Annotated in this window: 43 protein-coding genes (1 of these 43 running past the window's edge); 15 read left to right on the top strand and 28 right to left on the bottom strand. The window is 41.5% G+C overall.

The annotated features are described in order from the left end of the window. Nucleotides 1-284: 284 nt before the first annotated feature. The 7 genes from ACWATR_RS07340 to ACWATR_RS07310 form a co-directional block, all read right to left on the bottom strand. Nucleotides 285-4,589, bottom strand: a complete 4,305-nt coding sequence (locus ACWATR_RS07340) for a non-ribosomal peptide synthetase (RefSeq protein ID WP_460330953.1) — start codon at nucleotides 4,587-4,589, stop codon at nucleotides 285-287. Then, complete coding sequence (locus tag ACWATR_RS07335; protein ID WP_460330951.1) at nucleotides 4,586-7,867, bottom strand: non-ribosomal peptide synthetase; 3,282 nt, start codon at nucleotides 7,865-7,867, stop codon at nucleotides 4,586-4,588. Before ACWATR_RS07335 ends, ACWATR_RS07340 begins: the two co-directional genes overlap by 4 nt. A gap of 78 nt (nucleotides 7,868-7,945) precedes the next feature. Continuing rightward, nucleotides 7,946-9,079: an acyltransferase family protein gene (locus ACWATR_RS07330; RefSeq protein WP_460330948.1), complete on the bottom strand. Its 1,134-nt coding sequence runs from the start codon at nucleotides 9,077-9,079 to the stop codon at nucleotides 7,946-7,948. Between the two features lie 267 nt (nucleotides 9,080-9,346). Further along, nucleotides 9,347-14,296, bottom strand: a complete 4,950-nt coding sequence (locus ACWATR_RS07325) for an aminotransferase class III-fold pyridoxal phosphate-dependent enzyme (RefSeq protein ID WP_460330946.1) — start codon at nucleotides 14,294-14,296, stop codon at nucleotides 9,347-9,349. Then, the gene (locus ACWATR_RS07320) at nucleotides 14,290-16,326 is read right to left on the bottom strand and encodes a non-ribosomal peptide synthetase (protein WP_460330944.1); all 2,037 of its coding nucleotides are present in this window, start codon (nucleotides 16,324-16,326) and stop codon (nucleotides 14,290-14,292) included. Before ACWATR_RS07320 ends, ACWATR_RS07325 begins: the two co-directional genes overlap by 7 nt. Nucleotides 16,327-16,875: 549 nt before the next feature. After that, nucleotides 16,876-17,037 carry a hypothetical protein gene (locus ACWATR_RS07315; RefSeq protein WP_218107965.1) on the bottom strand — a complete coding sequence of 54 codons (162 nt, stop codon included), beginning with the start codon at nucleotides 17,035-17,037 and terminating at the stop codon, nucleotides 16,876-16,878. Between the two features lie 71 nt (nucleotides 17,038-17,108). Beyond that, entirely contained in the window at nucleotides 17,109-17,270 is a 162-nt protein-coding gene (locus tag ACWATR_RS07310; protein ID WP_218107964.1) for a CHAT domain-containing protein, read from the bottom strand. A 313-nt stretch (nucleotides 17,271-17,583) separates the two neighbouring features. Between ACWATR_RS07310 and ACWATR_RS07305 the strand changes: the two genes are divergently transcribed. Both ACWATR_RS07305 and ACWATR_RS07300 read left to right on the top strand, forming a co-directional pair. Next, nucleotides 17,584-20,592, top strand: coding sequence for a UPF0182 family protein (locus tag ACWATR_RS07305; RefSeq protein ID WP_460330941.1), 3,009 nt, complete (start codon nucleotides 17,584-17,586; stop codon nucleotides 20,590-20,592). A 109-nt stretch (nucleotides 20,593-20,701) separates the two neighbouring features. Then, nucleotides 20,702-20,884: a hypothetical protein gene (locus tag ACWATR_RS07300; protein ID WP_435020249.1), complete on the top strand. Its 183-nt coding sequence runs from the start codon at nucleotides 20,702-20,704 to the stop codon at nucleotides 20,882-20,884. A 59-nt stretch (nucleotides 20,885-20,943) separates the two neighbouring features. On the opposite strand, the gene ACWATR_RS07295 is transcribed toward ACWATR_RS07300, so the two are convergent. From ACWATR_RS07295 to ACWATR_RS07260, 8 genes are all read right to left on the bottom strand, one after another. Beyond that, nucleotides 20,944-21,411: a hypothetical protein gene (locus ACWATR_RS07295; protein ID WP_460330938.1), complete on the bottom strand. Its 468-nt coding sequence runs from the start codon at nucleotides 21,409-21,411 to the stop codon at nucleotides 20,944-20,946. Between the two features lie 104 nt (nucleotides 21,412-21,515). After that, a complete protein-coding gene (locus ACWATR_RS07290) occupies nucleotides 21,516-21,818 on the bottom strand; it encodes a hypothetical protein (protein ID WP_181930907.1) in 303 nt (100 codons plus the stop codon). 274 nt (nucleotides 21,819-22,092) lie between these two features. Continuing rightward, a complete protein-coding gene (locus tag ACWATR_RS07285; protein WP_460330936.1) occupies nucleotides 22,093-23,496 on the bottom strand; it encodes a glycoside hydrolase 100 family protein in 1,404 nt (467 codons plus the stop codon). Between the two features lie 62 nt (nucleotides 23,497-23,558). Next, complete coding sequence (locus ACWATR_RS07280) at nucleotides 23,559-24,368, bottom strand: SDR family oxidoreductase (RefSeq protein ID WP_460330933.1); 810 nt, start codon at nucleotides 24,366-24,368, stop codon at nucleotides 23,559-23,561. Nucleotides 24,369-24,639: 271 nt separating this feature from the next. After that, the gene (locus ACWATR_RS07275; RefSeq protein WP_460330930.1) at nucleotides 24,640-25,299 is read right to left on the bottom strand and encodes a class I SAM-dependent methyltransferase; all 660 of its coding nucleotides are present in this window, start codon (nucleotides 25,297-25,299) and stop codon (nucleotides 24,640-24,642) included. A gap of 156 nt (nucleotides 25,300-25,455) precedes the next feature. Continuing rightward, the gene (locus ACWATR_RS07270; protein WP_460330927.1) at nucleotides 25,456-26,814 is read right to left on the bottom strand and encodes an APC family permease; all 1,359 of its coding nucleotides are present in this window, start codon (nucleotides 26,812-26,814) and stop codon (nucleotides 25,456-25,458) included. A 251-nt stretch (nucleotides 26,815-27,065) separates the two neighbouring features. Continuing rightward, a complete protein-coding gene (locus tag ACWATR_RS07265) occupies nucleotides 27,066-27,194 on the bottom strand; it encodes a hypothetical protein (RefSeq protein WP_460330924.1) in 129 nt (42 codons plus the stop codon). A gap of 237 nt (nucleotides 27,195-27,431) precedes the next feature. Then, nucleotides 27,432-27,860 (bottom strand): hypothetical protein, encoded by a 429-nt coding sequence (locus ACWATR_RS07260; protein ID WP_460330922.1) that lies wholly within the window; start codon nucleotides 27,858-27,860, stop codon nucleotides 27,432-27,434. Between the two features lie 1,100 nt (nucleotides 27,861-28,960). Between ACWATR_RS07260 and ACWATR_RS07255 the strand changes: the two genes are divergently transcribed. Both ACWATR_RS07255 and ACWATR_RS07250 read left to right on the top strand, forming a co-directional pair. Further along, nucleotides 28,961-29,602 carry a hypothetical protein gene (locus ACWATR_RS07255; protein ID WP_460330920.1) on the top strand — a complete coding sequence of 214 codons (642 nt, stop codon included), beginning with the start codon at nucleotides 28,961-28,963 and terminating at the stop codon, nucleotides 29,600-29,602. A gap of 238 nt (nucleotides 29,603-29,840) precedes the next feature. Further along, nucleotides 29,841-31,166 (top strand): hypothetical protein, encoded by a 1,326-nt coding sequence (locus ACWATR_RS07250; RefSeq protein WP_460330917.1) that lies wholly within the window; start codon nucleotides 29,841-29,843, stop codon nucleotides 31,164-31,166. A gap of 331 nt (nucleotides 31,167-31,497) precedes the next feature. Here ACWATR_RS07250 and ACWATR_RS07245 read toward each other — a convergent pair whose 3' ends face one another. Continuing rightward, entirely contained in the window at nucleotides 31,498-32,313 is an 816-nt protein-coding gene (locus ACWATR_RS07245) for a superoxide dismutase (RefSeq protein ID WP_460330914.1), read from the bottom strand. A gap of 176 nt (nucleotides 32,314-32,489) precedes the next feature. Further along, nucleotides 32,490-32,594: a phage holin family protein gene (locus ACWATR_RS07240; protein ID WP_460330912.1), complete on the bottom strand. Its 105-nt coding sequence runs from the start codon at nucleotides 32,592-32,594 to the stop codon at nucleotides 32,490-32,492. Nucleotides 32,595-33,372: 778 nt separating this feature from the next. On the opposite strand from ACWATR_RS07240, the gene ACWATR_RS07235 reads away from it, so the two are divergent. Beyond that, nucleotides 33,373-33,762: a hypothetical protein gene (locus ACWATR_RS07235; RefSeq protein ID WP_460330910.1), complete on the top strand. Its 390-nt coding sequence runs from the start codon at nucleotides 33,373-33,375 to the stop codon at nucleotides 33,760-33,762. 92 nt (nucleotides 33,763-33,854) lie between these two features. Here the strand turns inward: ACWATR_RS07235 and ACWATR_RS07230 are convergent, their stop codons facing one another. From ACWATR_RS07230 to ACWATR_RS07215, 4 genes are all read right to left on the bottom strand, one after another. Continuing rightward, nucleotides 33,855-34,985 (bottom strand): site-2 protease family protein, encoded by a 1,131-nt coding sequence (locus tag ACWATR_RS07230; protein WP_460330908.1) that lies wholly within the window; start codon nucleotides 34,983-34,985, stop codon nucleotides 33,855-33,857. Nucleotides 34,986-35,325: 340 nt separating this feature from the next. Further along, the gene (locus ACWATR_RS07225) at nucleotides 35,326-35,799 is read right to left on the bottom strand and encodes a TspO/MBR family protein (protein WP_460330905.1); all 474 of its coding nucleotides are present in this window, start codon (nucleotides 35,797-35,799) and stop codon (nucleotides 35,326-35,328) included. Nucleotides 35,800-36,063: 264 nt separating this feature from the next. Continuing rightward, nucleotides 36,064-36,627, bottom strand: a complete 564-nt coding sequence (locus tag ACWATR_RS07220; protein ID WP_460330902.1) for a 3'-5' exonuclease — start codon at nucleotides 36,625-36,627, stop codon at nucleotides 36,064-36,066. Between the two features lie 314 nt (nucleotides 36,628-36,941). Beyond that, nucleotides 36,942-37,376, bottom strand: coding sequence for a hypothetical protein (locus ACWATR_RS07215; RefSeq protein ID WP_460340257.1), 435 nt, complete (start codon nucleotides 37,374-37,376; stop codon nucleotides 36,942-36,944). A 149-nt stretch (nucleotides 37,377-37,525) separates the two neighbouring features. On the opposite strand from ACWATR_RS07215, the gene petN reads away from it, so the two are divergent. The 6 genes from petN to ACWATR_RS07185 all read left to right on the top strand — a co-directional run bounded on the left by petN (nucleotide 37,526) and on the right by ACWATR_RS07185 (nucleotide 45,759). After that, the gene (petN, locus tag ACWATR_RS07210; protein WP_012408302.1) at nucleotides 37,526-37,615 is read left to right on the top strand and encodes a cytochrome b6-f complex subunit PetN; all 90 of its coding nucleotides are present in this window, start codon (nucleotides 37,526-37,528) and stop codon (nucleotides 37,613-37,615) included. A gap of 7 nt (nucleotides 37,616-37,622) precedes the next feature. Further along, nucleotides 37,623-37,784 carry a hypothetical protein gene (locus ACWATR_RS07205; protein WP_094350864.1) on the top strand — a complete coding sequence of 54 codons (162 nt, stop codon included), beginning with the start codon at nucleotides 37,623-37,625 and terminating at the stop codon, nucleotides 37,782-37,784. 154 nt (nucleotides 37,785-37,938) lie between these two features. Next, nucleotides 37,939-41,070, top strand: coding sequence for a GAF domain-containing protein (locus ACWATR_RS07200; RefSeq protein ID WP_460330898.1), 3,132 nt, complete (start codon nucleotides 37,939-37,941; stop codon nucleotides 41,068-41,070). An 820-nt stretch (nucleotides 41,071-41,890) separates the two neighbouring features. Further along, nucleotides 41,891-43,183, top strand: a complete 1,293-nt coding sequence (locus tag ACWATR_RS07195; RefSeq protein WP_460330895.1) for an ATP-binding protein — start codon at nucleotides 41,891-41,893, stop codon at nucleotides 43,181-43,183. Further along, nucleotides 43,173-44,936, top strand: a complete 1,764-nt coding sequence (locus tag ACWATR_RS07190) for a tetratricopeptide repeat protein (protein WP_460330892.1) — start codon at nucleotides 43,173-43,175, stop codon at nucleotides 44,934-44,936. Before ACWATR_RS07195 ends, ACWATR_RS07190 begins: the two co-directional genes overlap by 11 nt. Nucleotides 44,937-45,186: 250 nt before the next feature. Beyond that, the gene (locus ACWATR_RS07185) at nucleotides 45,187-45,759 is read left to right on the top strand and encodes an REP-associated tyrosine transposase (RefSeq protein WP_460330889.1); all 573 of its coding nucleotides are present in this window, start codon (nucleotides 45,187-45,189) and stop codon (nucleotides 45,757-45,759) included. A gap of 75 nt (nucleotides 45,760-45,834) precedes the next feature. Here ACWATR_RS07185 and ACWATR_RS07180 read toward each other — a convergent pair whose 3' ends face one another. The 5 genes from ACWATR_RS07180 to ACWATR_RS07160 all read right to left on the bottom strand — a co-directional run bounded on the left by ACWATR_RS07180 (nucleotide 45,835) and on the right by ACWATR_RS07160 (nucleotide 52,874). Beyond that, nucleotides 45,835-46,911 (bottom strand): PstS family phosphate ABC transporter substrate-binding protein, encoded by a 1,077-nt coding sequence (locus ACWATR_RS07180; protein ID WP_460330887.1) that lies wholly within the window; start codon nucleotides 46,909-46,911, stop codon nucleotides 45,835-45,837. A gap of 207 nt (nucleotides 46,912-47,118) precedes the next feature. Continuing rightward, nucleotides 47,119-48,312, bottom strand: coding sequence for a protein kinase domain-containing protein (locus ACWATR_RS07175; RefSeq protein ID WP_460330884.1), 1,194 nt, complete (start codon nucleotides 48,310-48,312; stop codon nucleotides 47,119-47,121). Between the two features lie 885 nt (nucleotides 48,313-49,197). Further along, a complete protein-coding gene (locus ACWATR_RS07170; RefSeq protein ID WP_420760362.1) occupies nucleotides 49,198-49,824 on the bottom strand; it encodes a cytochrome c oxidase subunit 3 in 627 nt (208 codons plus the stop codon). A 157-nt stretch (nucleotides 49,825-49,981) separates the two neighbouring features. Then, nucleotides 49,982-51,718, bottom strand: coding sequence for a cytochrome c oxidase subunit I (ctaD, locus tag ACWATR_RS07165; protein WP_460340254.1), 1,737 nt, complete (start codon nucleotides 51,716-51,718; stop codon nucleotides 49,982-49,984). A gap of 67 nt (nucleotides 51,719-51,785) precedes the next feature. Continuing rightward, a complete protein-coding gene (locus tag ACWATR_RS07160) occupies nucleotides 51,786-52,874 on the bottom strand; it encodes a cytochrome c oxidase subunit II (protein ID WP_460330881.1) in 1,089 nt (362 codons plus the stop codon). A 404-nt stretch (nucleotides 52,875-53,278) separates the two neighbouring features. Between ACWATR_RS07160 and ACWATR_RS07155 the strand changes: the two genes are divergently transcribed. Together ACWATR_RS07155 and ACWATR_RS07150 are read left to right on the top strand one after the other, a co-directional pair. After that, complete coding sequence (locus ACWATR_RS07155; RefSeq protein ID WP_460330878.1) at nucleotides 53,279-54,196, top strand: COX15/CtaA family protein; 918 nt, start codon at nucleotides 53,279-53,281, stop codon at nucleotides 54,194-54,196. Nucleotides 54,197-54,518: 322 nt separating this feature from the next. Then, nucleotides 54,519-55,472 (top strand): heme o synthase, encoded by a 954-nt coding sequence (locus ACWATR_RS07150; RefSeq protein WP_460330876.1) that lies wholly within the window; start codon nucleotides 54,519-54,521, stop codon nucleotides 55,470-55,472. 173 nt (nucleotides 55,473-55,645) lie between these two features. Here ACWATR_RS07150 and ACWATR_RS07145 read toward each other — a convergent pair whose 3' ends face one another. Then, the gene (locus ACWATR_RS07145) at nucleotides 55,646-55,822 is read right to left on the bottom strand and encodes a type II toxin-antitoxin system HicA family toxin (protein ID WP_460330874.1); all 177 of its coding nucleotides are present in this window, start codon (nucleotides 55,820-55,822) and stop codon (nucleotides 55,646-55,648) included. Between the two features lie 61 nt (nucleotides 55,823-55,883). Next, a complete protein-coding gene (locus ACWATR_RS07140) occupies nucleotides 55,884-56,093 on the bottom strand; it encodes a type II toxin-antitoxin system HicB family antitoxin (protein WP_460330871.1) in 210 nt (69 codons plus the stop codon). A gap of 419 nt (nucleotides 56,094-56,512) precedes the next feature. Here ACWATR_RS07140 and ACWATR_RS07135 point away from each other — a divergent pair, with 419 nt between their 5' ends. After that, nucleotides 56,513-57,388 (top strand): MBL fold metallo-hydrolase, encoded by an 876-nt coding sequence (locus tag ACWATR_RS07135; protein ID WP_460330869.1) that lies wholly within the window; start codon nucleotides 56,513-56,515, stop codon nucleotides 57,386-57,388. A gap of 183 nt (nucleotides 57,389-57,571) precedes the next feature. Continuing rightward, nucleotides 57,572-57,671 carry the 5' end (the start) of a dihydroxyacetone kinase subunit DhaK gene (gene dhaK, locus ACWATR_RS07130; RefSeq protein WP_460330866.1) on the top strand. It continues 974 nt past the right edge of the window, so 100 of the gene's 1,074 nt are visible here — the first part of the coding sequence; its start codon is at nucleotides 57,572-57,574; the stop codon falls past the right edge of the window.

Here is a 57,671-nt window from a genome sequence, read left to right as displayed (position 1 = left end):
AGTTTATTGTATAAAACAAGATAAGCCCTCAGTAAATACACTTATCACAATCCTGTTTATAACTGATGCAAAGGCTTTATTAGCGATCGCATTTACACATATATCAAGCCGCCTTTAAAAGTTCTTACTCGCAAATAAAACAACCCCATCCCGCAAGAGAGATGAGGTTGGAAAGCTATCACTAAAACAGAATTCAGAAATAACTTTAATCAGGTAACGAAGTTCAAAGAGTCAGAAGTGAGAAGCAAAATAGGCTTTATATCTGGCTTATAGAGTTAAGTTTTTTACTTCACTGAGTTACTTTCTGCAATAATTTGATCTATGCAAGCCTTCATTTTTTCGGACACAGATCGTACATGGGGTTCTTTAAAAATGGAATTATGAATCCCAGAAATATCATAGATATCCACTCCCCCTAATGCCAATTTACCCCAACCCATTTTGGCATCAGCCTCTCGTTGTCCAACTACAAGACCATCTTCTGTTCGGAATACGGTTGCTCGACCTGAGTAAACTTGTAGAACATATTTTCTGAGTGCTTGTCTGGTGGCCTCTTCCACCATGTATTTCCGGTTGGAGTAAGGTAAGGGGCGTCCGAGAATCAGGTGAAAGTGAAAGACAATCCGCCAGAGTATCTCTTTGATTTGATACTTAAGCCGCTCTGTATTTCCTTTTACCTGCTCAATAAGACCGTTATATGCAATTGCTAAAAGACTTTTCCAATGGTGAGAGGCTGGCTTTTGCAATGGCACAGATTCAATCTTTCTTGAACCGTAGGTATCAAATAAAACTAGTAAAGCTACTTTCTTCCCTTGCATGACTAATTGCCGAGACATCTCGTAAGCAATTATCCCCCCAGAGGAATATCCGCCGATCAAATAAGGCTCATGGGGCTGAATAGTCTGGATTTGTTGAATGTAGTGCGCTGCCATATCTTCAATTCGGGTATAAGGAAGTTGCTTTCCATCTAACCCTTGTGGTTGCAGTCCATAAAATGGTTGATCTGATCCTAAATGCACTGCCAATTCCCGGAAACGCAGAACTTCTCCACCCAAACCATGTACACAGAAGAAAGGAGGCTTAGAACCGTTGGGCTGGATAGCTACTAAAGATGACCAAGGAATTGATGTTTCAGACTTGACATCAGATGTTGGTGTCGCAGCAACCCCAGATTTTGAGGATTTTTCTCGCTCAACAATATTAGCTAATTGCTCAATAGTTGGGGCTTGCAAAAGTATAGATAGAGCTAAGTTTTTGCCTACAATCTTTTCAATCTCAGAAAACAGACGTACTGCCAGCAGCGAGTGTCCACCCAAATCAAAAAAGTTATCTGTTATTCCAATCGGATGAACTCCTAAAACATTTTCCCAGATTTCTGTTAATTGAAGTTGTAAAGGGTTTTCTGCTGTAGCAAATATTTTTTCTATTTTAGAATTAGTTGGATTGAGCGCAGGTAAAGCTTTGCGATCAACTTGACCATTAGCATTCAATGGCAGAGAATCAGCTATAACAAAGGCAGAAGGCAACAAATGCTCAGGCAACTTTTGCTGGAGAAAACTTAGTAGTTGCTCACTCCCAAAAGTCTCCCCTTCTTTGGGGACAACATAAGCAATTAAACGTTTATCCCCAGGAACATCTTCTTTGGGAATCACCACAGTTTTTTGCACGCCTGGATATTGACTCAAAATTGTCTCAATTTCAGTCAACTCAACGCGAAAGCCGCGAATTTTTACCTGATTGTCTAGGCGGCCAATAAACTCAATATTGCCGTCACTTAAGTAGCGTCCTAAGTCGCCACTTCTGTAAAGGTATGACCCAGATTCGCTGCTAAAAGGATTGGGGATAAATTTCTCAGATGTTAATTCGAGACGGTTAAAGTAGCCTTGTGCAACACCAATACCACTGATGTAGATTTCGCCAGTAACACCAATTGGCAGGGGTTGCGATCGCTGATCGAGAATATAGATTTTTGTATTGGCGATCGCTTTTCCTATAGGAATTTCTGACCGAGTGTTACTGGCTTCGGTGGCAGTTGCCGGATCGTAAACCGTGGCGGTTAAAGTCGTTTCTAGCGATCCATAGCCATTAAGCCAACGTACTTGCTTGCCAACTTTTTCTACCCAAGTTAAATAAGCATTACGTGAGACTTTTTCACCACCAACCATGACTAAGCGCAAGCTGACTGGCAAGGTTTGTGGAGATAGAGACGGTTCTTTAATTAACTGATGCCAAAAATAAGTAGGTAGATTAACAACGGTAATCTGTTGTTGAGCAATGAATGGGAAAAACTGCGCTGTCGATTGTAGCTCTTGAGACTGGAGAATTACAGTAGCACCAGCAATCCAAGTGGGGAACAATGATTCAATGAAAGAATTGCAAGTGATACTAGGTAAGAGTAGGAGGCGATCGCTCTGAGTCAACTCCCAAGTGTCACTGATTGCTAGGCTGTGGGTGACGAGATTACGGTGGGTAATGGCTATACCGTTGGGTTTTCCATTACCGCCGGACACATACATCACACAAGCTAGAGTCTCATCTGTGATGTAATATTGTAGATTTTCGGTCGCGTGTAGTGCGATACCTTTCCAATCACTATCCAAATAGATAACTTGTAGCTGATGCTCAGAGAGTTTCTCAACCAATGAGCTTTGGGTTAACACTAAGGATATTTGGGCATCTTCTAAAATGAAAGCCAGACCATCTTGCCCAGATGTCGGAACTATGGATACGTAAGTTCCCCCAGCTTTCAAAATACCCAACAGCCCCACAATCATTTCTAGCGAAGGCTCTACATAAAGACCGACGAGTACCCCCGATTTTACCCCTAGAGTTTGCAAATAGTCGGCTAATTGATTTGCACGCTGGTTGAGTTCCTGATAGGTTAGTTGCTGATTTTCAAAACTTACTGCAATATTATCTGGAGTTCGTTTAGCTTGAGCCTCAAACCACTGATGAATACAACTATTCTGGGGATAATCTGCTTGCTTGCCATGCCAATCAACCAACACTTGATGTTGTTCACCTGCTGTTAACAGAGGTAATTCAGATATCGGCTGATCGGGATTAGCAACAATACCTTCAAGTAAAGTTTTGAAGTGTCCCAACATTCGCTCTATGGTACTGGCATCAAACATCTCGGCATTGTAATCAAATACCATACCCAGACCATTATCCTGTTCCCGCAAGACTAATGTCAGATCGTATTTGGTCTTGCCATGATAGATGTAACCAAATAGAGAAGTGATCGTCAAATCAGGTAGTTGCACTGCTCCCATCCCCCGACCATTCGACCAAGGAGGATTGAGGGAGAACTTTACCTGAAATAAAGACGAACTATTGCGACTTTGTTGTTCTGGTCTAAGTTCTTCAATTAATCTCTCAAAGGGTAAGTCTTGATGGCTATAAGCCTCTAAGCAATCCTTACGCACGCGGTCTAACAATTGTCGGAAAGTTGGGTTTCCTGCTAAGTTACCCCGCATTACAAGAGTATTAGAGAAAAATCCAATCAGCCGCTCGGTTTCTACTTGTCCCCGGCTTGCACTGGCAAAGCTAATGAGTAGGTCTTCTTGTCCAGAATAACGGTAGAGCAATAGCTCAAACACTGTTAGTAGAGTCATAAACAGGGTAACACCCCATTTTTGACTCAGGTCTGTCAGGGCATGGTTCAGCGTCTTTGATAGTAGCAGGGCAGCGCGATCGCCCCGATATGTCTGCACACCATGAGGACGCGGATGATCGTAAGGTAACTCAATGATCGGTAAATTGCCTTCTAGCTTTTGCTTCCAGTAGTTTACCTGTGACTCTAAAACCTCTCCTTGGAGCCACTGATATTGCCAATTGGTAAAATCGGCATACTGCACTGGTAAGGGAGTTAAAGGAGAAGCATTTCCCGCCGACAATGCTTTATAGATGGTGGTGAAGTCTTGATAAAATATATCAGAAGAAGCTCCATCACAAACTATGCAGTGCATATTCCAGATTAGCAGATGCTCGCGATCGCTCAATCGCAGCAGCAGCAACCGCAAAATCGGCCCATTGGCGAGATCAAAGGGTTGATGAGCTTCTTTAGTTGCCAGTAAGAGAGCTTCCGCCTCCCGTTGTTCATCTGGTACTTGCCGCAAATCAATTATTGGCAGCGTCAAGGAGACATCAGTAGCAATTACTTGAGAGGGCTTGCCATTCACTGCTGGAAAAGTTGTCCGCAAAACTTCATGGCGGCGAACGACTTCTCGCAAACTTTCCTCTAAGAAAGCAACATTGAGATTCCCCGTCAAACGCACCACAACGGGCATATTATTTGAGGAACTATTAGGCTCAAATTGATGCAGGAACCATATCCGTTGCTGACCAAAGGAAAGCGGCAAGTTGCCATTCCGTTCACAAGCAACAATTGGGGGAATCTGTGAACTTGCGGCTGTAGTAATTTGTCGCAGAAAGTTGATGATTTCGGCTTTTTGAGTTTTTAACTCGGTGAGCAATTCCGGTGTGAGACTATCTTTTGCCGCCCGATAGCGTAAGCGATCGCCCTCTAGCCAAAGTTTGACATCGCGCTGACGTAGTTCAGAGAGTAGTTCATCTAATGTTTTCATAGCTCACCTTCCTCGTAATCATCAGCTGTTTCACTATCAGCAGCCTGAACTCCTTGGGTTGCCCAACGCAGAGTTTCCACTCGTTCAGCCAATTCTGCCACTGTTGGTAATTCAAATAAATTGGACATGAGAATTTCTACTTGCAAGGCTTGGCGCAGTCGAGAAACCACTTGAATTCCTAGTAGAGAATATCCACCCAGTTCAAAAAAGTTGTCGTAAATCCCAACCTGCCTGACATTTAAAACCTGTGTCCAGATATCTGCAATCTGCTGCTCAATGACAGTGCGAGGCGCTACATAATTTGCTTCCAGTTCTGGACGGAAAGAATCAGGCTTTGGTAGTGCCCGACGATCAACTTTGCCGTTAGCATTTAGCGGCAAGGCTTCCAGTGCCATAAAAATCTTGGGCACCATATACTCAGGAAGCTGCTGTTTTAAGAATCGACGTAACTCGGAGATTATTTGCGGGCTATCTTGACCAACTTCTGCGACAAAATAACCAACCAGTAATTTCTCACCAGGAGCATCTTCTCGAACAATTACTACAGCTTCTTTTATTGCCGGATATTGCAAAAGTGCGATTTCAATTTCACCCAATTCTATGCGGAAACCGCTTACTTTTACCTGATTATCAATCCGGCCCAGGTATTCAATCTTTCCATCTGGCAAATAGCGAGCTAAGTCTCCACTTTTATATAAGCGTGATTGGGGATCTGAGCTAAAGGGATTGGCAATAAATCTTTCAGCCGTCAGATCCGGGCGATTGAAATATTCTCGTGCTAGACCATCGCCACCAATATACAACTCACCTGTGATTCCAATCGGGACGGGTTGTAAATGAGAGTCCAAGATATAAACTTGGGTATTAGCAATAGGGCGACCAATAGGAATAGAAGCGCCTGACTTTAGTGGTGCTGTAATGTCATAACAGCAGGTAAAAGTTGTACTTTCTGTCGGCCCGTAACCATTAATTAGTTTACAGTTTTCTACTGTGTTAAGAAATTTCTGGACGTGGGGAACCGATAAAACATCACCACCTGCTAAGAGTTGGCGTAAGGGTTTTAAAGCATCAATTTTCTCATCGACTATTAGATGGAATAAACCCGCCGTTAACCACAGGGTTGTCACCTGATATTGCTGAATAAATTGCCCTAATTCGTCTAAAGATGGCGTATGGGGAGGGAATATTATTAGTTTTCCACCATTAAGCAAACAACCCCAAATTTCAAAAGTTGAAGCATCAAAAGAGATAGGACTAATTTGCAGAAATACTTCTTTGGTAGTAAGGCTTACATAGTTAGTTTCTTTGACTAATCTAACTACACTTTGATGGATAACACTAACACCTTTGGGCTGACCTGTAGAACCAGATGTGTACATTACATAAGCCAAGTTGTCAGCCTTGACATTATTAATTAAGTTCTCTGGTGTTGCTTGGTTGATAGTATCCCAGTCGGTATCTAGACAAATTACATTTGCTGCGTGAGCAGGTAGTTTGTCAATTAGCTGTTTTTGAGTCAACAGTAATTTGATCTGGGTGTCTGAAAGCATGAAGGCCAAGCGTTCTTGCGGGTAACCCGGATCTAGCGGTACATAAGCTCCACCTGCTTTCAGAATCCCTAAAAGACCTACTACCATTTCTAAGGAGCGATCGACGCAGATTCCCACAAGAACATCTGCACCTACTCCTAATGTTTGCAGGTATTGCGCTAATTGGTTGGCGCGAATATCTAACTCTCGATAAGTAAGCTGCTGTTCTTGAAATACCAATGCCACAGCATCAGGGGTGCGTTCTACTTGCTCCTCAAATAACTGATGAATGCATTTATGTTGGGGATAGTCTGTTTGTGTCTGGTTCCATGTTGCTAATAACTGTTGCTCAACTGCTGGTAAAATTGGCAATTTAGCAATACTTTGATTGGGGTTAGCAACTATACCCAATAACAAAGTTTCAAACTCTGCCATCCGGTGGCGAATAGTGTCAGCGTCAAATAAATTAGTATTGTACTGACATTCCAGGGTCATCTGACCATGTAATTCCGTAGCATTGATGAACAGTTCAAAATTCTCGAAGGAACGGGGGTTAGAGAAAAATTCTACTTCTAACCCAGTGAAGGGGAGTTTATCACTATCTAAACCCTGATCGATATTAAATGTAATGGGAACTAAGGGAATACGGCTAGAATCCCGTGCCAAAACTAATTTTTTGACCAGACTACCAAAGGTAAATTGTTGATGATCGTAAGCATCTAAAACAGCCGATCGCCGCGATCGCAAGTAGTCGCTGAAAGATTTTTCGCCATCAATCTGGCTACGCAATGGCAATAAGTTTACACAGTGGCCTACGAGATTATATTGACCCAAAGCAGCTTGTCCGGCGGCTGGAATCCCAACAACTAAGTCGTTTTGCCCTGTTAGACGGTGTAGCCAAACCTCAAATCCTCCCAGGATAGTAGTCATAAAGCTACAACCGAGTTTTGTTCCTAGTTGTTTGAGGTTGGCAACTATTTCGGGACTTAAATGCCAATCTTCGCGGGCGGCGTTAAAGGTTCTAAGTGGTGGACGGGGGCGATCGCTGGGGAAATCTACAACAGGTACAGAGTCAGCAAATTGTTGCAACCAATATTGTTCTGTGGCGATCGCTTCTGGACTATTCGCCTCTTCTTCCTGCAAAGTCGCATATTCACTTAAGTAGTCTGGTTCTTCTAATTCAGGAACAATACCCTGCTGCAAGCCAGAATAAAGTTTACCCAAATCTGGCATCAGCACTGCCCAAGACCAACCATCACAAATAATATGATGTGCTGTCAAAGTAGCTAGATGCTCCTGCGCCTGCAATTTGACAATTTTTGCCCGAAATAGCGGCCCATGTTCCAAATCAAAAGGTTGCTCTACCTCTTGTCGCAAGATACTAGCTAATTTTTCCTGTTTTTCCTGTGGTTCCAGGTTAGAAAGATCAATAATAGGAATTTCAACTTGCCGATAAGCAACAATGCAGAGTGTATTGCCATCGGTACTAAAAGTTGTCCGTAGTGCTTCATGACGTTGTACTAACTCTTCAATCGCAGACTGGAGAACTTTGACATCAAGTTCGCCTTTGAGTCTCAGAGATTGGGATTCGTTATAAGCACAATTGGCAGCATCCCCCATTTGCACAGAAGCCCAAATTTCTTTTTGTGATTCTGTGGCAGGGGCGGTTAGAAGTAATTCTCCATTTGCAAAAGGATCAAAATCAACCGCAGTTAATCTGGATTGGTAATCTACAGGTGATAAGCTCATAAAACTCTATTATTTTCTCAGTTTATTGAATGTGGTTAAATTTAAATCAGTCTTGATAAACTACTAACGTTCAATTCATTATTTAGCAAAGATTGTAGATTTTAAATAATTACGGGCAGGAACTTCTACAAATCTATATGTCAATGATGCAGTCAATAATACAATCATAAGAAATGCTCCTAAAGATGTCAATGTTTCATATTCTGTGAACCCTTTGCCAAAAGCTTTATGAAATTCATAAAGCCAAAATATTTTTAACAATTCTTGAAGAAACCAATGAATCATATAAATTGAGTAAGATATAGTGCCGAGATATAGCATTAACCGTGAACTTAAAAACTTTGATATTACACCATTCTTGTTTACAGATAAAGATAAAATCAGTAGACAAAAAGCTGGCAAAACTAGCCAGTCGTGAAGGCTACGCCAATAATTCCAGTAGTAATTCATAATCAGAATTATCCAAGATATAGCTATAATTACCAGTAAATTAAGATTGAAATACTTTTTATAATTACCTCTATAATATACTTTGTAAGTTATAATGCCGAGTATGCACTCTAGCCCACATCTAGCTATCGAAGGTATGCCAATAATACTATCTAAATTGCCACGGGTAAAGGCAATTAGTAGTAATATGCTAATGAGAGCAAAACTATAAATTATTAAATCGTTTTTGGGGCTATTTCTTAACAATAAGAATAATAAAAATGGAAATATGCAGTAAATAAAAAACTCTACACTAATTGACCAAGCAGGTTCATTCCAGTAAGTATCACACCAAAATAAAGGTGGGCAATTTAAGTCGAAGGCTTGTAGAAGAAAAACGTTAGCAAAAAGGGCAGTTAAGTTAAATTTACCCGTAAAGGCAGAAGTATCTAGTAAAAATATTTTTATGATTTCTAATCCAACAAACAGAAACAAAATAAATATATGCAGAGGATAAATTCTAGCAAAACGTGATAATAAATATGAGCGATAGTTAGACAAGTTAACCTTTAATGAAAAATCCCCAGCATAAACGTGGGTCATTATAAAACCACTCAAAATAAAGAAAAAATCAACCCATAGATATCCATTTTTAAAAAAATCGCTATAGGCTGATAAAGTTGAACCATTTTTAGGTAAAGTGTAATAAGAGAAATGGTGTATAACAACAAATAAAGCTGCTATACCGCGTAGAGAAGTAAGAGGCTTAATGTGTTTATACATTGATTATTTTTAAGTTTAATCATGAGTTAAATGTAAGTATTTGGCTATGATTTGCTTGTTTCCTGAATATACTTGTCACCAGTTATTTATGTTTTGGTCAGGACAAGCTGACCAAAACAAAGGAATGTAACAGGTGCAACCTCATGTCCAACTATCGATTAATTCATAGCCAAGTGAGGTAAATTTTTCTCAAAGGAAGCTCTCAAAACCTTAATATCGGCAGATTTTTTGCTACTTTCTTGAAGAAAATTGCTGTTTAAAAACACTTCAGGAAACACTTGCAACTTGTAGATATTTCCCAGGTCGCTCAGTATCGGGGATATACCAGGCGGGGTTCCCTTGGGGATCTCGTCCTAATTTGGCATTAGGTTGCGGAGGACGATTGCGTAGGCTGTTATTGGTAATTTCTGATCCATTGCGATCGCAATTTGTTACTTCTATCGGCGGTGCAGACAAGAATCCAGCAGACTGCATTTCAGCAATACTTTCTTTAAAAGCTGCCATTACAAAAGCCAGATCAGCTTCGGAATGGGCTGTTGTCAAGAAGCAAGGACGGTGATCCCAAGTATGCACTCCCTTATCCCGCAGCAAGTAAAACAGTAAATCTCCGTAGGCAAACTCTGGTGCAGATTTCACCATGAACAAGGAGCCGAAATTATAGGCTGTGAACGGTGCTTGAACTTGCTGGAAATAGCCCATAAGTTCCGCTACAAACTTATCAGTTCTGGCATTAAGATTTTGCTGCAAGCTGGGGCCACTCTGTTTTAAATGCTGAAGTACTGCTTTGGCGGCTGCTAGTGCGAGAGGATGGCGGACGAATGTGCCGGCAAAGTAAGTCACGCCTACTTCTGGAACGGAGTCATCGCCAAACTGCCAAAATCCACCGTCCAAAGCATCCATATATTGTGATTTGCCAGCAATGACTCCAATTGGTAGCCCACCGCCCACAATCTTGCCGTAGGTTGCTATGTCTGCCTTGATACCGAAATGTGCTTGAGCGCCACCTGGATGAATTCTAAATCCGGTAACGATTTCATCAAAAATTAGGGCAATACCAGCTTCTTCGGTGAAATCACGCAATTGCTGGAGGAATTCTTTGGGCTGGTATTCAGGGCGACGGCTTTGCACGGATTCCACCATTACTGCTGCTAACTCATCAGCCCTACTTCTGAGGATTTCTAGAGACTCAGGCGAATCATAGTCTACCACCAAAATATTCTCTACCATTTCGGGTGGGATACCAGGAGCAGCAGGAATTGACCGGAGTTTTTTTGTACCCCGAACAATTACTTCATCCAAAATACCGTGATAAGCTCCAGAAAAGATGGCAATTAAGTTACGCCCTGTGATGGTGCGTGCCATCCGCATCGCTCCTAACACCGCTTCCGAACCTGTGTTGCAAAAAGCTGCTCGGTCAAAGTTGGTCAACTCACACATTAGCTTTGCCACTTCTCCAACTAAGGGAGTTTGCGGGCCAATTTCCATGCCGAGTTTCAGTTGTGCTTCAATTGCTTCGGTAATGAAAGGTGGCGACCAACCAAACAAATTCAAGCCAAAGCCATTGCTTAAATCGACATATTCATTGCCATCAACATCCCAAAGTTTAGAACCAGATGAACGAGACACCACGATGGGATAAACCATCTCTTTCATCGTCGGGTTAAATCCAGAAACAGTTCTTGGATCTGCCAAATAAGGGCGATGAGTTTGAGTATATTCTTTGGATTTTTGAGTCCGTTGTGTATATCTTTGGATAATTTTGTCTAAATGAGTGCGTTGTTGCACTGTTAGAGTTTTAGTTTGGGTCTTTTCAATTCGAGCCGCCGCACCAAATGCCTTTTTAGCACCATTTGACTCTGTTTCTACTGATGCTGATTCTTTGCTGGTTTGGGTTGAAGGGATAGATACAGCGTTTTGTGGCTTGACACCATTATTTTGAGATGTCACCGCAGGTACAACTGGGACTGTTAAAGATTGACTGCTATTACCCAATAGCGCCAATTGCTGGCTCATAATTTGTAGCTGCTGATTAATCACACTTTCTAGGACGTTACTAGATGCAGCAGGTTGCAGGGAAATCTGAGGTGCAAATCCATTTGATCCATTTGTATGAACTTCATGCACTACCAAAGTTGGTGATGTGTTTGCAGGTGGAGGTTCTGGCAATGGTGCTTCTGGAATTGGGTCTGCAACGGTTTCTATTAATCCTAGTGCAGATAAAGTTTCGGGAGACAAGGCTTGATTGATCAAGTCAGCCAACGTTACTAAGTTCGGGCAAATTTCTAGTAACTGCCTAAGTGTTACCTTGACTTTAAATTTTTTCTTCAAAGCTAACCCGACTTGCGTTAGAGATAAGGAATCTAATCCCATTTCTAAAAATGTTGTCGAGTCGTCAACACTAGCAATTTCCAATCCTGATGTTTCTTCGATAACTTCTTTGAGCAGAGGAATAAGCTTTTGCTGAAGGTATGTTGTCATAGTTTGGGTCTTTTCTAATAAATGAGGATTTAAAAGTTTGGAAGTTGCTGCACGATTGGGATGAGGTGGAGGATCAATCCAGAAGCGTTGGCGCTCAAAGGGATAGGTAGGTAGAGGAATTCGTTGTCGCGTTTCCCTTTGATAGAAGTTGCTCCAGTCAATAGATACTCCTGCTAGCCACAGTTGTCCTACTGCCTTAAGTAATGCTGTCCATTCGGCTTCGTTCTCAGCATTATCACTTAGAGAAGGAATGGCTATCTGTTGTTTAATATCTTTTGCTTGTTGGCGGGCTAAGGTCGTAGTTGTGATTCGTGGCCCCACTTCTAACAGTATGCGCTCCGGTTGCTGCCATAGAGTTTGTACGCCCTCCGCAAATCGCACAGTCTGACGCAGATGTGTAGCCCAATACATCGGATCAGTTGCTTGCTGGGCTGTAATCCAGTCGGCGGTAACTGTGGAAACAAAGGGAATTTGGGGAGGTGATAATTTAACTTTCCCAACTACCTCAGCAAAGGGGGCGATGATGCTATCCATCATGGGAGAGTGGAAAGCGTGGGAAGTGTGTAAATGGCGGCAAACAACTTCTTCGCTTTCTAGTTGTTTTTGTAGAGCCGCGATCGCCTCTGTGGGACCAGAAACTACACACAGGGAAGGACCATTAATTGCAGCGATCGCTAGTTCTGCACTCAATCGCGGCTCTACCTCTTTGGCTGGAAGGCGCACCGAGAGCATCGCCCCTTCTGGTAACTCCCACATGAAGCGACCGCGATTTGCAACCAACATCAGCGCATCTTCTAAGGTGAATACACCCGCAATACAGGCGGCGACAAATTCACCAATGCTGTGACCAATCATCGCTTGGGGCTTGACTCCCCAACTTTGCCACAGTTGCGCTAAAGCATATTCAATGACAAATAATGCTGGTTGAGTAAAGCAGGTTTGCCGCAGAGAGATAGCCGCAGTTTCGCAATCGCTCGGTGCGGGATACATGATTTCTCGTAAATCCTTACCCAACCAAGGTTTAAGGATTTCAGCACATTCATCTACCACCTCCTGAAACACAGGTTCGCGGTTGTAGAGATTCAGTCCCATGTCCACATATTGCGATCCTTGTCCAGGGAACATGAAGACAACGCCTGGATTGCGAATTTCTATATGCCGGGTATTTACTTGATTTGGATCTAAAGATTGGAGAGTTGCGATCGCATCTGTGATGTCGTGACAAACTACACTGCGTCGGTAGTTGAAGGCTTTGCGCCCTCGCTGTAAAGTATAAGCTACATCAGCTAAGTTAATTTCGGAATTATACTGCAAATGTTGCTGTAAATTCGCTGTTGCAGCCTCTAAAGCTTGACTAGTTTTTGCCGAGAGCAACAATAGCTGCTGTGGGCGCGAAGATCCTGAACTTTGGATTTGTGGCGCTTCTTCTAGCACAATATGAGCATTAGTTCCGCCGACACCAAAAGAACTCACACCGGCTCGTCGCGGAGTTTCACCTTCTGACCATTCGGCTAGTTTGGTATTTACATAGAAGGGGCTGTTGGCAAAGTCAATCTTGGGGTTGGGAGCTTCAAAATTTAAACTAGGTGGAATCTTTTTATAATGCAGGGCGAGAGCAGTTTTAATTAATCCTGCTACCCCAGCCGCCGCAACTAAATGTCCAACATTGCTTTTAAGAGAGCCAATCGCACAAAATTGTTTAGCATCTGTATGTACTCGGAATGCTTGCGTCAGCGCTTCAATTTCAATCGGGTCGCCTAAAGGTGTAGCTGTACCGTGGGCTTCAATATAAGAGATGGTTTCTGGATGAAAGTTGGCATAAGCTTGCGCCATTGCAACGGCTTCTGCTTGTCCGTCTACACTGGGAGCGGTAAAGCTTACTTTATCAGCCCCGTCATTATTAATACCAGAACCACGAATTACAGCATAGATGCGATCGCCATCATTGAGTGCATCTTCTAAACGCTTGAGGACAACTACTCCTGCGCCATTGTTGAACATTGTGCCCTGAGCGCTGGCATCAAAGGGACGACAATGCCCATCTCCAGAGAGCATACTGCCTTCTTGAGCCATATAGCCGCTGTTTTGAGGTGTAGTCATAGATACACCACCGGACAAAGCCAAATCGCACTGATAGCTGGTTAAGGCTTGGCAAGCCTGAATGACTGCTACCAAAGAAGTGGAACAGGCTGTATTGACGCTGACGGCTGGGCCTTTGAGGTTGAGTTTGTAAGCCGCACGGGTTGTCAAAAAGTCTTTTTCATTGGCTAGCATCGTCTGAAACTCGCCGATGCGATCGACAATTTCCATACGTCCAGAAATGTGGCTAGCAAAATAAGTATTTTGACCGCAACCAGCGTATAAACCAATCAAACCCTCGAAAGATTCTGATTCATAACCAGCATTTTCTAGAGCTTCATAAACCAACTCTAGAAAAACTCTGGCTTGTGGGTCCATAACCACAGCTTCCAGTGGATTAATGCCAAAGAAGGCAGCATCAAAAGTTTCTCCCCCAGAAATAATTCCTCTAGCTTTCACGTAGCTAGGATCTTTACAAAGGTTCGGATCAATACTAGGGTCTAGTTCGTCATCTTGAAAAAAAGTCGTTGATTCTAATCCCTCACACAGATTGCGCCAAAACTCATCAACATTTCCAGCCCCAGGAAATCTTCCTACCATGCCAATAATGGCAATACCATCATTAGGATCTTGGTTATCGGATGCTTGCATATTTACCATTGCTTAACACCTTGTTGATGATTACGACGACGAGTCCGAGCTGCTTGTTGGCGTTGGGCGCGATTTTGCAGCTTGTCAGAAGATGGTTGGCTATTCTGGTTGGAATGCAAATAGTTTGCTAAAGAGCCAATCGTTGAATACTGAAATAACTTCACAGCAGATAGCTCAATACCAAGTTCCTGTTTTATTCGCGCAGCAACTTGGAGAATTGAGATTGAAGTTGCTCCCAAATCAAAGAAATTGTCATCAATCCCAACGCGATCGATTTTGAGAAGTTCGGATAAAATACCTGCAAGCAGACGTTCTAAATCTGTTTGTGGAGCAATGTACGCTTGTTCCAGTTGTGGACGTTCTCTACTTGGTGTTGGCAATTTATGTCTATCGACTTTGCCATTTGCAGTCAAAGGGAGTGATTCTAACATCACAAATGCTGATGGCACCATGTAATTAGGTAGTCGCTGTTGTAAGAAACCACGTAATTTATTGTGCGTATATCCACTGTTATAGTGAGGAACAATATAAGCTGTCAACTGTTTTTCAGCTGCTTCATCCTGACGAGCTAAAACGACAATTTCCCGAACGTCAGGATGTTGTGCAATTTCTCGCTCAATTTCACCTAGTTCAATTCTGAAACCGCGAATTTTTACCTGATTGTCAATACGACCTAAGAATTCAATTTTGCCATCTGGAAGATAACGAGCTAAATCTCCAGTCTTGTAAAGGCGCGTTTCTAAATTGCTATCAAATGAGTGAAAAATAAATTTTTCGGCAGTCAAATCGGGACGGTTTAAATAGCCTCTAGCTAATCCGTCACCACCAATGTATAATTCGCCAGCTTCTCCTATTGATACTGGTTGGAGGTTTTGATCTAATATATAAACTTGGGTATTAGCAATTGGGCGACCAATAGGAATAGAAACATCTGGTTGCAGTGGCGCTGTTATAGGATGGCAACAGGTAAAAGTTGTATTCTCAGTTGGCCCATAACCATTAATTAGCTGACAGTTGTCCACTGTTTGCAGAAACTTCTGCACATGTGGAACAGATAAGACATCACCACCCGCTAAAAGTTGACGCAAGGATTTCAAAGCATCTATTTTTTCATCCACTATCAGGTGGAATAAACCGGCTGTCAGCCAAAGAGTAGTAACTTGGTATTGCTGAATAATCTGTCCTAATTCTTCTAAAGATGGTGTATGGGGAGGATAGATTATTAGTTGCCCACCATTGAGTAAGCAACCCCAAATTTCAAAAGTTGAAGCATCGAAGGAAATAGGAGCAAGTTGCAAAATTATTTCTTCATCTGTGAGGTGAGCATAATTAGTTTCTTTGACTAATCTAACTACACCACGATGAATAACGCTAACACCTTTGGGTGTACCTGTAGAACCTGATGTATACATGACATAAGCCAAGTTATCAGCAGTGACACTAGTGTTTAGGTTCTCTTTGTTATTTTGGGAGATTGTATTCCAATCTGTATCTAAACAAATTACAAATGCTGTATGAGTAGGTAATTTTGCAACTAATTCTTTTTGAGTTAATAGTATTGATACCTGGGTATCTGATAGCATGAAAGCTAAACGTTCTTGTGGATAACCTGGATCTAGTGGTACGTAAGCTCCACCAGCTTTGAGGATAGCTAAAAGTGCTACAACCATTTCTAAGGAGCGCTCTATGCAGATTCCTACAAGAGTTTCTGTTTCTACCCCTAGTGATTGCAGATGTTGTGCTAGTTGATTAGCACGACTATTCAAATCTCTATAAGTAAGATGCTGATTATTAAAAATTAGTGCTACAGCATCAGGTGTTTTCTCTACCTGTGCTTCAAACAACTGATGAATACACGCTTGCTGAGGATAATTAGTTTGAGTATTATTCCACTCGTTCAGTAGGTGCTTTTCGGATTCTTTCAAGATCGGTAATTTGAAATTATCTAATTCTAAGTTATTTTTTGATAATGAGGGTTTACACTCAGTTGCCAGCAATTTATTTTTATTTTGAGCTAATGAATCAGTTATTGATTTCATATTTAATGTCCACAAAAAATATTTTTTTTGCAATCCATGTGATTTTTAATTAGTGCTGCATTTTTAACTTAACAAATTTATGTGTTAGCGATGCAGTTAATGTAACTTACTAAAATATACAAAATTCAGAATGATTACTGAGTGAAATATTAAAATTTGTTCCAAAATTTATATTAAAGATAGTTTTATATATTAACGATATAGATTTTTGGATAAACCAGTGAGCTATATAAATCGAGTACGATATGGTTTTGAGATAAATGAGTAACAAAGTGTACTGACTTTTGTTTAAAAATCAAATATGAGTCTTATATTAAAAGACTAATTTCACAACAAATTATGCCGCAATCCCACAAGATTTGTGTGAAAGGGTACTGACTCTAAGATTTAGTTCTCTTATTCTGACCTATTTCCTAAAAATCGTAGTTATTTTCAATACATCTTCATTGAAAATTAAAACTTGAGAGATGGTTTGCAATGGGAGTATTAACTGTACGTTCGCTCATGTTGAGAGGAGATGAAGAATAAGTACTTGAGGAACTTTTCTGATCACGGACTACCAATCATAGTGAATGGTGCCCAATAAAACGGATGGGAGAGATTACCAACGATATTTTGTTGTAAGTAGGTTACCATTTGCGGTGGCAAAGATACGCCTTGATTTGTGCCAGTTAATTGATTGCCTTCAATTCGCACCTTTCCCTGAATCATTACTAACTTTGCTTATCGCAGTGCTTCTGCTTTAATTGGTGCAGTCTTTAACTGGCTGTAAAACTCCGTCATTAGTCGGCATCCGAGACGCACCACAAACTGGCAATAGCCGACTTAACACCGGTCTGTATCGCTAACCCCGCAAAACCCAACTCCGCTTGTTCATCCCTAAAAGCTGATTTACAAGTCCGACCTTTAGATTCATACAAAGCCGTGTAATTAAGTTTGGTCAAGATTATCTGTGATGGGATGTAAAAAATGCATGGGCTTTGCGAAATTCAGCTATTGTAGAAAGTAGTGATAATTTTTGGAAAAGTATTAACGAGTCACATCGAAGAGTCTCCCACCAACGAGTAAGTATGGTGAGAGAGAAAGGCCGCTTTGGGACTGGGTATTGGGGACTGGAAAACATTCCAAAATATGTTCGGGGTTAGAGCCAATTCCATAATTTTTCGTTTGAAAACCCAATCCCTAGTCACCAATCCCTTTTACATACTTTCCTTAATGCAGTAAGGTTGACTTTGCAGATAGTTTGGCTGCCACTGAATGTATTGGAAATGGGGCTTTAGACTATTAATCGGATTCTTGGGGCTGTGGCTACTATTGGATCTGGGTTCCCGCGTGGGAGCAGAGATTTTGTGGTTTCAGGAAGTTGGCTACCTCCAAGTATTTCTGTTGAGGGTGGTGACTCGTGGTGTTTTGTGGATAGTGGTGGCTGGAATAACTGCTGCCTATCTACTACTAAATCTGTCTCTAGCACAACGGCTAAAATATTCCCAGTCTCTGAAGATTGAGGAATTCAGGCGTGAGGAAGCAAAACTCACCAGTGAATTAACAAATTTTCTCAGTCCTCATAATCCAAGACACAACGAAACTCGGATACTTTCGCCGCAACGCTTTAAAAAATTGAGATTGCGCGGGTTATTACCCCTAAGTTTTGTACTGAGTTTGTTAATTGGTTTGATACTGGCTCATTATGGTCAAATTGCTCTTTCCTACTGGAATTATCCAGTTAATCAGGCTAGTCTACCTATTCCCACCCTATTCCGACCAGAGACAATCTGGCAACTCTTGAGGCAGATTGTCTCTCAAGTCTGGTATCTCGGTTTAATTGGGGGAGTAACGATCGCAATTTTAATTTATCCCCAATTTTTATTAACTGCGATCGCAATTTTATTCAGTCCCATGTTTGGGTTCATCTTATTCCAACACTGGCCAAAGGTACTGCAATATTTCCAGCCCACTCTTTTCAACAGCACTGAGCCTTTATTTGGTAAAGATATCAGCTTCTACGTCTTTTCCTTACCCGTTTGGGAACTGCTAGAACTCTGGCTGATGGGATTATGTTTGTATGGCTTCATCGCCGTTACTCTCACTTATCTCCTGTCAGGGGATAGTTTGAGTCAGGGGATTTTCCCTGGTTTTTCGCCCCAGCAGCAACGTCATTTATACGGTATGGGTGGCTTGTTGATGCTGGTAGTGGCTCTGAGTTACTGGCTGAGTCGCTATGAACTCGTGTATTCTAACCGTGGTGTTAGTTATGGTGCCAGCTACACGGATGTGATAGCCCAGTTGCCAGCTTATACCGTTTTGTGCATTGTGGCAGTAGCGATCGCAATTTACCTACTTTGGCGAACGTTTTTCTGGAAACCCAAATCCCAGTATCGTCGCTTGGTATTTTACGGATTAGGGGTTTATCTAGTACTAGTTGTATTAGCTGATGTTGTTGTACCTACTGTAGTGCAATATTTAATTGTCTTACCTAATGAGTTGCAACGGGAGCAACCCTACATTCAGCGGACTATCGCCTTGACTCGCCAAGCATTCGATTTAGAGGCGATCGATTCCAGAGGTTTCAACCCTCAAGGAACACTAACTGAAGCTGATATTCAAAAGAATGACTTGACAATTCGGAATATTCGCCTTTGGGATCAGCGACCACTGTTAGAAACTAACCGTCAGCTGCAACAAATTCGACCGTATTATCGCTTCCCTGATGCCGATATTGATCGGTATACTCTGAAAACAGATGTAACTTCCCGCCGACCATCTGCCCCTCGAAAACCACCAGAACCTCAGCAGGAAGCAATTGAATCAACAGAACGGCGGCAGGTACTGATTGCTGCACGAGAATTAGACTACACTGGCGTACCACAGGAAGCTCAAACATGGGTTAACCGCCATTTAATTTATACCCACGGTTTTGGATTTACTGTTAGCCCAGTTAATACAGTTGGGCCGGGTGGGCTGCCAGAATATTTTGTCAAAGATATTAGCGGTGATAGTAGCGCTTTAACAACTTCCAGTGAAGCCATTCGGGAAAGTATTCCCATTGGGCAACCCCGAATTTATTACGGTGAAATCGCCAATACCTACGTAATGACTGGCACAAGAGTTCGAGAGTTAGACTACCCCAGTGGTAGTGACAATGTTTACAACTCTTACAATGGTCTGGGTGGTGTTGAAATCGGTTCAGCATGGCGACGGTGGTTATTTGCCATGTATTTGAAAGATTGGCAGATGGTGCTGACGCGGGACTTTTTGCCAGAGACAAAGCTGCTACTGCGGCGAAATGTCAAGCAAAGAATTCGAGCGATCGCACCTTTTCTCAAATTTGACAGTGACCCTTATTTAGTAGCTGCTGCGGCTAATGAAGATTTCCCCAAAAATCCTAGTTATCTTTACTGGATTGTTGATGCCTATACAACAAGCGATCGCTATCCCTATTCAGACGCTGGTAGCGATAGTATCAACTACATTCGTAACTCGATCAAGGTAGTGATTGATGCTTATAACGGCAGTGTGAATTTTTATATTGCCGATCCCAGCGATCCAATCATTGTCACTTGGTCAAAAATATTTCCCAACACCTTCAAACCGCTCAATGCTATGCCAGTTAGTCTCCACAGTCATATCCGGTATCCGGTTGACTTTTTCAAAATTCAATCTGAGCGGTTGATGACTTACCACATGACCGATCCCCAGGTATTTTATAACCGGGAAGACCAGTGGCAGATTCCTAACGAAATCTATGGCAGTGAAACTCGTCCGGTAGAGCCGTATTATTTGATTACTAGTCTACCCACCGTACCTTTTGAGGAATTTATTCTGCTTCTACCCTATACTCCCAGACAGCGAACTAATTTAATCGCTTGGTTAGCGGCGCGATCGGATGGCGAAAACTACGGTAAATTATTTTTATATACTTTTCCCAAAGAAAGACTGGTCTACGGGACAGAGCAAATCGAGGCGCGGATCAACCAAGACCCAGTAATTTCTCAGCAAATTTCCCTGTGGAATCGCCAAGGGTCGAAAGCAATTCAAGGCAATCTACTAGTAATTCCCATTGAAGAATCGCTGCTGTATGTCGAGCCAATCTATCTAGAAGCCACACAGAATAGTCTGCCAACCTTAGTGCGGGTAGTGGTGGCTTACGAAAACCGGATTGTCATGGCCCAAACCTTAGAACAAGCATTACAGGGAATTTTTCAACCAGAAGTCACACCAGCCCCGGCGATTATCCGTCCCTTTGAAGAAGCAGCCCCACCTGGTTAAGGGATTCTAAAACACATAGCAGCCGATAGTAAGACATCGCCATTAACAAAATTTATTGCAACAGACATAGTTTAATGGTTCAACATAATGTAATAGGCACTAAAAGTTAATGGACATGCTACAAAATAACCAACTAGAGATCCGCCACATTAGTCCTGAAGTGAGGCAGTTGATTAAAATGTATGCCGATGTTAATAACTGTACGCAGTCTGAGATGTTGGAACGCATGATTTTGGAGTGGAATGCCCAACAAAGTGAGAGCGAAAGACCGCCAGGAGATGAAGATGAATAGTTATTTTGCTACAACCCCTAATCCACGTTCTAGCTAGAGGTTTTCATTAATTTGGATCTCTAGTTCAAGAAAAATTTTCCAGAGATTGGGTCTTTTTTGAGGGATTGAATAAAATCCCTCAAAGTCATCATACTACCCGTTAAGGTGAATTTAGGAGTACCATTTTGAGCAACGATTCTCACTTCCCCATCTTGGATCTGAATCTTATTCTTAATACTATCCCATAGAGTATCGAAGCTTTCATCATCCTTGCAACCATTCGCTTCAAGGAATCTTTGACGTACTTCTGTTTTTAGTGCTAGTGCTTCTGCTGCTTGAGTCCGCGCCTCAAAGTGTTTAATTACATCTTCGTAAGCACTCTCCCTCAGAGTTTTGTTTTCAACCTGAACTTGCTCTAACTGAGTTTTTATAGCTTGCAGTTGGGATGCTAAAGCGGTTGATTTCTGGTATTCAAGTTTTAAGGCTTGCTTTGCATTGGCTAACAAGACTTTATAATCTAGCTGATCTTGATTTTTTTCAGATTGCATTTTTATCTCTTGATCAACAGATTTAAGGCGATAAACTCTCGTCAGTTATCTGACAAGAACTGGCGAGAGTTTAGTAAATATTATGTGGGTTATCTAAGTATTAGTTATTTCACCAATAATGGTGTTTCAGAGGTAGGATTTTCCTGGATACTACTTAAACAAGAACTAATATGCAAACGGATAGCTCGCTCATAAACACTAGTCTGCTGAGTGCGTACCCCTACAGCCTGATATATTAAGTTCACTTCTGGAAATTCAGACCAATACATCAAAAAAATGTCTTTAGCTGGGGTAATAATTTCATAATTATTCTCTTGTCTTTTCTTTCTGAGTTTACAATTATTTAGTTGTAATTTTTGTCTGAATAGTTTTTCAAATTCTGGAATTAAATCTGAAGTAGTTTTCATGTGTTATCCACGTTAAAACGTGTTAATTATGCAAAGGCTATCTGGTGATATTACTAAGTATGACACTTCAGATACCTCTTACAATATAGTGTATCAGTTATCGAGTCTTTGAGAATTTGAGGTTACTTGTCCCTTCTGAGGAGCGAGGACTGGGGATTGGGGACTGGGGATTGGGGACTAGGGATTGGGAAAATAGTTAGCAGAGACACCCTGATAATTACACTGCTAAATATAAATAATCTTTGGGGTAGAAGCCCTGGAGGGCATTGAGTACCTACAGGCTACAGCCTGGGCCTTCAAGACCCTCTGCAAAGCTGATTAATTCCAAGTACTCTGGATTTTCCACGAACTTTTTAGCAGCCAGCAGTCCGGCAATGCTCCAAGTTTGATTGATTCTGGCTTCTTTGCCAATTAAACGACCATTGATGCCATCGTAGTATTCAGGAAATTGATCCTTAAATAAACGCCTTTCGGCAATAGCGATCGCTGCTTGGGCAAGTTCTGTTCTACCTGCTTTCTGCGCCGCACCAGCAAATAACCAGAGTAAAACCGGCCAGTTACCGCCATTGTGATAAGACCAAGCGCTGTTCTTTGAGTCACATCCTGTAACAATTCTCCACTCTAAACCATCCATTGCTGGAAAGCAGATTTTAACAGGCATATAGCCAATCAAGTCTTGCCAGCGTTGGGAAAATAAGTTCATGATGCTTTGAGATTCTGTTTCACTTGCTAAAGAAGCTAAAATTGCCATCAGATTTCCCAGAGCAAAAAAGCGAAAATCGATCCGTCCCGGCCCCAGATTTCCGGCTAAATATCCTCCAGTTTCGGGCAACCAATCGGTTAACCAACTGGGGATTGATTCTGAGTGAATATTGAATTTATTAACAACTTCTGCACCAAATTCGTTACCCTTGTAACGATATATTTCCCCTAATCGCTTCAGGTCTAGCCAATAATAGTTGCGGATATGATATTTCAAAGATCCCAATCGCCTGTTGACTTTGCCGAGGTAGCTATCGTCATCCCCATCTGGTAAAAGCAATTCAGTAGCAGCCCTGAGAGACGCATAGAATAACACCTGAATTTCTAGAGGATGTTCGTAGACTCCCATACGACGGTCAATCATAAACGCGCCATCGGGAACCAACATTGTTGGGTACATGGAAAACCGATGTACCAGACAAAGATCCAAAATGAGTTTGATACCTGCTTGAAAATCTGGCTGACGCGCTAGGGATAAATCGCCTGTAGCTTTTTCATAAGCGCGTAGCAAGAGAATCCACCACATACAAGAATCAATTGGGGGAACGCGAGCGATCGCCAGTTCACCAAAATCAGCGACCAAAAATTCCTCATCCCCATTAGAATGAACTTTGAAACTGGCAGGCATTAATCCCGCTCCCGGTTCAAAGCAGTCCATCTGCTTTTCATGACTTTGTAATTTCAGTGTTTCTACTAAGAAGTTACGGACAATCTCTGTTTTGCCGTACATCAGAAACACCAAGGCAGAAGGCACAAAATCGCGGAGGAAGCACTGGTCATAATTAAGTGCGTCTAACTCTAGATCATGGGCGGCTACAGTCCCAATGGGTTTTCCCTGGTAATAAATTATGGACTTTTCCAACAATTCCCAGGCTTCTGCTTCCAGTTGACTGTTCTGATCGATTGTGCTAGTCATGGGCGTTTAATTCCACTAATGGTATGTATCGGCTCAATTGTGGAAAGTACGCCAGCCTTACTTCAAGCTGACCAGCTTTCTCGGAAGTCAGCATAGAGAGTCAATCCACCATCTACAAATAGGGTTTGTCCGGTGATGTAGGCGGCTTCATCCGAAGCTAAAAAAGCTACTGCGGCTGCCATCTCCTCTGAAGTGCCAGCACGCCCCATTGGGATGTGACTTTCCACGATCGCCTTTTTTTCGAGGTCATCTATCCAGTCTTGATTTATTGGTGTGATTGTTGCTCCGGGGCCAATGGCGTTGACACGAATACCTCGGCTTGCATATTCCAATGCCAAGCTTTTGGTCAGGTTTTCCATACCGCCTTTGCTAATGGAATAACTGATATACATCGGTCGCGGAATAATTTCGTGAACGCTGGAAATATTAATAATCACCCCCGGACGATTCAGAGACAGGAGGTGTTTAATAGTTTCACGAGCGCAGAGATAAGCACCCCGGAGATTAACTGCAATTACCCGATCAAAGTCTGCTGTGGTAACTTCGTGGGACGGACTTTCTGTTTGAATGCCAGCATTGTTAACTAGAATATCTAGACTGCCAAATTCCTTTACTACGGTGTTGACCATCTCAACAATGTCTGATTCTTGGGAGACATCTCCTTGAACCAGCAGTGACTTAACACCACAATTTTCGATATTTCCGCAGGCTTTTTGCAATGCCATCTCTTCTGTGTCTACCGCACCTTCAGGGCTTTTGCGGTAATTTATAGCGATGTTGCACCCTTCTTGAGCGAGTCTGATAGCGATCGCCTGACCGATTCCTGAAGTTGCACCTGTAATTAAAGCGTTCTTTCCTTTTAACCCTATCATATTTCCTCTCTAAGCTGCTTTTGCTGGAATTAGCACTCAGTCATAAAATTTTGGATGTTAGATTTGAGATTAATCTTTTTCATATCTAAAGTTGCTACTGTCAACCACCTTTGGAGGTGATTTAAAATTCAAAAATAGGTCTTTCATGATTTTGAATTTCTGATATTTTTTGGCGAAATCCCTGTTAAAAATAAATGTGTAAGGGCATACAGTTGTACACCCCTACAGCCGATTTACTTGTTACAAGAATTGTTGAAAATGCTATTAGTCTCTAGCGCAAATTCGCTGGTACTTGTTCAGGAACTACCCAGTAGTAAATAGTTTTGCCATCTACAGTTAGAGTCTGCTCTGGTTTCCAATCACCCATATCAAAAGCGTGGGAGACAATGCGAGTCCCAGGTTTGAGTTCACTCAATAGCTTGGGACGAAGTTTGGCGTTTACCTCTGGCAGTAAGTAAAGTGTAACTACTGTTGCTTCACTAAAGTCAGTGGTGAACAAGTCTTGTTGGACAAACTTGACGCGATCGGTGACTCCTGCTTTCTGGGCATTATCATTAGCTTCTTGGATGCGTTCGGGGTTAATATCTATACCTACACCGCGTGTACCAAACTTTTGTGCCGCAGTATTGACAATTCTCCCATCACCACTACCAAGGTCGTAAAGTACATCATTCTTACCGACTTTTGCCACTTTCAACATTGCATCTACAACTGGCTGTGGTGTAGGTACATAGGGAACATCACCGGGGCGTTCTTGTGGTTGAGTTGTGGGAGTTGTCGCAGATGGTGTTTCGGTTTCGGTCTGACCGGTTAAAGTAGAAGGTTGCGTCCCGGCTTCCAAATCTTGCTGTTGTGGAGTACATCCAGCAATTCCCAAGCTCGTGATACTAACGCTTGTAGCCAGTAAAAACAGAATTTTTTTGAAGTTCATGAATTTTCTCCTTGATTTCAGTAGCTTGTGGTCAGTAGTTAGGAAAACAACTGATAGTCATAGAATTTTGAATTGCTTACGGTGTGAGGTTTGGTTTACACAATCCAAAATCAAAGTTGCGCTAGAAGCGCACCAAAGGTGCGACGCAAAATTGTATTAAGTCCTACGTTGGCGGTAGTTATTCCAGAACAACACGGGGATACCTGCTGCAACAACTAAAACACCAGCAACTGCTCCCACACCTGTATAAGCCAAGCTGGAGTAGAGCAAGTAACCACAGACGGCGCAAAAGAGTAATGGTGTGAGAGGATAAAATGGCACACGGAATGGGCGCACTATGTGGGGTTCGCGGATTCGCAATACCATCAGTGATATGCCGGAAAGCAAGAAGAAGAACCAAAATATGGGGGCGGTGTAATCCACCATTGTTTCAAAGCCTTTGCGGGTAAGCGTGCCTAAAAAAACTAGTGCTAAGGCGATCGCTGCTTGCAAAAATAAGGCATAGGTAGGACTGCTAGGACGTTGTTGCCAGCGTCCCATAAAACCAAATAGGGCAAAATCCTGTCCCAGTGCGTAGTTAGTACGCGCTCCAGTAAATATTGTAGCGTTGGTTGCTCCCAAAGTAGCGATCGCAATCAATACACTAATGAACAAGGCTCCCGGTGCGCCCCAAATAGAGCGCATTAAATCTGCGGCTACGGCTTCTGACTGTGACATATTTGCTAATCCCAGTCCTCGCAAGTAAGCCAGATTGATTAGCAAGTAAATGGCGGTAATAATGCCAATACTCCACATTAGCGATCGCAGAATATTACGTCGTCCATTTTGAATTTCTGCGGAGATGTAAGCCGCTTCATTCCAGCCGCCGTAAGATAGCAACACAAACACCATCGCCAGTCCCCAGGTTCCTGATGATGCAGGTTCCACAGGGGCGGCAGAATTAGGAATGGCCGTAAGCCCAAGAATTACTACCAGCAACAAACCTAGAACTTTGGCAGCACTTAACAAGTTTTGCGTCCACTTACCCTGCTGTAAACCGACAATGTTCAAAGCAGTTAAAAGTGCGATCGCTATAGCTGCATAAATAGAAGACGAAAACGTTCCTAGCCGCCATATCTGAGAAACATAATCACCAAAAACAAATGCCAAAAGAGCAATGGAACCAGTTTGAATCACTGTCATCCGCGCCCAGGCAAATAAAAAGGCGACTCCCCGCCCGAATGCACGTTTCAAATAGTAGTAGACACCGCCGACATCGGGATAAACAGTCGCCAACTCTGCATAGCACAAGGCTCCTACTAGAGACACGACACCACCCATTAGCCAAAGAAACATTACAGCAAGATCACTGCCTGCTTGACTTGCCACTAGAGCCGGAGTTTGAAAAATCCCTGCCCCGATAACAATACCCACAATCAGAGCTACTGCGTCTGATAATGTTAGGGATGGCTTAGGTACTCCTACTTCAGTTGATGTTGTCTGCTCAAGCAAATTGTAGTCTTTAGGTCTACTCACATTACTCCGTTATTTAGTGTTGAGTTGGGACTCTTGGCTTGGTTTTATAGTCTTTATTCAACAAAGGAATTATCTTTATGTACTCCAAATTTGGGAACTCACGATTCACCAAGACCTTTGAGGTTGTGAACTACTAGCCCAAAAGCTGGCCTTCGGGTAGGTCAAATTTTAATCACTGTTTTATTCATACCTACTATGGTAAAAAATAAATGTGACGGGAAAGTGACAGTCACTTATGAGATGTTCTCAAATTATTTGGTAACATTCAGATTAATTTCCCTGCGTAGCTTGCCGCCGTAGGCATCGCTCCAAATTCTTTTGCTAGACAACATCGTGATGACAATAGCATAGAAAATCTGACTCGCTAACACTTCTTCCACGAGTGAGATTTTTAGTAATCTAGAGAATGATTGACTAATAATGGGTAATCGTGCTTTCTTTGGTCAAAAAGCTCGTAATTCCCATACCACAAACGTTTCATTGATTTAGAATGAGTGGTTTATTTAAATCCTGCTGTACTAGAAACAGCGATCGCTCAAGATTTCAGATTAAGTAGGGATTCACATCTATGCGCTTCTACTTAATAAATAGGATATAGACTTTTTATCCCTAATTCTTTAGTATCGGCTACTGGGAAAAAGTAAAATATCGATTAATTCACCTACTACCAAACCCAAAACAGCTAGGACTGTTATGACCCAAAATGAATCTAGTTTGTTTAAGCCAGAAAAGCGCATTTCCAAATCAGCTAAAAGCGTAGTGGCTAAGGGAATGATAAAGAGCCTTAATAATATCGACCAAGTTGCTACCAACGCAATTGATATACTTAAAAATAAGATGACAACTAAAATTTTAGAGCCAAATTCAATTAAACGTTCTAACCAATAAATACTTTTTCGCACTACAGCTATAACCATAGCAGCGACAAAAGCCCCCACCAACCAAATAATATGATTAGCAGCAAGATACCATCCCAAGACAGTATAAGCCAATAAGAGTAATACTAAAGGCATCAAAGGAATCCTGTTAAAAAATTCCACATTCATACTGCCAATACTTGTAAAAATTCCAAGTTATTCTCTTAATTTTAGTCAAAAGTTGTTACTAATCAAACTTGTAAATATACCAGCTTTGCTCAGGATACTTATCTATCTACAGAGCAAATTTAAGGACGTATTTTTTCATCGTGACAATATATAGCTCTACTTAATCATTTGTACACAACAATAGAAATCGGGAATCTGAGCTTAGACGCTTATCAGGTCTGTAGCAACAACAGCATATTAAATCGCAAATTTTAGATTTGTAATCTAATTTAACTTTGTTCGATACGATTGCTTTGCAGCTTAAGCAGGAACTTGGGTTAGCGATCGGAGTAGATTGCTTATACGTATTGAAATTATCAGTAAGTTATATTTAAGACGTAAATTTATTAGTTGAAGAACAGTAGTATTGGAGAATTTAAGACTAGTGAGGTCTAAATAGATTGCTTTGGCTCTCACCTATTTGCCATGAAATTTAATCAAGAGGTGGTTCCAATTCACCGTGTACAACTTTGACAACTGTCCACAATACTGTTGCATGTCTCAAGCTCATGGTAATATTATTTTACTGTCAGGAGATATTATTTTATACATCAAGTTGCGACCATGCGGAAACAGTTAGTTAGGTGTGCTACCTCCAAAAAACAAAAAACTATTCGATCCTCCCAGGAAATCAACAAAAGCCCCAATGTGCAAAGCATAGAGCTTTTGAAATTCTGCTTATATAAGGTAATAAAGAGCTAGAAAAGCCTTGTTTCAGTAATTATAACAGCTAGCTAGGAAGGCATAAAATCCTCTTCCAATGGCAAAAAATTAGACAAGAGTAAATAGAAAAGTTTTGACATAGAGTCAATCGTTTTTTGTATATGTAAAAATATCAAAAAGCTCGATTTATCTTGCAAATAAGACATTAGTATTGTGTGTTTTATTTATATCTTAGTTACCTATATATAAAAGTCCTATTTGATTGGTGAAAACTTCAGCTATCCTCAACCAAACGAGGCAAGCTATTAAATTTAGCAAATGATTTAGGACTGCTAGATCAATCTTGATTTAGTAAAAACTCGATTATTGACAACGCAAATCAGAGTAACAGGAAAAACATGAATATCATTGTTCGTTTGTTTGGAGCGATCGCTCTCCAAATATCTGTGTTGGCTACGATGTCTAGCATGGCAATGTCTGATGACAAGCCCTTGCGCATCAATACCCAGCAAACTCCTGCTGTTTCTCAACGGAAAACAACACAGAGGATTTGCTCTTTAGATCCCATTGAGGATTTATTACCTCCACCACAAACTAAGGCAAGTAACTCTTTGCTTTCTTATCTTGCTGAACAGGGTTTTACACAGAATCAAGAGGGTTCCTGGGTCTGTTATGCGAATGATCCTAAAAAAGAAGGGCGTTACTTTACTCTGTTTAAGGTTAAACAAGTTAATGGCAGGCTTATAGCCAGTTCTTTCCTAGATGAGGGCAGCCTGATTCAGGGGCAGGAAAATCGTAGTTTGGACTTCTTTATGATGCTGGTTGAGCGTCATATGAATCCTAATCAAGAGAACCGTCAAGGTATACGTAGATATTTAGAAGCCTTTGTTTCCTTAGTCAAGCAAGGGAAAATCAAACCTACCCGTCGTGGCTTTCTTTTTGACCAACCAAACCGGGCATTGGTCTTATATCACACACTCTCATCAGGAAATCTTAAAGGTACGGGAATCACAATCAACATTCATTTACCTAAGAGTTGAATTGGGGAGTGGGGAGGATGAGGAAGCAGGGGGAGAAGAATAACCAATGTCCAATGCCCGAATGGCACGAAGTTAAGATACAGCCCTTGCCCTGACTGCTTCCCAGCCTGGAGGCGGAGCCTCTCGGAATACATTCCCAGCCAGAGACTAGGAACGAGGCGACACAAGCCTTTGAGTTTTTCTTAGTCCCATTCACCCAATTCCCAATTAAATTGCTGTCGTTTAGTGGAGGTGCATCTTGCCTAAATCAATTGTTCAAAGAATTGCGATGCCGAAGGTGGTTCGCTTTGCAGCGATCGCATTTTCATCTGTTGCAGTAGTACTCACTACGTGTCAGTCTGCTTTTGCACAGTTAAATGTTGGACGCTATGGCATCCAACAAGGACTAGAGTCTGAGTATCTCCAGTACCAAATTAATAACCAGAATTTGAGCCGGATGCGAGTCATTCCTGCATGTGATGTGGGATTTGGTCTGACCTGCAATAAGACTGGATCGGTAATCCAACAATTAGTGGAGTTAAACAATGGGACTAGTTATCAAAACCTTCTGATCCGAGCAGCCGGTGGGGAGAAAAACTTCCAGAATTTCGCTAGCTTCTACGGCAATAATCCCAATCTCTCTGCCGTGCCTTACGCCTCATTTTGGAGAAATGCATCCCCCACAATCATGGATGGATCTCAATACCTTCTAGGACAACCTTTTGGTCGCAATCCAGTAGAAGGACTCGGACTTGTAACCAAGCAGTTCTACTGGGCACCATACTCAGGAGTCAATGACTCTGTTAGTCCCCGTAATGGATTACTAGACCTGAAATTGTCATACGGACGACTGCTGTTTGAAGAGGCCTCAAAAATTTCTAACATTCAAGAGCAGATTCAGTCTCTAGGTCTGTCACCAGAGATGACAAATTTCTATTTAAATAAAATCTCTACAGGCTTGGATGCATTGAATTCTGGAGATCAGAACCAACTCCAACAGAAGATTTTTGAAGTACTATCCTTTCCATACTCCGAAGATGGTGGGGAATACGGACGGCCCAATAATGCGATTCCACAGGAATTGAATCAGCTCTTGGGAGAAGATATCGCAGGAGATATTTTGCTAAGTGACAATCCACTAGCCTTGGATGGAGAAACAATAGCTTTTGATGCTTTCCCTGCCTCTGCGGGAGATGTCTTGGTACCAGACAGTTCTGATTCCTTTCCACTCTGGCCAATAATCGGAGCTGGGGGTCTTGCTTTACTTCTGCTTCTAGCACTGGGTGGTGATAGTTCTTCAGCTCAACCATCTGTTTCTTCATCTCAACCACCTGCACCTATTTCTCCAGAAAATCCACCTTTGTCTCTCACCAACAAAGGCGAATGCGATCTGACTCCCAGTGGTAATGGTTCTGATCACACACAGATCATTGAAGTTCCGTGTAATGTTACTCCTAAAACCCCTACGGAAGTGAAGAGGGTAGTGGAGCCATCAATGATCAAAGCGCTTGTGTTGCTAATTGTTCTACTATGTATAGTTCGTCACAAACAGAGGGCTTTGAAACTTCGTAATTATGTTACATAACGGGATTTAGCCAAAAGTCAGAGTGCTGGTTTCCAGCGATGTCTACGACGGGCTACGCCTACGCAAGTCTGCGAACATCAGGCTCAGAATTGAAGAAGAATTCAGAAGTCAGAATAAAGACGCGACGCTCGCAGACTCGCTACCGCTCCGCTATCGTTCGCGTAGCGTGTCGTAGACAAGACTCGCTAACGCTTCTCTACGAGACGCTAAAAGCGAACGCTATTAAAGTAATGAGTAAGGAGTAATGAGTGGATGAAAAATGGGTATTTACTCATTACTTATTACTTATTACTCATTACTCATTACTCATTACTCCTTCTTAAGAGCGCCTTTAGGTCGGTGAGGATGTCAAAGAGCGTTCCGTAGAGAAGGAAAGGTATCGCCTGTTAATCTGCGGCCAATTCACCACATTCCACCAATTATTCAAATACTCAGCCCGACGGTTGCGATATTTTAGATAATAAGCATGTTCCCACAGATCATTACCCATAATCGGATATGAACCCTCCATAATTGGGTTATCCTGATTTGCTGTGGTGACAATCTGGAGTTGATTTTGGGGATTACGTACTAGCCAAACCCAACCACTACCGAAACGAGCTGCACCCGCTGCATCAAACTGTTTTTTAAAGGCATCAAAGCTGCCAAAAGTTTTGTTAATTTCTTGAGCGATCGCTCCTGATGGTTGTCCACCACCTTCAGGACTCATCAGTTGCCAAAAAATCGTGTGGTTGAGATGCCCACCAGCGTTATTGCGTACCTTTGTCCGAATATCTTCAGGTACGCTGTTCAAATCTACTAGTAAACCTTCAACACTTCTTTTTTGCAAATCTGGATACTGCTTCAATGCATCATTTAAGTTCTTGACGTAGCTAGCATGGTGTGCATCATGATGCAATTTCATCGTCTCAGCATCAATAGCTTTTCTTAATGCCCCATAAGCATAAGGTAATGGTGGTAGCTGTGCAGGAGAAGCACTTAGTGCCCTATTAGGATAAGCTACAGGGGGAAATGACCTAGCAGGCGTTGGTATTGGTGTAGAAGATTGTGCTTCAGCTATTGGTACTGGTTCATGAGAAATCAGCAGAATTGCCAGCAAAATTGTTGTGAAGAAAAAAACTATTGTTTTTCGCCAAAACTTCATCATAAATTGTAGCCTCAAAATCAATATTGTTGGCTTGTAATCCGATCATGGAATGTTGTTTTGCAGCCAAATCAAGCCAAATATTATATATATTACCTTAGTTATCAGGTAATTCGAGGCAAAATACTCAAGAGAATAGAATTAATCACGGCCAACCCAGTGGAGGCATTCAAAGCACTCTAAAAGCACCATCTTAAGCGAAAATGCTCTACTACATAAGCTGTCAATGCAAAAATAATTGTATTTAAAATAAATAAGAATAAGCCCAGAGTCAGGATAATCAAGCTAAATCTAAAAAAACTGAGTATTGAGAGCAGAATTGCATTTTAAATCCCGCAAACAACACCATATATCGCTTTAATAAAAGTATCAATTTCAATAAATAAAGGAAGCTTAAAAATACTTAAAAACCTGATAGTGATAAGTAATCAAGTGAATACAATATCAAACATCATAATTCCTTATTTTATTCATCTGAGTCGATAAGTTTAACTATGGATTCAGTTGTAGTGATAAAGATGACATAGCTTTAATGTCTATAAAAGTTTGATAAATTATTTCTACATATTATAACATATAAATAAACATCTATATCTCTCTTACTTAATTTATTCCCTTGGGTATATAAGGACAAATAACAAGCAAAACTCTTGACAGATATAGCTAAAAATTTATTTTGCTAAACCTATAATTAAGAACTTGTAAGCATTAGAATCTCATCTACTGACAACTTGACAACTTTGTAGTGATTTTTAGTTAATTAAAATACACATGAATAAACTAAATCCATAAATACCCTTATTTCCTGGTCGGCTTTGAGCGCTACACCTCTAATATGGACGTTTTTCAACTTTTTTACGATTAACCTAAGATTCAGTTCTTGTTTATAAGCATTTTCTGAATTTATTTGCTTACTAAACGTCTATATATTTCAAATTCAAGAGTGTTATCAACCTAATTACGATAAAACAGGAATAGATCATGTCTTTTCAGAAATTACTAGTTAATTACCCGGCGAGCAAAAATCAAGGCAATAAAGACATATAGCAAAAGGTAAGTAATATGCATCCTAATCAAATCAGGCAAAAAACTGTAGTAGTCGATAGTAATTTAGAGCAAGGAATCCGGAGTGAAGTCAAAATTGATCAAGCACAAATGCATGAAATAACTATCCGTGATCTAGCGATATCTTTATCTCCTGTTGGCTTTATAATTGGTTGGATAGGGTTTTTTCTAATATTGCAAAAAATCCGAGCATTTTTAGATGAAAAGATGGTTTTATCCATCAACAGTGTACACAAACTCCCCTGTAAAAACTGCCGTTTTTATTCCAATAATCATTATCTAAAATGTGCAGTAAACCCTTCTATTGTTCTCACTGAAGAAGCGATGAGTTGTTCTGAGTACTCATCCAGTAAGAAAAAATTTTCTTCTAAAAATCCCTTGAGCTAAGAATAATAATTATCAATCTTAGGGCATAAGGTTTTCACATTTTGATTTGCGGCTAAATATCAAAAAAGCTGGTGCTAATTTTTTCCATTTATTTATCCCATCTGGTTGCCTAAGTCTCGCTGTCGCCGTAACCAATGTGCGACATCGTTAGCGGTAATAATGCCTTTTAGTGAACCATTCTGAGTCACTAGTACCCGACGAACTCCCGATTCTTGCATTTTTTCCAATACCTGCGACATCTGCTCTTCCGGACGAGCAGTAACTCCTGTGTCTGTGGGAATCATGGCATCTCTAACAGTACGATAAATCCATTCTTCGCGTGGGATATCCTTGACCTGATTTAAGGTAATAATCCCTATAGGATGACTATCTTCTGTTACTGGGAAAGACTGGTAGCGACGACTGAGGAAATATTTATCCACTAAATCTTGCAGCGTCAGGTCAGCATTTACCGTTTCTGGATGGGGAGTCATGATTTCCTGTGCCTTTACTCCTTCCAGGCTTGTGCGGATCAAAAGTTCTTCATAACCAGCTTCTGCGGCATTATATAAGAACCAACCAATCAGGATCAACCAGAGTCCACTCAACAAGGCTGAACCGAACAACTCCCAGAAACCAAGGGCAATAAGCAAATAAGCTAACCATTTACCGCTCGTCGAGGCGATTTTGGTAGCCTTTTTCTGATTGCCAGTATACTTCCAAATTAGCGATCGAAAAACACGACCGCCATCTAGAGGAAATCCAGGCAGCATATTGAATATGGCTAAGATGAGGTTGATTGTTCCGAGGTAAGATGCGACACCCGTAACTACAACACTCCATCCAGCATTTGTGCCGATATACGCAACTAAACCGAAGAAAGCAGCCAGCACTAAACTGGTCAAGGGCCCAATGATCGCAATCTGAAACTCATCGTCAGGACGTTCGGCATCCATACGAGTACGTGACACCCCACCAAAGATAAACAGAGTGATGCCTTCGACGGGAATTCCTTTTGTCCTAGCCACCAAGGAATGAGAAAGCTCATGAGCCAGTAGCGAGGCAAAGAAGAGAAATGTTGCTACTAGGCCCATACCTAAATAAGTTGCATTGGAAAGCCCTGGATAGTTGGCTGGAAATAGACCTGCACTTAATGTCCACAGGATGAGGAAGACAATTAATAGCCAGGACAAGTCTATTCGGATTTCAAACCCGAAAATGGAACCTAAGCGAAAACCCTGCATATATTCCTCTTTTTCTAAAGCCGTTTTTGTCTATAAATGCTGTTGCTGAAAAAAATAGAGCGAAAATATAGGACTAGTATTTGATTTTTGAAATTACTTGTAGAGATAAAAAACTCTTAACAAGAAAGAAGGAAATTAGAGGTGTACAGATTTTTTTTCAGAAATCAAACCGGATTCCTATAAGTGAGCGATACTAAATCACCAAAAGCATAGAAAATCACAATCATGGCTTCCTCTAGCAAACGATAGATATTGCTAAATCTCAATAGTGGTCTGTTACATTAATTTTGTGAGGTTTGTAGTTAGCGATCAATCGCTTAATTTTCAGTGTCGAAGTCTTTTATCTGCCTGTGCCCTGATTAAGTTGGATTAATAGCCAAGTGAGATAAGTACCGAAAGGGCCCCAGAGAGCATAAGGTAAGAACAGCCAGGAGGCTTTTTGGGAAATTGGCTTAACCAAAAATGCCAAAATATAGACGAGAAGTGTTGCCAAGCCACCGACAATCATTCCACCTGTTAGGCTGCGAAGTTCTACCACAATGGGACTGTAAACGGAGGTTAAAAGAGCGATCGCTGCGTACAAACCCATCAACAGCCAAGGACGAGACTGTTTTGAGCTTCTTTCCCAGACGATAATTGCTGAAATTGTCAGACAGATCCAAATGAATGTCCAGATAAATGGGATGAGGAATTCAAAGGTCAACCAGTTGGGACGCTGCAAGTTCTGAAACCAAGGGTCACGCAATGATGTGAGCAGGCTACCGCCGAAAAATAGTGCTGCCGAAACTGCTGTGATAATCCATCTAGCTTTCACAAAGGTTTCCTGCCATAGTTAGGATTACACTTATAGTCTAGTAGTTCGCCAAGTGAACTTGGCGGGGTAAAGGGAAAAGGGGAAGGTGGGGCCCCACGAAGTGGGTATAAGGAGCAGGGGGAAAGGTTTTAAATCCCTTACCCTTTCCCCTTTCCCCTTTCCCCAGACCTCACAAGCGCATTTTTGGGTTGGCAGACCACTAGTTCAGGGCTGCGTTAGCGTTCGCAAAGCGTCTTGATTGCTGAATTCTGTATTCTTCTTCAATCAGCTTAATTTTTTAGTTTTAATCTGTCTGTAGATAGATGCAATGTTATGGGCATCATCAATTCCACGATGATGTTTGCCTTTCAATTCTATTCCTAGCTTATTGAGAGCCTCTGCCATACCAAATTTTTTGGATACGCCAAGATATTCTGAAAATTCCTCTTTGATATTTATGTGCTCTGAAGTAAAAGGATAAGGGAAATTATGAAACGCGCAATCTTGAATAAATTGCTTTTTGTCGTAACTGCCCCAAGAACAAAAAATATAATTTGGAAATAAATCAATCCATTCTTTGAACCGAGAAATTACCTCTAAAAATTTGGGTGCTTCGTCAACATCTTGCTGCCGAATGCTAGTCAATTCGGTGCAAAAACCTGTCAGTTGTGGATGCCTCACGGGTTGGATGAATTGCTGAAACACTGAATCAATTTCCCAGGTTGTTCGATTGAGCATCACTCCACCGATTTCGATGATTTCCATTTCGTGACGAGGAATAGTCTTACTGTTACAGCACGTAGCCTCCAAATCGACTATTAGATAATAGTAGGATGTTTGAGATTTCATATTAGATAATAAAGAATATTGTTTAATAATAGTAGTTATTTATATAGGAATCCGCTTTGATTTCTGAACGAATTTGCGTGGTGCGCGTTCGCGGAGCGTGTCGCAGACAAGCGCAGCGCAAGCGCGATAGACAGGCAATAGGCAATAGTCAAGAAGGCTTCTTAGTTGTACTGAGTTTTTTCAGAAATCAAATATCAATCCTATACATAATCTTTTAAGGCTTACAAAGCATAATGTAACTTATTGTAGTTATTTTATTACATAAATACAATATTTACAACCTTTTTCATCTATTTGAACTACAACCCACCTGTTTAGATTGATGAAAAAGGTTTAACCCAACGCAGTTGAATAGCAATATCAAGAGCGATCGCAGCTATTCCAAACCACAATACACTTTCAAAAGCCAAGACCACAAAAGGCCAAATTGTGCTATGAGAATTCCACCCAAATTCTATTTGAGTTAATCCCCGCACCAAGCCAAAGGCTAGTACACCACCAGCTTTAAGTTGAGGGTTTTTATCTGAGCGGATGATGTAGCGGTAGGTGACACCAAATAGCAAACCAGCAAAAGTTGCGATCGCACCACTCACCCACCAAGCCCAATTAACATGACTTTGCAGACTTGCGAGTGTTTGAAAATACTTTGCCAGTACTAAAGTATTCAACAGACTAGCGATCGCAAAAGCGCAACACACAGATAAACCCCCAATTATTCCAGCTTTTAGGGATTCTAGGCGTTCTGCCATCAGTCGAACATCTGAAGTTTCTTTCACTTTGCGTCCTTGAGTAAAATTTAAGAATGCAGCGATCGCACCAACACTGCTGAAGGATCAACCGCCCAATCCCTGTATGATAAATATTAGAAACCTTTTGTAATTATTTGAAAAGTGGGACTATGGAGATTTTGACACTAGGTTGGGTATCACTGTTAGTTGTGTTTACTTGGTCAATTGCAATGGTAGTGTGGGGACGTAACGGACTGTAGAGGCATTGTGGAAAGTCCATTTTTGAGTATTTTGGCTTTATTTGCTGTAGTGCTACTCGTAGTAGTCACTGGTGGTATTGGTTATTTGACCCTGGCAGACTGGCGCGATCGCCGTCGTCGAGATGAAGAGAAACGCACCACCCGCAGCGCCACTCCTAAGCGGCGATAGTTTTCTTGTGGTTGAAAAATCTTTGTGCAGGGACGCGATATTATCGTGTCCCTACATTGTTTTTTCTAGCATTTAAAGGAAATAACTGTTACCTTTGCGATCGCAACGGGAATCATGAGATAGAAGACTTTCAATATTTAAAGTCCCACTGGGAATGGAAAACTCCTCTACCACTCAACCCATAGAACCAAATTCAAAACAGCAAGAGTCTCATTCAGATGTGACAACAGCCTCCCTGTGTCAAAATGAGCAACAAAAAGCCTTGTCTGGAGTTATTGCCCACATTCGTGAGTCTCTAGACATAGAAACTATCTTCAAAATTACAGTCACAGAAGTCCGCCAACTTTTAAAAAGCGATCGGGTTGGCGTGTTTCGTTTTGATCCTGATTTGGCATGGGAAGGGGAATTTATCTATGAAGATGTGGGAACCGAATGGGATTCGGCACTAGCAGCCAAACTACGCGACCACTGCTTTAGTGAGAAATTTGCAGAACTATATCAGCAAGGTCGGATTAGAGCAATAGCTGATATTTATCAAGTTAATGCTAGTGATTGCTACATCCAGATTCTAGAAAGATTTCAGGTACGTGCCAATATAACCGCCCCTTTGATGAAAGGTAAATATTTATGGGGATTACTGTGTATTCATCAGTGTAGTAGTCCTCGGCAATGGGAAGCATCAGAAATTGAGTTTGTGCAACTCATTGCTGAACATCTAGGAGTTGCTTTGCAGCAAGCAGATTACTTAGAACAAGTAAAACTCCAATCAGCACAACTAGCACAAGCAAAAGCCAGAGAAAAAGCAGCCCAATGGCAAAAAACCATAGCCATAACCATTGAGAAAATTCGTCAATTCCTAGACTTGGAAAGCATTTTCCACACAAGCACCGCAGAACTTCGGCAACTGCTAAATGCTGACCGCGTGGCTATTTATCGCTTCAATCCCGATTGGAGTGGTGAATTCGTGTTTGAATCAGTGGCAGAGGGTTGGATCTCCTTGATCCATGAACAATTGCAGCGACCGGAATTGAGTGAAAATGTCAGTGAATGCAGCGCCAAAGATTTAGCTAACCCCCCAATCCCTGATACCTACTTACAAGATACAGAGGGTGGTAGCTTTAGTCGATGTGAAGTGTATCGTGTTTGTAATGATATTTACAATTCCGGCTTTAGTGACTGCTACATTAAAATATTAGAAATTTATCAAGCAAGAGCTTATGTGATCATTGCCATTTACCACGGTCAGAAGCTCTGGGGCTTACTAGCAGTATACCAGAACGCCAGAACCCGTGATTGGCAAAAAGATGAGGTTTACTTGCTAACCCAAGTGGGTACACAACTAGGTGTGGCTTTGCAACAAGCGGAATTTATCCAACAAATGCAAATTCAAGCAGCAGAGATCAGTAAAGCTGCTGAAAGGCAAAGGGCATTGGCGAACACCGTAGAAAAAATTCGTCAGTCCTTGGAAATTGAAGCCATCTTTAAAACCACAACTCAAGAAGTCCGTCGGCTATTAGAAGTGGAACGAGTCGCAATTTACCGCTTCTATCCTGATTGGAGTGGCGAATTTGTCGCCGATTCCATTGTTGATGGCTGGACACCAATGATTAAGGCGCAGCCTGTCACAGAAAGCATTCTTGTGCAAAAAAAACAAGCGGGTAAGTATGCACGGAATGAAGTTTTTGTACCAATTTCTCAGGGCGAGAAATTGTGGGGGTTGCTAGTAGCTTATCAAAACTCCCAACCTCGTTATTGGCAAGATGAAGAAATCAACTTGCTAGCACAAGTTGGCGTCCAATTGGGGGTAGCATTACAGCAAGCTGAGTCATTGAAACAAGTGCAGGTGCAAGCTCAAAAACTGGCTAAAGCCGCCGAACGAGAACGCAAAGCAGCCGAAAGGGAGAAGGCCTTAGCCGCAACTGTGGAGAAAATTCGCCAGTCTCTTGATATTGACACCATTTTTGCTACCAGTACAGAAGAAGTGCGGCGGCTATTAGAAGTTGATCGAGTGACAATCTATCGATTTCGGGCTGATTGGAGTGGCGAATTTGTTGCTGAGTCTTTAGCCCAAGGTTGGACACCAGTAAAGAAAATTGTACCTGCGATGGTAGATGATTACTTGCAAAAAAACCAAGTAGGAGATTTTGCTAATGGTAAAACTCTGGTTATTAAGGATATTTACAGCACTGATGATTCTATTCCTTATATTGCCCTGATTGAGCTAATGGAGGCTAGGGCATATATGATTGTGCCGATTTTTCAGGGTGAGAAACTTTGGGGATTACTAGCAGCTTATCAAAATATCCAACCCCGTGATTGGCAAGAAGATGAGATAGATTTGCTGATGCAGATTGGTACTCAGTTAGGGGTAGGACTTCAACAAGCGGAATTATTTGAACAAACTCAACGTCAAAAAGAAGAAATCACCCAGACTCTTAAAGAATTACAGCACACTCAGAGTCAGTTAATTCAAAGTGAGAAAATGGCAGGCTTAGGACAGTTAGTTGCTGGTGTAGCCCATGAAATTAACAACCCGATTAGTTTCATTTATGGCAACATAACTTACGTTACTGAACATGCTGAAAATTTATTGAAATTACTGCGCCTCTATCAGAAACAGTATCCTAAGATAACAGGAGAAGTTCAAAAGCAAGTAGCAACACTTGATTTAGATTTCATTAGTGATGACTTGCCCAAAATTCTCACTTCAATGAAAATAGGAGCAGATCGCATCTCTCAATTAGTCTTGTCGTTGCGAAGTTTTTCTCGACTTGACGAAACAGGAATGAAGCCTGTAGACATTCATGAAGGCATCGACAGTACTTTGCTAATTTTACAACATCGACTGCAACCAGAAACTAATTCTTTTGCTATTGAGGTAATTAAAGAATATGGGGAATTGCCTTCATTAGTCTGCTATGCAGCCCAGATGAATCAGGTATTTATGAATATTCTCAACAATGCGATCGATGCACTGGAAAACTTAGCAACTAGTGGAAAAATAATTGACAATCCTAAAATTTGGATTCGGACAAGAGTCATAGAAGGGAATATGATTCTGATTTGGATTGCCGATAATGGTTGTGGGATTCCAGAGATGGTGCGATCGCGCATTTTTGAACCTTTTTTTACCACCAAACAACCTGGACAAGGTACTGGTTTGGGTTTATCTATTAGCTACCAAATTATTGTTGAAAAACATGGTGGTAATATCAAGTGTGTTTCTGAACCTGGTAACGGCTGTGAGTTCTGGATCGAAATTCCGATGAAACGGACAGTTAGTTAAAACAATTCGCAATGGGCTAACGCCCCGCTCCGCTAACGCAATGACGCTCTCTACGAACGCGAACAGCGTGTCGTTCGCGTTAGCGTTGCGTAGCAAAGACAGACGCTAAAAGCGTAGCTTGCTTAAGAGTAAGAGTACGCGGACTCGCTACCGCTACGCTAACGCAATTACGTTTTGCGTTAGCGAGTCTGCGTTCGCTTTTAGCGTCTCGTAGAGAGCGTCCGGGGATTTAGATCCCGACCCAAAACGGGCTGCCTGTCTTGCTGGGGACTTAAACCCCCAAAGTTCGTTAAATTTTCAACCTCTTACTGAAGCCCAAATGGTTCAGCAGAGTCAATCCGCTCTCGAAGCTTACCGTTCCACAGGTTCAGGAATAGCCCACAATCGCGTGCGTGAGGAGACAGTTTGGGAACCGATCAAGAACGCTCATGCAAGTTAGACTGCTCCCATAAGTTCAGAGACCGTTTTGTAATAATAGCCAGAGGGTACATAAACACAGGATGCGGAAAATTAAATTTTATAAACGAAAATTTAATTTTATTTATTTGTTAGGTAACTTTCACTATCTCAAATGTATAATCTGTTATTTATTTATATTTATTGAATGTATAATCTATCATTAATTTTTATTTATATTCACCTCCATTACTTGTTTGTCGGTTGGGATTGTGGAACTAACAGTATCGTCTTTGAAAACATAAGACAGTATCACCTAGTAGTCATTTTTTGACAGAGGTAGAAAAATTGTAATTACCTAAACTTGTGCTTCAAAAATCATGAGCCATTATATGGATAGTTAGCACGTTTACGGCACTATCCAATGTCTCAAGACTTATTAAACTCCTTTCAAGAAGCATACAGCAATCTCGAACTGTTTCCATTGATGGAACGGAACGAAATGGAAAGATTTAGAGTCGAATATGGTGATGATTTAATTGCAGACCTGAACCAATTAGTGGAAGATAGTCCTAATGGAGATGGCAAAATTGTCTTTACAGGACATCGAGGATGTGGTAAGTCTACTTTGTTAGCTGAATTTAGCCGACAAATTCAAGATAAATATTTTGTAGTTCTGTTTTCTATTGCTGACAAAATTGAAATGTCGGCGGTTAATCATATTAATATACTGTTTGCGATCGCAGTTAATTTAATGACAGAGGCAGAAGCCCGCCGAGTTGATATTCCGCAATCTACTAAAGAAGCTCTTTATAAGTGGTTCGCTACCCGCACTCGCACTGAAGAAACAAATTTGCAAGCAGAAGCTAGTATAGGTTTTGACCTCTTAAAATTGATTAGTTCTAAATTAAAAGCTGATGCTAGCGTTCGGGATGAAATTAAGCAAGAGTTTGAACGCAAGTTATCAGATTTAGTTGCCAGAATTAACGAAATAGCTGCTCTAATTCAAGCTGCAACTAAACAAAACGTTTTAGTAATTATTGATGATTTAGATAAACTTGACTTAGGCAGAGTTAACGAAATTTATCGAGATAACATTAAGGCTCTTTGTCAACCTAACTTTCAAATTATTTACACTATCCCGATCGCAGTCCTTCGAGAAACATTTATTAGTACAATAATTGCCACTGAAACTAACGATCAAGTTGTGGCAATGCCTGTCTTAAAAATATTTGATAAAGGTAAAAATCGCTTCCCTAATGCTCAACCTCGCCCGGAAGCAACAACGATTCTCGGTGAAGTTTTACAAAAGCGAATTTCCAGTGAATTAATCGCAGCAGAGACGGCTGAAAAAATCGTAATTTACAGTGGTGGTGTATTGCGAGAGTTAATTCGGATCTCTAAGGAATGTTGCCGTATTTGTTTGCGGATTATCCGGCGAAATCCCTCAGCCACAGTTATTATTGATGATAAAATTCTTCTGCAAGCAATAAATAAAATTCGCAATGATTTTTCCATACGCTTAGGAAAAACTGATATCGATATTTTGCAGAGCGTTTATGAACAATTTATGCCCAATGATCCCAAACAAGCAGAGTTTTTGGATTTGCTACATGGGCTGTATGTTCTAGAATATCGCACCGATGAAACTTGGTATGATGTTCATCCAATTATTATTGAAAGCTTGAGAAGGCAGGGAGCCATTAATGTTAAATGAAGATTTATTAGATGATGAAGGAGAAAATCAAGATGCGTATGATGATTTAATTGTTTCTATTGAAGCTCAAAAGCGGGGATTAAATTTACTGATTGCAGTTTGTGATGATGCTAGCTTTCGTGATGAGATTATTGCTCAATATGAAGCTGAACTACAACCCACCTTCCGTGCATATCGAGTAACTTTAGCACGTCAAGAACCGAGCTTGAAAGCTGCTCTTAACCAACTGGTACAACAAGAAGAATATCTTCGTCAGCAGAACCTGGCGGTGATTACTGTGACGGGTGCTGAACAACTTTATTTTCTCAGATTGGGAAATGAGCAATCGGAACAGGAGAAATTTTTTGGTTACTTACAGTGGACAAGGGAAGGATTGCGCGAATTTCCTTTTGCGATCGTGCTTTGGGTAACTAACCAAATTTTAGTCAGCCTGATTAAAAAAGCCCCTGATTTTTGGAGTTGGCGCAATGGTGTATTCCGGTTTGAATCTAAAAAGACGAATGCTATTCCTGGTAAAGAACTAGAAAATATCCGCTTTGTTTTTAGAGACACAGAATTAGCCAGCACAGATACTAATGAAAATAACGCTTTTTTCTTACCCATCCAAGATTTACAAAGGCTAATCGAGAAAGTAGAACAGGAACAGGGAACTAAAGATCCTACCTTAGCTACCTTATATTCAAGGTTAGGTGATATTTACCGCAGCAGATTAGAGCGGGGTGAATCTCAAAATTATCAAGAAGAACAGGAATTAGCAATTAAATATTGGCGTCAGGCGAGTGAGCTACAAAATGAATTAGGTTTGCAGGTAGACTTAGCTAATAGCCTCAATAATTTAGCGGGAATATATCGTGCAACGGGACACTATAGCGAAGCCGAACCACTATATAAACAAGCTTTAGAACTGAGAAAACGCCTGCTAGGAGACAACCATCCTTCTTTTGCTACTAGCCTGAATAATTTGGCAGGACTCTACAAATCTACTGGACAATATAATAAAGCGGAACTCTTATATCAAGAAGCTTTAGAACTAAGAAAGCTTCTGTGGGGAGAAAATCATGCCGATGTTGTCGCCAGTCTGAACAATTTGGCACTACTATATGATGAACAAGGACGTTATGACGAAGCAGAACCTTTATATCTGCAATCATTAGAACTCGAAAAACGTCTGCTTGGCGAAAATCATCCTTCTTTCGCTCTCATACTAAATAATTTAGCGCTACTTTATTATCATCAAGGACGTTTCAGTGAAGCTGAACCTTTGTCGCAACAAGCAATAGAACTAGATAAGCGATTTTTGGGAGAAGAGAATCCTGATGTTGCAACAGATTTGCATAATTTAGGCTTAATATACCGCGCTCAAGGACGCTACAGTGAAGCGGAATCTTTGTTTTTGCAATCATTAGAACTCAAGCAGCGTGTATTACAAAAAGCGCATCCACTTTTAGCAGATACTATCTATGCTTTGGGTTATATGTATAGAGAACAGGGACGTTACAATGAAGCGGAATCTTTATGTATAAAAGCATTAGAACTAGATAAGCTTTTGTTGGGAGAAAATCATCCTAATGTTGCGGAAAGTCTCAACAATTTGGCAGAAATTTATCGTGCAACAGGGCGTTATGGTGAAGCAGAGCCGCTTTATTTGCAAGCTTTAGATATTTGTGAACGAATTTGGGGTGTAAATCATCACCGTAGTGTTACCGTTCGTCAAAATCTAGATAAACTTGCGGTGGCGACGCGGGAGAATTAAGGTTAGAAAATCTCACGCAGAGGTGCAGAGAGAAGGATTATAAGTTTTAAGACAGTCGCTAGAGTTATTTGATTTTTAGTTGGGTAGCGATCGCCTGTTAACTAGTCATGCAAAATTAAATATATAGCAATCCTAAATCATTCGTGAAAAGTTAGATCCCCGACTTCTTTAAGAAGTCGGGGATCTGATTGGATTAGGGATCTGATTGAGTTAAAAGGGCATACTAAAGCAAAATCTCATATTCTTCCCTATGCCGCGACGACAAACCCCTCTGCAAACTGGCAACTTTTACCATGTTTATAATCGGGGCAACAATCGCCAAAATATTTTCTTTGAGCGTGAGAACTATATTTATTTTCTCCGGTTGATAAGGGAACATCTAATAACTAATGCAGTAGATATTGTTGCTTACTGTTTAATGCCCAATCATTATCACTTTTTGATCTATCTAAGAGATGAAACTCTGTCTGATGCAATGAAATCTCTCTCTCTTTCCTACACAAAGGCAATTAATAAGCGTTTCAATCGTTCTGGGGTGCTATTTCAGGGAAGGTTTCAAAGTATTCATATTTTACAAACTGACTATCTTCTCAACCTCTCACGTTATATTCATTTAAATCCGGTGAAAGCAGAACTGGTGCAGCAACCTGAAGAATGGGAGTTTTCCAGCTATTTGGAATATGCAGGATTACGAGGAGGAACACTAGCCAAAACAGAGTATATCAAGATCCAAATTGAGTCAGAATTAGCTTATCAGCAATTTTTAACAGATCATAACCTACCTGATAGCGCTGGTTTCAAAAGACTGCTACTGGATGATTAGCCTAACTAAAGATCCCCGACTTCTTAAAGAAGTCGGGGATCTGAATAATCTGTAGTGGAAAGTGCGATCGCCGTACTAGCGAACGCCAACGAAACCAGCTTGCTCAATAGCCCTTTGTCCTTGGTCAGTTAATAAAAGATTGGCATAAGCATCCCCAATCTGCTGTTCTGGACCTTTATTCTGCTTAATAATCACAAACAAATTAGCGATCATCGGATAACTGCCATTTTTGATCGCCTGACTATTTAGCTGGTTGCGCTGACGTGGACACTGTTCAGGCGACACCATCGGTTCGCGGTAGGGGGGAATTAACTGACCAGAAGTATTACCCAATGGTAAAGCCTTCACACTACATTGAAAGACTACTGAACGGGCAGAAGCGTAATACACACCACCAGGAGTTTTACTGAGTTGGCGCACTGCCTCTGTAGTAGAGTAGACATACTGCACATTAGAGCCAAGTGCTTGCTCCTTCAAGTTGCTGTTACTAGGGAATATTACTGTATCTGCGTCCTCTGGTCGTTGAGAAAAAGCTGTGATGGGTAGATTTGGCCCACCTACTTGATTCCAATTGGTAATTTGCCCCAAATAAATCTGCTGTAATTGTTCAACAGTTAAACCAGGTACATTGAGTGATGGGTTGACTACTACTGCTATTCCATCCATACCCACCTGACGTTGCTCAAGGGTGAAGCCTTGCTCTTTTGCGATCGCTTTTTCTTCATCTGTGAGAGGACGGGAAGACTGAGCAAAGTCTAGTTTCCCATCAAGCAACATCCGAATGCCGGAGCTAGAACCAGGGCTACCATTAACAGGGTTTACATAGCGTAATTGTAGTTCCGGGCGATCGCTCTGGATCTGGGAATCTACCAATTGCCGGATAGATGCCCAAGCTGTACTGCCTCCGTAGTTGAATGAGGCAGGGGGAACATCAGCAACCGTCTGAAAATTTGATGTGTTATTAGATACACTATTAAAATTTTGAGCGGATGAAGAGTTAACGCTGTTGCGGGTCGATAAGTTTGGCTTCAATAACCACCAAAGCAATCCGCCAATAACCATAAGTGTCAGAACTTTACCAATAATCAAACCTCTGAGAAAGAGGGCGATTTCGCTGTTAATTAAAGCTTTTCTTTGATTTGTATTGTCCATATTTTTAAATTTTGTTTATTGTATTTATCTTACAGGAATCTCTAAGTATTTATCCTACAATAATTTTTAAATATAAAGTAAACCTTTCATAGCTATTTAATAGATAGTTTTATGATTGCTACTAGATGATTAACTGTTTTGTAGTGAAATTAAAATTGCTATTTGGTAGTTTTTGTAATGGTGCAATTGCTTTGACAAATTCCTCTGTTAGCTGCTGATTTGCCTACTAGGGTTCGTATTAGTTAACGGTAACTCAACAAATTTTTCTAGAAAACTCTTTAGTGGAGTAGGTTGGTTTGGAAGCGATGTCCCCGTATTAATGAATGTATAGATTAAAACTATGACTATCAAACTAGTGGTAGCACCAAGACCTATGCCCAGTAGTAAAATAAAGTTTCTATAAGTTAACAAATAGGTATCATCAGCCTTGTGGTTGATGTCAGCAGATTGTGAGGAATGTGACAATGCCACATCAGAATTAAGTGCTTGTAAAGCTTCTGTAGCAGACTGATAACGTTGGTTGTAGCGATCGCGAACCATTGTATCTAAAATATTTGCCAGAGCATCACTTACCTCTGCCTTGTCGCGCCAGATAACTTCTCCAGTACTGGGATCTTCTGGTAGTTGCTCAGGTATTAAACCTGTCAAAGCTTGAATGCCAATCATCCCGACTGCATAGATATCGCTGCAAAGTTTCGGCTTTCCCTTAGCCTGTTCGCTTGGCATATAACCAGGAGTTCCAACAGCAATTGTTAAGCCTGCTCCCAAAGCACCAATTTTCTTAATACTGCCAAAGTCAATTAGCACAATCTTCTGATCAGAATACCGCCGCATTAAGTTTTGAGGCTTAATATCTCGGTGAATAATATTGTGTTGGTGAACGAAGGACAGCACTTCCAGGATATCTTTTAATAAATTTAAGACTGTATTTTCGCTTAGACGTTGACCTGGTATAATTTCTTGAGTCAAGGCGTGACCGTCAATAAATTCCTGGACTAAATAAAAATCTCCATCTTCATCAAAATGGGCAAACAGTCTAGGAATTTGATCGTGGTCGTTGCCTAGCTGGTATAAAACTTCCGCTTCCCGATCAAATAGCTTTTTAGCTATGGGTAGAACAGCAGGATTGGAATCTTTTGGGTGGAAGTGTTTGACGACACAATGGGGTTGTCCTGGTAAATCCAAGTCAATGGCTAAGTAGGTATCACCAGATCCCCCACTTCCTAAGTGTTTGACAATCTCAAAGCGATTGCGAAGTGTTTTTCTGGTGAGAGAGTATCGATGTCTGTTACGTATACCCCCTCCTAACAAGTAAGTATTACCATATCCTCCGCTTCCCATCAGTTTGACAGTCTCAAAGCGACTTCGGAGTGTTTTTCTGACTAGAGGGTTCTGGCTCATATGGCGTATACTACTTCTTATATTTACTGACCATTCAGAGCTTGGGTGAGGTTATAAATGCCTGCTGCTAGATTTGCTGATATTTGAGGCAGTCACCTTATCAAGACTTATATTTATGTGCTTTGGAGCAGTTTCATGGTTAGCAACTTTATTGGTTCATTTAATACCTTTATAGGCATCTTAATACAAAATTAATTTCTGGAATAGTTCAATAATCTTATCACTTAAGTAAATTTAACACTAATCCACAGTATTTAGAACTGTGGGCACAGGAGAACATTCATGGAGTCAGATGTTTATTTATTTTAACTTCGGGCATTATTACTGAGAAAATGCTAGAAATACGTACTAAAAAGCACGTGTTGTATTACAGTATCCACCACAATTTGGTTACCAGATTGTAGTCATCACCAAGCGCGATTGCGTTGTAATATCAACATGAGTTCGACAAAAATAAAAAATAGTAGGTAATTTCTTAAGCTAAATATCGAGTGATGGTTTTTGAGGCAAATAAGTGAAAATTTTCACTTTCATTACTAGAAAAAATGTTAGGACTGTCTTCCCTTCAATTAAATTCGCGAACTTCATTTATTGGTTTACTCTGTCCTTAACATCTCAAGCTACAGCATATTAACTGGTTATTCAATAGTTTCTATAAAACATCCGACTTTTCCCACTTTTTACTAGCTTCTGTATCACTTGCAATAACTCAGTTGCATTTAGAAAAAGTAATAGTGTACATTTTATTTAACTCTTGTAAAACTGTTATATAGGAAATTCAAGACAGCCATCTGCAACGGCAGCATTCTGTTAATTAAATAAAAAAGCCCCCTAATGGGGGCCTATTAAGTTGTTCGCGTGGAGTGAACAACTAATAATTAATACTCACAGTAGATACAGTAATCCGAACAAAATAATCCAAATCACGTCAACGAAGTGCCAGTAAATTTCGGCTGCTTCAATACCAAAGTGCTTTTCGTTACTATAGTGACCCGGAGTGCGCGATCGCCACAACACAGCAACAATTGCCAAAACGCCGATGGTAACGTGCAATCCGTGGAAACCAGTCAAAACGTAAAATGCACTAGCAAATAAATTGGTAGTCAAACCAAATTCTAAATGGGTATATTCATATACTTGACCCACCAAGAAAATAGCACCCATTGCAGCGGTAATTGCTAACCAGATTCGCGCACCCTTTGCATCATTCTTTTTAATAGCAGTGTCGGCATTGTGCATGACAAAACTACTAGAAATTAGATTGATAGTGTTGACTCCAGGTAATAATAGTTCTAACTCTGGAGTACCTGCTGGTGGCCATGCAGGTAAGGTAGCACGGAAAGCCAAGTAGGCTCCGAACAGTCCCATAAAAATCATCCCTTCAGCAATCAGGAAGACATATAGTCCAAACAGACGATGGTCTGGATGTTCTTCGTGATGACCGACAGATGCTTCTGCCGCATGATGATGATTAAGTTCGGTTTTAGCTGGGTCAATAGTTTGACTTTGCATGAATTTTGATAAGTAGGGAATTGGGCATTGGGCATTGGGCATTGGGAATGGGGCATTTAAAAGAGGCAGAGGGGCAGGGTGCTGCTCTTGCAGAGCGGAAAGCTTTTCTCCCTTGCTCCCTTGCTTCTTCCCCAGTCCCCAGTCCCTAGTCCCCTGTTTATTTCCGGTCTTCTGGATTAGCAGCAACCGCTGGGTCGGGTTCTGCTCTTAATACTGAGTTGGGGCCACCAGACAAGACGGGATTGGGATCAGACAAAGGTACACCTTCATTAGCATGTTCCAAACCGTAATCATAGGGGCCTGTAGCCAATACTGGGGTTTGATCGAAATTCTCGATCGCAGGTGGTGAGGTAGTCATCCACTCTAAGGTAAGTGCCCTCCAGGGATTATTGCCAGCTTTCTCGCCGTACAACCAACTCCAAATTGCATTGATGATGAAAGGGAATGTCGAAATTGCCAGTATATAAGAACCATACGTGCAAATTTCATTCAGTGTGGTGAATTTGGGGTCATATTGGGCGATACGGCGATTCATGCCCATTAAACCTAGCTTGTGCATAGGTAAGAAGGTCATGTTTAGACCCACAATTGTCAAGGCAAAGTGAACCTTACCCCAAAATTCGTTTACCATCCGTCCCGTCATTTTCGGGAACCAATGGTAAATGGCTGCAAAAATTCCCAGTACGCTACCACCAAATAGGACGTAGTGCAAATGAGCCACCACAAAATAAGTATCGTGAACGTGAATATCAAAAGGCACTGCTGCCAACATCACGCCACTAATCCCGCCGATTACAAAAGTGCCGACAAAGCCGATGGCAAATAGCATGGCACTGTTCAGCTGGATTTTTCCACCCCACATGGTTGCTAACCAGCTAAATATTTTAATTCCTGTGGGTACGGCAATGATCATGGTGGTGATCATAAAGAACATCCGCAACCAACCGGGGATACCGCTGGTAAACATGTGGTGCGCCCAAACAATTAGCCCCAAAAAGCTAATAGCAAGAGACGAATAAGCGATCGCTTTATAGCCAAAAATTGGCTTGCGGGAATGAATGGGGATAATTTCTGAAATTGCGCCAAAGAAGGGCAAAATCATGATGTAAACGGCTGGGTGGGAGTAAAACCAGAACATGTGCTGGTATACTACGGGGTCGCCACCGCCAGTTGGGTTAAAGAATGTTGTCCCGGCAATTAAATCAAAGGCAAGCAGAATCAAACCTGCTGCAAGGACTGGGGTTGATACCAAAACTAGGCACGAAGTGGCGAACATCGCCCAGCAGAACAAGGGCATTTGATGAACGCCCATGCCAGGGATACGCATCTTCAGCAATGTCACCAGGAAATTTATCGACCCTAAAATTGAGGACGTACCCAGCAGCAGGACACTCATAATCCAAATGCCTTCGCCTACTTGTCCTGTCACCAAACTCAGGGGAGGGTAGGAAGTCCAACCGGCATCTGGTGCATCGCCCACCACTAAACTAGCGATTAGCAATATACCCGCAGGGGGAATCATCCAAAAGGCAACAGCATTCAGCCGAGGAAATGCCATATCTTTTGCCCCAATCATTAGGGGAATTAGATAGTTAGCAAACCCTGCCCCGGCTGGCACGATCCACAAGAAAATCATGATCGTAGCGTGCAGTGTGAACAGACTATTGTAGACTTCTGGGGTAACAAAATCTACCTCTGGGGTTCGCAATTCCGTGCGAACCAAATCAGCCATCACGCCGCCAATGCAGTAGAAAATAAACGAAGTGACTAGGTATTGAATCCCAATCACCTTATGGTCGGTTTGAAAGCCAAAGAAGTCTTGCCATTTTCTGACCCCTGGTTCCTCAAGAAGGGCAGGGATATTGGCAGTTTCTTGCAACTGAGCTTGTGTCATAGTCATTAGTCATTGGTCATTAGTCATTAGTCATTAGTCATTGGATTTTGACTAAATAACATATTGATTAATGGTGAACTTGATGAAGGATTTCTGGCTTAATTCCCATGTCCTTGGTATAAGGCGCGAGAAATTCATTTGGGGATAGATCCGCAGGGTTAACAGCGATCGCTTGATTTAGTGTTTCTTTGCTAGCAACTAACTGTTCTTGTACCCATTTATCAAAGGCTTCTTGTGGCTCAACAACTACTGGCGCTCTCATTGCACCGTGGTAGGGGCCACAAAGTTCAGCACAGATTAGGACATAATCTCCTGCTTTTTGGGGGGTGAAGCGAATCTCGCTTTGTCTACCGGGGATCGCATCTTGTTTCAGGCGGAACTCTGGAACCCAGAAGGCGTGAATGACATCGTTGGCAGTCATACTGATTTGTACTTCTCGCCCAATGGGGACATGCATTTCACCTGTAGTTATACCAGTTTCAGGATAGGTGAAAATCCAGGCATATTGTAGACCAGTGACGTTGACTTGTAATTCTGCTGGTTTACCTGCTTTTTCAGGAGTTCCCCCAATTGTCGGAGCTACAATACCTACACCTGGGGCATTCCGCAGTTGGGGAATTTGGTCAGCATTGCGGACTTCTGCGGTAGCTGGATCTTGCATTGCCTCATCAGATTTTTCTTGATTGAGGTTGGGTGCGGTGCCAGGAGGTGTATCGCTTAAAGTTGCGGCTATAGCACTCCCATGCCCTGGCATTTTCATTGACTCCTGACTCATCGGTGCTTCATGAATAGAATGGGGATCAAAGCCACCCATTTCGTTGTAGACATCAAAGCTGTAAACAGAAATACCGATAACGATAATTGCTGGGATCGCTGTCCAGAGAATTTCTAGAGGTACATTGCCCTCAACTGGTGGGCCGTCTTCATTGTCACCTGCACGCCGACGATATTTAAATGCAGAGTAAATTAAAATACCTTCTACGAGCAGAAATATCCCTGTGGAAACGATCATCATCGTGTTGAATAGACCATCCACCAAGACGGCTTCATCAGTAGCGGCTGCTGGCAACAGACCGTGATTTTGACCGTACCAAAGGCTGGCTAGCGTTAGCACGATGCCAATGAGTAATGTCCAGATGGAACTTGGAATCTTCACGGCTTACTTAATTGAATTTACTATGTTATCTCGAAGCTACTCACTTACTAAGGTAGTCTAGGCTGTCAGACATGGGGGACAAAGGTCTGAAATTTTTATTAATTTTTTTGGCTATTTTAGTAATTTTGAGTATGAGTTTACTATCATACAACGCCAAAAATAGATGCAAACCAGTGAAAAAATTTAAGGAAAAATTTAGAATGCTTAAATTAATTGTGATTAATCAATTTCTGACATCTTGAAAAATACCTAAAGCTTCAGGCAAAACCTTTCTGGAGTGATTCAAAGTATAAGTGAGTGCTAATCTATAAACCCTTAGCCTATACGCTAGGGTGGAGATGGGACACTAAAAGAAAATTGAAAATTTTAAGAGATCCACCAAGAGCGGGCAGAAGGTATCGTTCATGAGCGAATTTGTCCTACAACAACAAAATGAAGCGGCTCTTCAGCAGCAAAAGCCCAAGGAAATGATTCGGCGCTTGGTGTGGAAAATGTGCATAGCCACCTTAATTTTGATGGCCATAGGCAGTGCCACCCGCGTCATGAATGCTGGGCTTGCTTGCCCAGACTGGCCCTTATGCTATGGCGAACTCGTGCCAGCCAAGCAAATGAATCTCCAAGTGTTTTTGGAGTGGTTTCACAGATTGGATGCGGCTTTAATTGGTGTAAGCGCGATCGCACTTTTTGGTTTGTCCTGGTGGCGTCGTCGCTTTTTACCCTCTTGGCTGCCTTGGGCATCCACATTCGCCCTGTTTCTAATCGTCTTCCAAGGTATCTTAGGGGGACTCACCGTTACCGAATTGTTGCGGTTTGATATCGTTACCGCTCATTTAGGAACGGCGCTGTTGTTTTTTACCACCCTGCTGATTATCGGCACAGCACTCACACCCTATCAGGGAAATGGAACCGTTGGTAAGTTGCCTTGGGTCGGTTTAACTGCCGCTGTTCTGGTTTACCTGCAAAGTATTCTAGGTGCTTTGGTAGGCTCTCGCTGGGCACTACACCAATGCCTCGGCGGTTCTCAACTTTGTACTGTAATGTACAGTCATATTGCTGGTTTGGTGCCGCCAACAGTGGCAACCTTGGCAATGGTATTTATCTGTTGGCGGACACCAGCACTACATCCAGCCTTACGGCGACTGGCAAATATGGCTGGTGGGTTGTTGACCTTACAAATCTTGTTGGGATTCGCCACCTTCAAATTACATCTCCAAGTCGAGCCTCTCACCGTCTCTCACCAAACTATAGGAGCTACTTTGCTAGGTACTTTGGTGGCTTTTACAGTTTTATCACTACGTGACTCAGTGAGTCACGAGTGCTGAGTAGGGAGTGGAGGAGATGAGGGAGCAGGAAAAGAACTCCTAACTCCTAACTCTTGTACAGACGCGATTAATAGCGTCTCTACTCTTAACTCAGCACTCAGCACTGATAATGCGTCTGTGTTTTCATTTGTCTGAAAGAACCAGCTTGAGCGGGGGCTGCATATACAGCGGATTCCAAGGAAAGTGAAGTACACAAGCTAAGTCTCAAAGCCAGGTATAAAGCCTGTTTTACTTCTGAATTCTGACTCCTGTTAGCGCAGCGGGGCATAGCCCATTCTGAATTCTGCTGTAAGTTGTTGAAAAATAAGGAACCAGAGCCAAAATGATTGAGACTAATGTCTCTCGCCACCACGAAACATTTTTACAGGTAGTTCAAAGCTACTACCAGCTAACGAAGCCTAGGATTATTCCGTTGCTTTTGATTACCACGGCTGGAAGTATGTGGATTGCTGCTAAGGGAGAAGTAGACCCATTGCTGTTGCTAGTAACTCTCACTGGTGGCACTTTGGCTGCTGCAAGCGCCCAGACGATTAACTGTATCTACGATCGCGATATTGATTATGACATGGAGCGGACGCGTCATCGTCCGATGCCTTCCGGTAAGGTGCAGCCACGCGATGCTCTAATTTTTGCGATCGCACTGGCAACACTTTCCTTTACACTCCTAGCAGTATTTGCCAACCTGTTAGCCGCGCTGCTAGCCTTCTCTGGCATCGTCTTTTATATTTTGGTCTATACCCACTGGCTGAAACGCCATACCCCTCAGAATATCGTTGTTGGTGGTGCGGCTGGGGCAATTCCGGCTTTAGTGGGTTGGGCTGCTGTCACGGGGACATTAAGCTGGTCAGCATGGCTGATTTTTGCCATCGTCTTCTTATGGACACCACCCCATTTCTGGGCTTTAGCTCTGATGATTAAAGATGACTACGCAAAAGTTGGGATACCAATGTTACCTGTGATTGAAGGTACTACGGCAACTGTAAAGCAGATTTGGTACTATACGCTGATAACAGTATTTGCAACCGTGTTATTGGTATATCCTTTGGGCGCAAGTGGAATTCTTTATGCTGCGATCGCCCTAATTCTGGGAGGATTATTTATCCACAAATCTTGGCGGCTGTTGCAAAATCCAGAGGATCGCGCTGTAGCTAAAGAGTTGTTTCTCTTTTCCATCTCTTACATGATGCTGTTGTGTCTGGGGATGGTAGTTGATAGTCTTCCCGTTACCCATAATTTAATTAGTGCGGTGAGTAATCATCTGCATTTTATTGGATAGGGGATGGAAAATTTAGCGATCGCGTTGGGAAAGTGGCGCGATCGCATTTTTGGTAGTTAAAAAATATACATAATAATTAGAGTTTCGCGGATTTGCGATTAAAAGTAAAATTTCAGTTATGAATAAATTTATTCAAATTTAATTACATACATCTATTTATCCATTTTTAATAGCTATGGAAAAAGCAACGCAAGCAATTCGTCACGAGTTAAACCAGCATGAGCAGCAATATCTTTGAGTATGGCATTAAGAGTTCCAATTTTAATCGGATCATGGGCGGGAACCGTGATATGATGTTCGCCATTGTGTTGAGTAGTTAACCGAATGTGGCTACCCTTTTGATGAGTCACCTCGTATCCTTGACGAGCAAGAGGTTAACTAATTCTGAACCAGATAAATCTCGTGGGAGCTTCAAGAAGCTATTACCTCATCACGAACTATGTGTAACCGAATGATTTTAGGACGGTTTTGTTCATTAAGAAAATGGCAGTGAACTGCATCACGGAGCATTTCGCGGAGTGTTTCTATATCGTCAGCCTGAGTAAAAACTGACTCGGTTAAAGCTCTAGCAGTATAACCACCATCTGGATCATCTTCAACGATAAATACAATTTCAGTCATAGCGAATATTTCCTTAACTACTGAATTTTACAATTTACAAGTACTAACAATAGAGAAAAAATCCTCAGGGAACTTGCAAAAAAAGCAGGTTTTAAATGGATTCCTGAACTTAAGAGTTGGGTGAGGTAAATGGCAGTGGATGATACCAAAGAACTTCCTTTTATGGTAAACCAAATTGAATTTTGTCAGTAATCTAGACGAAGTTCATTTATTTCCTGAAATAAAGCGATTGCGCCTATGTTATCCCAACCGTAGGCTAGAAGTGCAATCAATCTTTAACTTTAAGTCCAGATAGGCTGTTTTTTTAAGATAGCCTATATCTAACCTTCAGTAGTCTACAGTTTAAGTCAACTTTTGCTAGCGTAGTGACAATAAGGTTTATAGATTCCCAGCAAGCGCGTGGAGGCAAAAGGATTAATATGGCTCATTTAAATCAGCGTCGTCCCCAAAATGTCAACGGCGATTTTTATGTAGATACTACCTGTATTGATTGTGATACTTGTCGCTGGATGACTCCTGAAGTATTTTCTCGTATTGATGAACAGTCGGCGGTTTATCATCAACCAACCAATGAGGCAGATAGATTAGCCGCGCTGCAAGCACTTTTAGCTTGTCCTACCAGTTCCATTGGTACAGTTGAAAAACCAAAAGATATCAAAGTTGCTCAACAAACTTTTCCAAAATTAGTAGCAGAAAATATTTACCACTGCGGCTATCATTCTGAAAAATCTTACGGTGCTGCTAGCTATTTAATTCAACTTCCAGAAGGTAACATTTTAGTGGATTCTCCCCGGTTTACGCCGCCTTTAGTTAAGCGTTTAGAAGAACTGGGGTCAATTCGTTATATGTATTTAACTCATAAGGATGATGTGGCAGATCATCAAAAGTTTGCCGAGCATTTTCAGTGCGATCGCATCCTCCACACTGATGATATTACTGCCGATACTCGCAATGTTGAAATACAGCTAACTGGTTCAGAACCATTTACCTTGACTCCAGATTTATTAATTATTCCAGTTCCCGGTCACACTAAAGGACAAACAGTTCTACTTTATAAAAATAAATTTCTGTTCACTGGCGATCATCTCGCTTGGTCAGAAAGCTTGCATCAACTGGCTGCATTCCACGGTTTCTGCTGGTATTCTTGGTCAGAACAAACTAAATCAATGCGTAACTTGGCTAATTACTCTTTTGAATGGGTGCTACCAGGTCATGGACGAAGATTTCATGCTGATAGGGAAACCATGCGCCAGCAAATGCACAAGTGTATTGAGTTGATGGAATCTTTGAATTGACATTAAATAACTGACTTTTCACGTCATCTAAAAAAACCTAACCCCCTTCCCCACGCGAACAGCGGGAAAAGTCAAAGTCTCTCTCTAAAAGGAGAAAGATTTAGAGAGAGGTCACACTGTATTGCATACAAACCAGAAGCGCTATAACCTGGGTTTTAACACCCTTTTAACCAAACACGGATTATGAAAAAGCTGATCAACAAGCCAGAAGACTTTGTGCGCGAAAGTCTAGAAGGTATGGCGGCGGCTCATTCCGATTTAATTAAACTGAACTATGACCCTG

It is taken from the genome of Nostoc sp. UIC 10890, from assembly GCF_054786515.1.
The sequence above is the reverse complement of the archived record's forward strand: the minus strand, read 5'-3'. Positions and strand labels throughout refer to the sequence as shown.

Excerpts from the sequence above, each read along its gene's own strand:
- ACWATR_RS07340 (WP_460330953.1), bottom strand. The coding sequence starts at position 4,589 with ATGAAAACATTAGATGAACTACTCTCTGAACTACGTCAGCGCGATGTC.
- ACWATR_RS07200 (WP_460330898.1), top strand. The coding sequence starts at position 37,939 with ATGGAAAACTCCTCTACCACTCAACCCATAGAACCAAATTCAAAACAG.
- ACWATR_RS07185 (WP_460330889.1), top strand. The coding sequence starts at position 45,187 with ATGCCGCGACGACAAACCCCTCTGCAAACTGGCAACTTTTACCATGTT.
- ACWATR_RS07285 (WP_460330936.1), bottom strand. The coding sequence starts at position 23,496 with ATGACTAGCACAATCGATCAGAACAGTCAACTGGAAGCAGAAGCCTGG.
- ACWATR_RS07245 (WP_460330914.1), bottom strand. The coding sequence starts at position 32,313 with ATGATGAAGTTTTGGCGAAAAACAATAGTTTTTTTCTTCACAACAATT.
- ACWATR_RS07290 (WP_181930907.1), bottom strand. The coding sequence starts at position 21,818 with ATGAAAACTACTTCAGATTTAATTCCAGAATTTGAAAAACTATTCAGA.
- ACWATR_RS07220 (WP_460330902.1), bottom strand. The coding sequence starts at position 36,627 with ATGAAATCTCAAACATCCTACTATTATCTAATAGTCGATTTGGAGGCT.
- ACWATR_RS07150 (WP_460330876.1), top strand. The coding sequence starts at position 54,519 with ATGATTGAGACTAATGTCTCTCGCCACCACGAAACATTTTTACAGGTA.
- ACWATR_RS07235 (WP_460330910.1), top strand. The coding sequence starts at position 33,373 with ATGCATCCTAATCAAATCAGGCAAAAAACTGTAGTAGTCGATAGTAAT.
- ACWATR_RS07140 (WP_460330871.1), bottom strand. The coding sequence starts at position 56,093 with ATGACTGAAATTGTATTTATCGTTGAAGATGATCCAGATGGTGGTTAT.
- ACWATR_RS07180 (WP_460330887.1), bottom strand. The coding sequence starts at position 46,911 with ATGGACAATACAAATCAAAGAAAAGCTTTAATTAACAGCGAAATCGCC.
- ACWATR_RS07175 (WP_460330884.1), bottom strand. The coding sequence starts at position 48,312 with ATGAGCCAGAACCCTCTAGTCAGAAAAACACTCCGAAGTCGCTTTGAG.
- ACWATR_RS07330 (WP_460330948.1), bottom strand. The coding sequence starts at position 9,079 with ATGTATAAACACATTAAGCCTCTTACTTCTCTACGCGGTATAGCAGCT.
- ACWATR_RS07305 (WP_460330941.1), top strand. The coding sequence starts at position 17,584 with ATGTATTGGAAATGGGGCTTTAGACTATTAATCGGATTCTTGGGGCTG.
- ACWATR_RS07155 (WP_460330878.1), top strand. The coding sequence starts at position 53,279 with ATGAGCGAATTTGTCCTACAACAACAAAATGAAGCGGCTCTTCAGCAG.
- ACWATR_RS07190 (WP_460330892.1), top strand. The coding sequence starts at position 43,173 with ATGTTAAATGAAGATTTATTAGATGATGAAGGAGAAAATCAAGATGCG.
- petN (WP_012408302.1), top strand. The coding sequence starts at position 37,526 with ATGGAGATTTTGACACTAGGTTGGGTATCACTGTTAGTTGTGTTTACT.
- ctaD (WP_460340254.1), bottom strand. The coding sequence starts at position 51,718 with ATGACACAAGCTCAGTTGCAAGAAACTGCCAATATCCCTGCCCTTCTT.
- ACWATR_RS07135 (WP_460330869.1), top strand. The coding sequence starts at position 56,513 with ATGGCTCATTTAAATCAGCGTCGTCCCCAAAATGTCAACGGCGATTTT.
- ACWATR_RS07195 (WP_460330895.1), top strand. The coding sequence starts at position 41,891 with ATGTCTCAAGACTTATTAAACTCCTTTCAAGAAGCATACAGCAATCTC.
- ACWATR_RS07315 (WP_218107965.1), bottom strand. The coding sequence starts at position 17,037 with ATGATTCAGGGAAAGGTGCGAATTGAAGGCAATCAATTAACTGGCACA.
- ACWATR_RS07215 (WP_460340257.1), bottom strand. The coding sequence starts at position 37,376 with ATGGCAGAACGCCTAGAATCCCTAAAAGCTGGAATAATTGGGGGTTTA.
- ACWATR_RS07255 (WP_460330920.1), top strand. The coding sequence starts at position 28,961 with ATGAATATCATTGTTCGTTTGTTTGGAGCGATCGCTCTCCAAATATCT.
- ACWATR_RS07335 (WP_460330951.1), bottom strand. The coding sequence starts at position 7,867 with ATGAGCTTATCACCTGTAGATTACCAATCCAGATTAACTGCGGTTGAT.
- ACWATR_RS07325 (WP_460330946.1), bottom strand. The coding sequence starts at position 14,296 with ATGGTAAATATGCAAGCATCCGATAACCAAGATCCTAATGATGGTATT.
- ACWATR_RS07300 (WP_435020249.1), top strand. The coding sequence starts at position 20,702 with ATGGACATGCTACAAAATAACCAACTAGAGATCCGCCACATTAGTCCT.
- ACWATR_RS07230 (WP_460330908.1), bottom strand. The coding sequence starts at position 34,985 with ATGCAGGGTTTTCGCTTAGGTTCCATTTTCGGGTTTGAAATCCGAATA.
- ACWATR_RS07295 (WP_460330938.1), bottom strand. The coding sequence starts at position 21,411 with ATGCAATCTGAAAAAAATCAAGATCAGCTAGATTATAAAGTCTTGTTA.
- ACWATR_RS07275 (WP_460330930.1), bottom strand. The coding sequence starts at position 25,299 with ATGAACTTCAAAAAAATTCTGTTTTTACTGGCTACAAGCGTTAGTATC.
- ACWATR_RS07280 (WP_460330933.1), bottom strand. The coding sequence starts at position 24,368 with ATGATAGGGTTAAAAGGAAAGAACGCTTTAATTACAGGTGCAACTTCA.
- ACWATR_RS07170 (WP_420760362.1), bottom strand. The coding sequence starts at position 49,824 with ATGCAAAGTCAAACTATTGACCCAGCTAAAACCGAACTTAATCATCAT.
- ACWATR_RS07320 (WP_460330944.1), bottom strand. The coding sequence starts at position 16,326 with ATGAAATCAATAACTGATTCATTAGCTCAAAATAAAAATAAATTGCTG.
- ACWATR_RS07260 (WP_460330922.1), bottom strand. The coding sequence starts at position 27,860 with ATGAATGTGGAATTTTTTAACAGGATTCCTTTGATGCCTTTAGTATTA.